The sequence below is a fragment of the Micromonospora sp. NBC_01412 genome (assembly GCF_045040215.1).
Classification (GTDB): Bacteria; Actinomycetota; Actinomycetes; order Mycobacteriales; family Micromonosporaceae; genus Micromonospora; species Micromonospora rubida.
The window spans coordinates 5204205-5261875 of the sequence record NZ_CP109528.1 but is presented as its reverse complement, the minus strand read 5'-3'; the positions used below and the strand labels follow the sequence as shown (position 1 = coordinate 5261875).

Annotated in this window: 15 protein-coding genes (1 of these 15 only partly in view); 5 read left to right on the top strand and 10 right to left on the bottom strand. The window is 75.1% G+C overall.

Translation table 11 applies throughout. The features are described 5' to 3' along the window. Both OG617_RS23840 and OG617_RS23835 read right to left on the bottom strand, forming a co-directional pair. Positions 1 to 16061, bottom strand: partial view of a type I polyketide synthase gene (locus OG617_RS23840; protein ID WP_405095202.1) — the 5' portion only. Its footprint begins 3280 nt before the window's first position; only the first 16061 of its 19341 coding nucleotides appear in the window; its start codon is at positions 16059 to 16061; the stop codon falls past the left edge of the window. A 43-nt stretch (positions 16062 to 16104) separates the two neighbouring features. Continuing rightward, a complete protein-coding gene (locus OG617_RS23835; protein ID WP_405095201.1) occupies positions 16105 to 21639 on the bottom strand; it encodes a type I polyketide synthase in 5535 nt (1844 codons plus the stop codon). 284 nt (positions 21640 to 21923) lie between these two features. On the opposite strand from OG617_RS23835, the gene OG617_RS23830 reads away from it, so the two are divergent. Continuing rightward, positions 21924 to 22685, top strand: a complete 762-nt coding sequence (locus tag OG617_RS23830) for a thioesterase II family protein (protein ID WP_405095200.1) — start codon at positions 21924 to 21926, stop codon at positions 22683 to 22685. Positions 22686 to 22767: 82 nt separating this feature from the next. On the opposite strand, the gene OG617_RS23825 is transcribed toward OG617_RS23830, so the two are convergent. The 3 genes from OG617_RS23825 to OG617_RS23815 all read right to left on the bottom strand — a co-directional run bounded on the left by OG617_RS23825 (position 22768) and on the right by OG617_RS23815 (position 40328). Then, the gene (locus OG617_RS23825) at positions 22768 to 23655 is read right to left on the bottom strand and encodes an SAM-dependent methyltransferase (protein ID WP_405095199.1); all 888 of its coding nucleotides are present in this window, start codon (positions 23653 to 23655) and stop codon (positions 22768 to 22770) included. A 30-nt stretch (positions 23656 to 23685) separates the two neighbouring features. After that, positions 23686 to 25260 carry a bifunctional 3-(3-hydroxy-phenyl)propionate/3-hydroxycinnamic acid hydroxylase gene (locus OG617_RS23820; protein WP_405095198.1) on the bottom strand — a complete coding sequence of 525 codons (1575 nt, stop codon included), beginning with the start codon at positions 25258 to 25260 and terminating at the stop codon, positions 23686 to 23688. 86 nt (positions 25261 to 25346) lie between these two features. After that, on the bottom strand, positions 25347 to 40328 hold the full coding sequence (locus OG617_RS23815; protein WP_405095197.1) for an SDR family NAD(P)-dependent oxidoreductase: 14982 nt from the start codon (positions 40326 to 40328) through the stop codon (positions 25347 to 25349). 1068 nt (positions 40329 to 41396) lie between these two features. Between OG617_RS23815 and OG617_RS23810 the strand changes: the two genes are divergently transcribed. Then, positions 41397 to 42437 (top strand): 3-dehydroquinate synthase family protein, encoded by a 1041-nt coding sequence (locus OG617_RS23810; RefSeq protein ID WP_405103922.1) that lies wholly within the window; start codon positions 41397 to 41399, stop codon positions 42435 to 42437. A gap of 126 nt (positions 42438 to 42563) precedes the next feature. On the opposite strand, the gene OG617_RS23805 is transcribed toward OG617_RS23810, so the two are convergent. Then, entirely contained in the window at positions 42564 to 43730 is a 1167-nt protein-coding gene (locus OG617_RS23805; RefSeq protein WP_405095196.1) for an ATP-grasp domain-containing protein, read from the bottom strand. Between the two features lie 881 nt (positions 43731 to 44611). On the opposite strand from OG617_RS23805, the gene OG617_RS23800 reads away from it, so the two are divergent. Next, positions 44612 to 48346: a non-ribosomal peptide synthetase gene (locus OG617_RS23800; protein ID WP_405095195.1), complete on the top strand. Its 3735-nt coding sequence runs from the start codon at positions 44612 to 44614 to the stop codon at positions 48344 to 48346. 119 nt (positions 48347 to 48465) lie between these two features. Beyond that, positions 48466 to 52203: a non-ribosomal peptide synthetase gene (locus OG617_RS23795; RefSeq protein WP_405095194.1), complete on the top strand. Its 3738-nt coding sequence runs from the start codon at positions 48466 to 48468 to the stop codon at positions 52201 to 52203. 394 nt (positions 52204 to 52597) lie between these two features. On the opposite strand, the gene OG617_RS23790 is transcribed toward OG617_RS23795, so the two are convergent. The 4 genes from OG617_RS23790 to OG617_RS23775 all read right to left on the bottom strand — a co-directional run bounded on the left by OG617_RS23790 (position 52598) and on the right by OG617_RS23775 (position 56807). Continuing rightward, positions 52598 to 53104 (bottom strand): nucleotidyltransferase domain-containing protein, encoded by a 507-nt coding sequence (locus tag OG617_RS23790; protein WP_405095193.1) that lies wholly within the window; start codon positions 53102 to 53104, stop codon positions 52598 to 52600. Positions 53105 to 53726: 622 nt separating this feature from the next. Next, the gene (locus OG617_RS23785; RefSeq protein WP_405095192.1) at positions 53727 to 54473 is read right to left on the bottom strand and encodes an HAD-IA family hydrolase; all 747 of its coding nucleotides are present in this window, start codon (positions 54471 to 54473) and stop codon (positions 53727 to 53729) included. Between the two features lie 37 nt (positions 54474 to 54510). Beyond that, on the bottom strand, positions 54511 to 55647 hold the full coding sequence (locus tag OG617_RS23780; protein WP_405095191.1) for a Gfo/Idh/MocA family protein: 1137 nt from the start codon (positions 55645 to 55647) through the stop codon (positions 54511 to 54513). Continuing rightward, positions 55644 to 56807: a DegT/DnrJ/EryC1/StrS family aminotransferase gene (locus OG617_RS23775; protein ID WP_405095190.1), complete on the bottom strand. Its 1164-nt coding sequence runs from the start codon at positions 56805 to 56807 to the stop codon at positions 55644 to 55646. Before OG617_RS23775 ends, OG617_RS23780 begins: the two co-directional genes overlap by 4 nt. Before the next feature lie 357 nt (positions 56808 to 57164). Between OG617_RS23775 and OG617_RS23770 the strand changes: the two genes are divergently transcribed. After that, the gene (locus tag OG617_RS23770; RefSeq protein WP_350888581.1) at positions 57165 to 57596 is read left to right on the top strand and encodes a type II 3-dehydroquinate dehydratase; all 432 of its coding nucleotides are present in this window, start codon (positions 57165 to 57167) and stop codon (positions 57594 to 57596) included. The last annotated feature ends 75 nt before the right edge of the window (positions 57597 to 57671 follow it).

Below are 57671 nucleotides of genomic sequence, written 5' to 3'. Positions count from 1 at the left end.
GCGTCCAGGCCCGCCACCAGGTCACCCACACCCGAACCCCACACCACCGCACGGTGCTCCAACGCCGCCCGCGACGACACCAGGGACCACGCCACAGCCACCGCCGCCAGACCGGACCGGCCCCGCACGAACGACGCCAACCGCGCCGCCTGACCCAGCAGGGCCCGCCCGGAGCGACCCGACACCACCCACGGCACCGGCACACCGACGGGCGCGTCCCCGGCGGGCGCGGGGGCCGGCTCGTCGTCGCCCTGTTCCAGGACGACGTGCGCGTTGGTGCCGGAGATGCCGAACGACGACACCGCCGCCCGGCGCGGCCGGTCCGCCCCCGGCCACCCGCGCGGTTCCGTCACGAGGGTGACCGCGCCCGACTCCCAGTCCACGTGCGACGACGGCTCGTCCACATGCAGGGTCGCCGGAACGATGCCCTCCCGCATCGCCAGGACCATCTTGATGATCCCCGCCACCCCGGCCGCGGCCTGCGTGTGACCGATGTTCGACTTCACCGACCCCAACAACAACGGAACATCCCGACCCTGCCCGTACGTGGCCAGCAGAGCCTGCGCCTCGATCGGATCACCCAACGTCGTACCCGTGCCGTGCGCCTCCACCACATCCACATCCACCGGCGACAGGCCCGCCGACGCCAGAGCCTGCCGGATCACCCGCTGCTGCGACGGACCATTCGGCGCCGTCAACCCATTCGACGCACCGTCCTGATTCACCGCCGAACCCCGCACCACCGCCAGAACCCGACGACCCTCCCGCCGCGCATCCGACAACCGCTGCACGAGGATGACACCGACGCCCTCGGACCAACCCGTCCCGTCGGCGGCCTCGGCGAAGGACCTGCACCGCCCGTCGGCCGAGAGGCCGCCCTGGATCGAGAACTCGGCGAAGGTGGCCGGGGAGGCCATCACGCAGACGCCGCCGGCCAGCGCGAGATCGCACTCGCCGGACCGCAGCGCCTGGGCCGCCAGGTGCAACGCGACCAGCGACGACGAGCACGCCGTGTCCACCGTCACCGCCGGGCCCTCGAACCCGAAGGAGTACGCCACCCGACCCGACAGCACGCTGGTCGCGTTGCCGGTGAGCAGGTGACCGCCGACCTCCTTGGCGCGGCCGACCGAGCCGTTCGCGTACCCCTGGAAGCTGGCTCCGGCGAAGACGCCGACGGCACCGCCCTTGAGGCTGGTCGGGTCGATGCCCGCCGACTCGATCGCCTCCCAGGACGTCTCCAGCAGCAGCCGCTGCTGCGGGTCCATCGCGAGGGCCTCGCGCGGGGAGATGCCGAAGAACTCGGCGTCGAACTCGCCCGCGTCGTGGACGAAGCCGCCCCTGCGGGCGAACGACGTGTCGGACATGCCGCTGCCCAGGACGTTGTCCCAGCCCCGGTCGAGCGGGAACTCGGAGATGCCGTCGCGGCCGTCGGCGAGCAGTTGCCACAGCTCGTCGGGCGTGCCGACGCCACCGGGGAGGCGGCAACCCATGCCGACGATGACGATCGGGTCGTCGTCCAGCGCGGCGGGGCGGATCTCGACCGGCGAGTCGGCCGACGCCCCGATCAGGGTGTCGCGGAGGAGGGCGACCAGGGCAGCCGGGGTCGGGTGGTCGAAGACGAGGGTGCTGGGCAACGCCAGGCCGGTCTCGGCGATCAGCCGGTTGCGCAGCTCGACCGCGGTGAGCGAGTCGAACCCGAGGCGCTGGAACGCCCGGTCCGCCGGGACGGACTCCACGCCGGCGTGGCCGAGCACCGAGGCGACCTGGGAGCGTACGAGATCGAGCAGGAAGGCCTCGGCGTCGGTGGCCGGCAGGGCCGCGAGCCGCTCGCGCAGCGCGGACGCCTGGTCGGTGGGGCCGCCAACGGTCGGGAGGGCCGCCGCGAGCGCCGCCTGGGCCTCGGGGATCTCGGCGAGCAGCGGGCTCGGCCGCAACGCGGTGAACGACGACGCGAACCTGTCCCACCGCACATCCGCCACCACCACCGACACGTCACCCACCTCCAACGCCCGCTCCAACCCCACCACCGCCAACTCCGGCGCCATCGCCACCAGACCCCGCCGGCTCAGCTGCTCCCCAGCCTCGCCCACCGCCATACCGGCGTCGCCCCACGGACCCCACGCCACCGACGTGCCCGCCAGCCCACGCGCCCGCCGGGACGCCACCACGCCGTCCACGAACGCGTTCGCCGCGGCGTACGCCACCTGACCAGCCGAACCCCACACGCCGGCGATCGACGAGAAGACCACGAACGCGTCCAGTTCCACACCGGACAGCAACTCGTCCAGCACCACCGCGCCGTCGACCTTCGCCCGCAGCACCTCCCCCAGTTCCTCCGCACCCACCTCGCCCAACGGGGTCATCTGCGCCACCCCCGCCGCGTGCACCACCGCCCGGACCCGATCACCAGACCCCGCCAGACCGTCGAGCAACCCGGCCACCGCATCCCGATCGGCCACGTCACAGGCCGTCACCGACACCCGCGCGCCCAGCCCTCGCAGCTCCTCCACCACACCCGCGACCCCCGGCGCACCGTCGCCCCGCCGAGACACCAACACCACGTGCTCGGCGCCGGCACCGATCGCCCACCGCGCCACCCGCAGCCCCAGCGCACCGGTGCCACCCGTCACCAGGACCGTCCCCGCCAACCGCACACCGGCACCAGCACCGGCACCGGCGCGCACCAGCCGCCGCGCGAACACGCCCGACGACCGCACCGCCACCTGGTCCTCACCACCACCCGCCAACACCCCGCACAGCCGGTCCCACACCCACCCGTCGGCCGCAGCCGGCACATCCACCAGGCCACCCCAACGGCCCGGCTCCTCCAACGCTGCCACCCGGCCCAGTCCCCAGATGGAACTGGCCGTGGCGTCGAGAACCGTGGCGTCGGAGCCGTCCACCGAGACCGCGCCGCTGGTCAGCCACCACAGCCGACCGTCGACGCCCGCATCGGTCAGCGCCTGGACGACGGTCAGCGCCTCGGCCACCCCGGCACCGGCGAGGGACAGCACACAGAGCAGACCGGCGACCGGTTCGCCGGTCCGCACCGCGCCGGCGAGCTGCCGCGCGATCCGGTCCCGGTCCATGCTGTCGATCACCACGGGTACGACCCGGGCGCCCCGGGCCGCCAGCGCGGCGACGACCGGATGGTCCTCCTGGCCGGGCAGCATCGGCACCAGCCACGTGCCCGTCAGGGTGGTACGACCGTCGACCGGGTGCGACCGCCACACGACGTGGTACCGCCACGAGTCGACCGTCGACCGGCGCTGCGCGTCCCGACGCCACCGGGCGAGCTTCGGCAGCACCGCGCCGAACGGCTCGTCCGCGCCCACGCCCAGCTCGTCGCCGAGCAGGGCCGGCTCGCCCGATTCCACCGCCGCCCAGAACCGCCCGTCGAGAGCGTCGTCGCGGGTGGCGAGGTCGGTCGACGCCGACGGCTCGGCCCAGTACCAGGCGCGGTCGAAGGCGTAGCTGGGCAGATCCACGGCCCCCGGCCGCGCCCCGGCCTGCGCGAGGTAGGCGGACCAGTCCACCGAAACACCGGCCGCGTGCAACTGACCCACCGCCGCCAGCAGGGACTCCACCTCCGGACGGTCCCGACGCAACGTCGCCACCCGACGCACCCCGTCACCACCGGCGACCTCAGCCACCATCGCCGTCAACACCGCGTCCGGCCCCACCTCCAGGAACGTGTCCACCCCGGCCGCCCGCAACGCCCCCACCCCGTCGGCGAACCGCACCGGCTGCCGCACATGCCGCACCCAGTACGCCGGATCCGCCAGCTCCAACGGATCCGCCACCACACCCGACACGTTCGACACCACCGGCACAGCCGGAGCCCGCCACGACAACCCCGCCACCACGGCGGCGAACTCCTCAAGCATCGGCTCCATCAACGGACTGTGGAACGCATGACTCACCGCCAACCGACGAGTACGCACACCCCGCTCCCGCCAGACCCGCTCCACCTCGTCCAACGCCTCAACCGCACCCGAGACGACGACAGCCGTGGGCCCGTTGACGGCGGCGATCCCGACCCGGCCGGCCAGCCCTTCCAGGACGGCCAGCACCTCAGCCTCGGACGCGGCCACCGCGAGCATTCCCCCACCGGCCGGCAGGGCCTGCATCAGCCGGCCCCGCGCCGCCACGAGGACACACGCGTCCTCCAGGGACAACATCCCCGCCGCGTACGCCGCCGTCACCTCACCCAACGAATGCCCCGCGAAGAAGTCGACCCGCACCCCCCACGACCGCAGCAGATCCCACAACGCCACCTCCACCGCGAACAACCCCGCCTGCGCGAACACCGTCCGATCCAACAGGCCCGCCTCGGCGGACCCCGGCTCGGCGAACACGACCTCCCGCAACGGCGGGAACCCACCGTCGAACTCGACGTCGATCAGCCCGCACACCCGGTCGAAGGACTCCGCGAACACCGGGAACCGGTCGTACAACTCCCGACCCATCCCGACCCGCTGCGCACCCTGACCGGTGAACAGCACCGCCCGGCGACCCGACGACACCACCCCCGACACCGCCGCGCCACCGGCCGCCACCGCGTCCAGGCCCGCCACCAGGTCACCCACACCCGAACCCCACACCACCGCACGGTGCTCCAACGCCGCCCGCGACGACACCAACGACCACGCCACAGCCACCGCCGCCAGACCGGACCGGCCCCGCGCGAACGACGCCAACCGCGCAGCCTGACCCAGCAGGGCCCGCTCGGAACGACCCGACACCACCCACGGCACCGGCAGCCCCGGAGCCGACTCCGGCTCCACCCCCGGTGCCGGCTGCGGCGCCGATTCCGGCTGCTCCAGGATCACGTGCGCGTTCGTCCCCGAGATGCCGAACGACGACACCGCCGCCCGACGCGGACGGCCCACCTCAGGCCACCCCCGCGACTCCGTCACCAGGGTGACCGCGCCCGACGACCAGTCCACGTGCGACGACGGCTCGTCGACGTGCAACGACGCCGGCACCACCCCGTGCCGCATCGCCAGGACCATCTTGATGATCCCCGCCACCCCGGCCGCCGCCTGCGTGTGACCGATGTTCGACTTCACCGACCCCAACAACAACGGAACATCCCGACCCTGCCCGTACGTGGCCAGCAGAGCCTGCGCCTCGATCGGATCACCCAACGTGGTGCCCGTGCCGTGCGCCTCCACCACATCCACATCCACCGGCGACAGGCCCGCCGACGCCAGAGCCTGCCGGATCACCCGCTGCTGCGACGGACCATTCGGCGCCGTCAACCCGTTCGACGCGCCGTCCTGATTCACCGCCGTGGCCCGCACCACCGCCAGAACCCGACGACCCTCCCGCCGCGCATCCGACAACCGCTGCACGACGAGGACACCGACGCCCTCGCCCCACGCGGTGCCGTCGGCGGCCTCGGCGAACGCCTTGCACCGCCCGTCGGCCGACAGCCCGCCCTGCCGGGAGAACTCGATGAACGCACCCGGGGTGGCCATCACGGTGACGCCGCCGGCCAGCGCGAGATCGCACTCGCCGGACCGCAGCGCCTGGGCCGCCAGGTGCAACGCGACCAGCGACGACGAGCACGCCGTGTCCACCGTCACCGCCGGCCCCTCGAACCCGAACGAGTACGACACCCGACCCGACAGCACGCTGGCGGAGGCGCCCGTGGCCCCGTACCCGGTCAGCGCCTCACCGGCCTGGCGCACCACGGTCTCGTAGTCCTGGCCGTTGGTGCCGGCGAACACCCCGACCCGGGCCCCGCGCAGGGCGAGCGGGTCGATCCGGGCGTCCTCGAACGCCTCCCACGACGTCTCCAGCAGCAGCCGCTGCTGCGGGTCCATGGCGAGGGCCTCGCGCGGAGAGATGCCGAAGAACTCGGCGTCGAATGCGCCCGCCTCGTGCAGGAACGCCCCCCGGCTGACGTACGACGACTCGGCGGAGTCGCGCAGGGACGCCAGGTCCCAGTGCCGGTTGGTCGGGAACTCCGACATCGCGTCAACGCCGCCAACCAGCAGGTCCCACAGTTCGGCCGGGGAGCCGGCGCCGGCCGGGAAGCGGCAGCCCATGCCGACGATGACGATCGGGTCGTCGGCGACGACCGGGCCGCCGACCACGGTCGGTGCGGGCAGGGCCCGCCCGCCGAGCATTTCGGCGTGGATGTGGCCGGCGAGGGCGGTCGGGTTCGGGTAGTCGAACGCCAGGGTGCTGGGCAGCGTGAGGCCGGTGGCCGCGTCGAGCCGGTTGCGTAGTTCCACGGCGGCCAGGGAGGTGAAGCCGAGGTCCTGGAACGCCCGGTCGGGTGCCACCCGGTCCGCGGAGTCGTGGCCGAGCACGGCGGCGACCTCGCCGCGTACGAGGTCACGCAGTGCGTGCACCTGCTCCGTGCCGGACATCGCCGCGAGCCGGGCGAGCAGCGCGGACGTCGGCGCCGGGCCGGCGACGGCGAGCGCGGCCGGCGCGGCCTCGGCCACCAGGTCCCGGGTGAGCGGGTCGGGGCGCGTGCCGGCGGCCACCCGGGCCCAGTCGATGTCGGCCACCACGAGGTACGTCTCGTCGCGCCCGAGCGCCGCAGGCAGGGCCTCGACGGCGGTCCGGGGTGCCATGGCCCCGAATCCGTCCCGGGCCAGGCGCCGTTCGAACTCACCGGCGCTCACCCCGCCGTCGGCCCAGAGGCCCCAGGCGAGCGAGGTCGCCGGGAGTCCCTCGGCGCGGCGCCGCTGGGCCAGCGCGTCGAGGAAGGCGTTGCCCGGCGCGTAGGTGGCCTGGCCGGCCCCGCCCATGATGCCGGCGAGGGAGGAGAAGAGCACGAAGGCCGACAGGTCCGCGCCACGGGTCAGCTCGTCGAGGTTGATGGCGGCGGCCACCTTGGCCCGGAGCGCGGCGGCCATCTGGTCGACGGTCACCGCGTCGATCATGTTGTCGTCGAGCGCGGCGGCGGTGTGCACGACGGCGGTCAGGGGGAGGCCGTCGGGGACCGACCGCAGCAGGCCGGCGAGCGCGGCGCGGTCGGCCACGTCGCAGGACGCCACGGTGACCCGGCTGCCGAGCGCGGTCAGCTCGTCGATGAGTGCCCCGGCGTCCGGTGCCTGCGGGCCCCGGCGGCTGACGAGCAGGAGGTGTTCGGCGCCGGCGGCGGCCAGGGCGCGGGCGACGTGTCTGCCGAGGGCGCCGGTGCCTCCGGTGATCAGCACGGTGCCGCGCGGCGTCCACGAGTCGCGGGGGCCGCCGTCGCCGTAGGCGGCCCGGACGAGCCGGCGGGCGTGGCAGCCGCTGGCGCGCAGGGCGACCTGGTCCTCCGCGCCGGGGTCGGCGAGCAGCGTGCGGAGGGTCCGGACGGCGCCCCGGTCGGGGCGTTCGGGCAGGTCCACCAGTCCGCCCCAGCGGTGCGGGTGCTCGGCGCGCAGCACGCCGCCGAAGCCCCACGTCATCGCCTGGGCGGGGTCGACGTGCCGGTCGCGGGAGCCGACGGAGACCGCGCCCCGGGTGGCGATCCAGAGCCGGGCGGCCAGCCCGGCGTCGCCGAGGGCCTGGGCGAGCACGACCGTGCCGGCGAGGCCGGCGGGCACGGTCCCGGTCTCCCCGTACGGCCGGTCGTCGAGCGCGAGGAGGGACAGTACGGCGGTGCCGGCGCGGTCCCGGTCCGGCAGGGCTTCGGTCAGGTCCCGGGCGAGGCGCTTGCGGTCGCAGCCGGCCTCGACCTGGACGGTGCGGGTCCGGGTGGGGTCGAGCGCGGCCACCCAGTCGCCCACGGACGGGCCCGCGTCGGCGGGTACGACCAGCAGGAAGTCCGCGGCCTCGGGCCGGGTGGGGTCGTCCACGACCTGCTGCCAGGCCACCCGGTACCGCCAGGAGTCGAGGGTGGCCTCGGTCTCCCGGCGACGCCGCCAGGTGGACAGCGCCGGGAGCACCTCGGCGAGCGGGGTGTCCGCGTCGACGGCCAGGCTCTCGGCGAGGGCCGCCACGTCCTCCGCGTCGATGGCACGCCAGAAGGCGTCGTCCTCGGCGGTGCGCCGGGTGCCGGCGGGGCGGTGGGAGCGCGTGGCGGCGTTGAGCCAGTAGCGCTGGTGGTCGAAGGCGTAGGTGGGCAGGTCGAGAACCCCCGGCCGCGCCCCGGCCTGCGCCAGGTACCCGGCCCAGTCCACCGGCACCCCGGCCGCGTGCAACTGACCCACCGCCGCCAGCAGGGACTCCACCTCCGGACGGTCCCGACGCAACGTCGCCACCCGACGCACCCCGTCACCGGCGGCGATCCCGGCGACCATCGCGGTGAGGACCGCGTCCGGCCCCACCTCCAGGAAGACGTCCACCCCGGCGTCACCCAGAGCGGTGACCCCGTCGGAGAACCGCACCGGCTGCCGCACATGCCGCACCCAGTACGCCGGATCAACCAGCTCCAGGGGGGCCGCCACCGCACCGGTCACGTTCGACACCACCGACACGGTCGGGGCCCGCCACGACAGCCCGGCCACCACGGCGGCGAACTCGTCGAGCATCGGCTCCATCAGCGGGCTGTGGAACGCGTGGCTCACCGCGAGCCGGCGGGCGCGCACGCCCCGCTCGCGCCAAAGCCGCTCCACCTCCTCCAGTTCCTCGATTGCGCCGGAGACGACGACGGCCGTGGGCCCGTTGACGGCGGCGATCCCGACCCGGCCGGCCAGCCCCTCCAGGGCGGCCAGCACCTCAGCCTCGGACGCGGCCACCGCCAACATCCCCCCGCCGGCCGGCAGGGCCTGCATCAGCCGGCCCCGCGCCGCCACGAGGACACACGCGTCCTCCAGGGACAACATCCCCGCCGCGTACGCCGCCGTCACCTCACCCAACGAATGACCGGCGAAGAAGTCGACCCGCACCCCCCACGACCGCAGCAGATCCCACAACGCCACCTCCACCGCGAACAACCCCGCCTGCGCAAACACCGTCCGATCCAACAGCCCAGCCTCGGCGGAGGGCGCCAACACCACCTCCCGCAACGGCGGGAGATCGCCACCGAACTCGGCATCGATCAGCCCGCACACCCGGTCGAAGGACTCCGCGAACACCGGGAACCGGTCATACAACTCCCGACCCATCCCGACCCGCTGCGACCCCTGACCGGTGAACAGCACCGCCCGACGACCCGACGACACCACGCCCGACACCGCACCGCCGGCCGCCACCGCGTCCAGGCCCGCCACCAACTCACCCACACCCGAACCCCACACCACCGCACGGTGCTCCAACGCCGCCCGCGACGACGCCAGGGACCACGCCACATCCACCGCCGCCAGGTCGGACCGGCCCCGCACGAACGACGCCAACCGCGCAGCCTGACCCAGCAGGGCCCGCCCGGAGCGACCCGACACCACCCACGGCACCGGCACACCGACGGGCGCGTCCCCGGCGGGCGCGGGGGCCGGCTCGTCGTCGCCCTGTTCCAGGACGACGTGCGCGTTGGTGCCGGAGATGCCGAACGACGACACCGCCGCCCGGCGCGGCCGGTCCGCCCCCGGCCACCCCCGCGACTCCGTCACCAGGGTCACCGCGCCCGACGACCAGTCCACGTGCGACGACGGCTCGTCCACGTGCAGGGTCGCCGGAACGATGCCCTCCCGCATCGCCAGGACCATCTTGATGATCCCCGCGACACCCGCCGCCGCCTGCGTGTGACCGATGTTCGACTTCACCGACCCCAACAACAACGGAACATCCCGACCCTGCCCGTACGTCGCCAGCAGGGCCTGCGCCTCGATCGGATCACCCAACGTCGTACCCGTGCCGTGCGCCTCCACCACATCCACATCCACCGGCGACAGGCCCGCCGACGCCAGAGCCTGCCGGATCACCCGCTGCTGCGACGGACCATTCGGCGCCGTCAACCCATTCGACGCACCGTCCTGATTCACCGCCGAACCCCGCACCACCGCCAGAACCCGACGACCCTCCCGCCGCGCATCCGACAACCGCTGCACGAGGATGACACCGACGCCCTCGGACCAACCCGTCCCGTCCGCCGCCTCGGCGAAGGACTTGCACCGCCCGTCGGGGGCCATGCCGCGCTGGCGGGAGAAGTCGATGAAGGTGTCGGGGGTGGCCATCACGGTCACGCCGCCGGCCAGCGCCAGGTCACACTCCCCCGAGCGCAGCGCCTGCACCGCCAGGTGCAGCGCGACCAGCGACGACGAGCACGCCGTGTCGACCGTCACCGCCGGGCCCTCGAACCCGAACGAGTACGCCACCCGGCCGGACAGCACGCTGCTGGCGGTGCCGACACCGAGGTGGCCGTCGAGGGCCTCGGGGACGTCGACCAGGCTTGCGGAGTGGTGGTGGTACATCATGCCGGCGAACACGCCGACCGGGCGACCGCGCAGGGCGAGCGGGTCGATGCGGGCGTCCTCGATCGCCTCCCAGGACGTCTCCAGCAGCAGCCGCTGCTGCGGGTCCATGGCGAGGGCCTCGTGCGGGGAGATCTTGAACAGGTCGGCGTCGAAGTCACCGGCGTCGACCAGGAAGCCGCCCTCCCGGGCGTAGCTGCTGCCGCGACGGGCGCCGGACGGGTCGTAGAGGTCGCCGAGGTCCCAGCCACGGTCGGTCGGGAAGCCGGTGATGCCGTCCCCGCCTGCGGTGAGGAGGTCCCACAGCTGTTCCGGCGAGCGCACGCCGCCGGGGAACCGGCAGCTCAGGCCGATGATCGCGATCAGGTCGTCGGGGGCGGCGGCGGTGCCGGGCAGCGCCGGCAGCGGGTCGGCGCCGCCGCCGGTCTCGGCGTCCAGGTGGTCGGCGAGCCGGAGCGGGGTGGGGTGGTCGAACACGAGGGTCGCGGGGAGCCGCAGTCCGGTCTCCGCGCCGAGCCGGTTGCGCAGCTCGACGGCGGTCAGCGAGTCGAACCCCAGTTCGGTGAACGGGCGGCCGGCCTCGACGGCGGCGGCGTCGGCGTACCCGAGGACCGCCGCGACCTGGTCCAGGACGAGCCGCAACAGGGCGGCGGCGCGCTCGGCGCGGTCCAGCCCGGCCAGCCGCCCGGTCAGGGTGAGGGGCTCGGCGGGGCCGGACCGGGCGGCCCGCCGCCGGGACGGGCGGACCAGGCCGCGGAACACCGCGGGCAGGGTGCCGGCCTCGGCCTGGGAGCGCAGCGCCGGGCCGTTCAACGCCACGGGGACCGCGACCGGCAGGCCGGTACGCAGGGCGGCGTCGAAGAGGGCGAGGCCGTCGGCCGGGGCGATGGGGCGGGCGCCGGAGCGGGCGAGCCGGTCGGTCTCGGCGCGGCCGAGGGCGGCGGTCATGCCGCCGCCCGACTCGGCCCACGGGCCCCAGGCCAGGGAGAGGGCGGGCAGGCCGGCGGCCCGCCGGCGGTGCGCGAGGGCGTCGAGGAAGGCGTTGGCGGCGGCGTAGTTGGCCTGCCCGGGGCTGCCGGTCACCCCGGCGGCCGAGGAGTACGTGACGAACAGGGCGAGGTCGCGGCCGGCGGTCAGCTCGTGCAGGTGCCGGACGGCGTCCACCTTCGGCCGCAGCACCTGCGCCAGGGTGTCGGGGGTGAGCGAGGTGAGGGTGCGGTCGGCCAGCACCCCGGCGGTGTGCACGACCCCGGTCAGCGGGTGGGCGGGGTCGATCCCGTCCAGGAGCGCGGCGAGGGCGGCGCGGTCGGCGGCGTCGCACGCCTCGACCCGGGCCGTCGCGCCCAGGTCGGCCAGGTCGGCGAGCAGCTCCGCGACGCCGGTGGCGTCGGCGCCGCGCCGGCCGGTGAGCAGCAGGTGCCGGGCCCCGTACCGGGTGACCAGGTGGCGGGCGAGCAGCGCGCCCAGCGCGCCGGTGCCACCGGTGACAAGGACGGTGCCGGCCGGGTCGAGTGCCGGCGCGGGCGCCGCCGGCTCCGGGTCGGCTGCCACGAGGCGGGGCACCCGGACCTCCCCGGCGCGCACCGCCGCCTGCGGCTCGTCGCCGCCGAGCAGGCCGGCGAGGGCGGACGCGGACCGTTCGTCGTCGTCGACATCGACGAGCAGGAACCGGCCGGGGTGTTCGGCCTGCGCGGAGCGCACCAGGCCCCACACGGCGGCGGCGGCCGGGTCGGCGACGTCCCCGTCGTGGTCCACGGCGACGGCCCCGCTGGTCAGGACCACCAGCCGGGAGCCGTCGGTGTGCCGGTCCGCGGCCAGCCAGCCCTGGAGGACGCCGAGGGTGTCGGCGAGCAGTTCGTGCGTCCCGGCCGGGTCGGCGTCGGCGGGGCCGGTCACCGGGAGCAGGACGACGTCCGGCACCCCGGCGTCGAGGAGCGCGCCCAGGTCGGCGTGGCGGGTGGCGCCGCTGCCGGCCGGCAGCGGCGCGGGGCGGTCGCCGAGCACCGCCCAGGCGGGGCCGTCGGCGGGGCCGCCGGTCTGCGGGTGCCGGGGCCAGTCGAGGCGGAACAGGGAGTTGCGCCACGGCGACCCGGCGGGGGTCAGGTCGCCGGCCGGCAGGGGCCGCAGGGCCAGCGAGCCGACCCGCGCGACGGGTGCGCCGGCGGCGTCCGCGACCAGCATGGTGACGGTGTCCGGGGCGGTAGGGGTGAGCCGGACCCGCAGGGTGTCCGCGCCGTGGGCGTACACCGTGACGTCGGTGAAGGCGAACGGCAGCCGGGCCTCGCCGGCCTCGACGATCCCCAGCCCGACGGCCTGCACGGCGGCGTCGAGCAGGGCGGGGTGCAGGCCGTACGCGTCGGCCTCGTCGGCGGCCGGCTCGGGGAGCGCCACCTCGGCGTACACGTCTGCGCCGGCCTGCCAGGCGGCGCGCAGCCCCTGGAACGCCGGGCCGTAGGCGAAGCCGGCCTCGGCGGCCCGCGCGGCCGGCTCGGCCACGTCCAGGGGCGTCGCGCCGGCCGGCGGCCAGTCGGCCAGTCCCTGGCCGGTCCACGCGCCGCCGACCGGGGCGAGCAGTCCATCGGCGGCCTCCGCGTCGCCCGCCGGGGCGAGCAGGCCGGTGGCGTGCCGGACCCACAGGTCGTCGGTGCCGGACCGGCGGCCGTGCACGGTGACCTGCCACGCGTCGCCGGGGTCGCCGGCGCGTTCGACGGCGACCTGCACGTCGACGCCGCCGGTGTCGGGGAGGGTGAGCGGGGCCTGGAGGGTCAGCTCGGTGAGCACGTCGGCGCCGACCTCCGCGCCGGCGCGCAGCGCCAGCTCGACGAGGCCGGTGCCGGGGAACAGCACGGCTCCGCGCACCGCGTGCTCGGCGAGCCAGGGGTTCGTCTCGACGGACAGCCGGCCGGTGAGGGTGACCTCGTCGCCGTCGGCGGAGCGGAACACCGCGCCGAGCAGCGGGTGACCGGTGGGGGTCAGCCCGGCGGCGGTCACGTCGGCGGGCTGCGGCAGCGGCAGCAGCCAGTAGCGGTCGCGCTGGAACGCGTACGTGGGCAGGTCCACCGGCGCGGCCGGGCCGGCGAACAGGGCGGTCCACCGCACCGGCACGCCACGGGTCCACAGGGTCGCGGCGGCGGCGAGGGCGGTGGCGGCCTCGTCCTGGTCGGCGCGCAGCACCGGCGCGTACGCGGCCTGGTCGTCGCCGGTGATCTCCTGGGCCAGCGCGGACAGCACGCCGCCGGGGCCGACCTCCACGAACGCGCCGACGCCGTGCTCGCGCAGGGTGGCCACGGCGGCGGCGAACCGGACGGTGTCGCGGACGTTGCGCAGCCAGTACGCCGGGGAACAGATCTCCTCCGGGGTGAGCACCGTGCCGGTGACGGTGGAGACCACCGGGATCCGGGGCGCGGCGAAGGTGAGCTGCCCGAGCACGGCGGCGAACGCGTCGCGCATCGGGTCCATCCGGGCGGAGTGGAACGCGTGGCTGACCCGCAGCCGCCGGGTGGACCGGCCCAGGGCGGCGAAGTGCCCGGCGACGGCGAGCACCGCGTCCTCGGCGCCGGAGACGACGACGGAGTCGGGGCCGTTGACGGCGGCCAGTTCCGCCCCGGCCGCGTCGGACGCGGCGGCCAGGTGGGCGCGCACCTCCGCCTCGCCGGCCCGGACGGACACCATGGCGCCGCCCTCGGGCAGCGCCTGCATGAGGGCGCCCCGGGCGGCGACCAGCCGGGCGGCGTCCGGCAGGGACAGCACGCCGGCCAGGTGCGCGGCGGTGACCTCGCCGACGGAGTGGCCGGTGAGGAAGTCCGGGACGACGCCCCAGGACTCGACGAGCCGGTAGGTGGCCACCTCGACGGCGAAGAGGGCCGCCTGCGCGTACCCGGTGCGGTCGAGCAGCTCGGCGGGGCCGTCGAGGACGGCGTCGAGGGGCCGGTCGAGGTGCCGGTCCAGTTCGGTGCGGGCGGCGTCGAAGGCGGCGGCGAAGGCGGGGAACGCGGCGTACAGCCGGCGGCCCATGCCGACGCGCTGGGCGCCCTGGCCGGTGCAGAGCACGGCGAGGCGGGTGGGGCTGGCGACGCCGCGCCGCACGGTGGCGGCGGGGACGGTGTCGGCCAGCGCGGACAGCCCGGCGCGGAGGTCGTCGGGGTCGGCGCCGAGCAGCACGGCCCGGTGTTCGAGGGCGGACCGGCCGGTGGCGAGGGCCCGGCCCAGCGTGGCCGGCGGGACGTCGGGGTGCTCGGCGAGCCAGGACCGCAGCCGCCGCGCCTGGGCGGTCAGCGCGGCGGCGCTACGGGCGGACAGCACCCAGGGCAGCGGGTCGGGGCCGGTGACGTCGCCGGCCGAGGGCTCCGCCTCGGGAGCGGCCGGTGGCTCCGCCACGGGGGCGGCCTCGACGATGACGTGGGCGTTGGTGCCGCTCACCCCGAAGGAGGAGACGCCGGCCCGGGCCGGGCGGGCGGCGGTCGGCCAGGGTTGGGCCTCGCGGAGCAGGCTGACCGCGCCGGCCGTCCAGTCGACGTGCGGGGACGGCTCGTCGAGGTGCAGGCTGCGGGGCAGGACGCCGTGCCGCATCGCCATGACCATCTTGATCACGCCGGCGACCCCGGCGGCGGCCTGGGTGTGCCCGAGGTTGGACTTGATCGAGCCGAGCCACAGGGGCCGGTCGGCGGGCCGCTCGCGGCCGTACGTGGCGATGACCGCCTGCGCCTCGATCGGGTCGCCGAGCCGGGTGCCGGTGCCGTGCGCCTCGACGGCGTCCACGTCGGCGGGGGTGAGCCGGGCGTTCGCGAGGGCCTGGCGGATCACCCGCTGCTGGGAGGGGCCGTGCGGGGCGGTGAGGCCGTTGCTGGCCCCGTCCTGGTTGACGGCGGTGCCGCGGACCACGGCGAGCACGGGGTGGCCGTTGCGCCGGGCCTCGGAGAGCCGTTCGAGCAGGAGCAGGCCGGCGCCCTCGCTCCAGCCGGTGCCGTCGGCGGCGGCGGAGAAGGACTTGCACCGGCCGTCCGGGGACAGTCCCCGCTGCCGGCTGAAGCCGACGAACGTGTCCGGGCTGGACATCACGGTGACGCCGCCGGCCAGGGCGAGGGTGCACTCGCCGGAGCGCAGCGCCTGGGCGGCGAGGTGCAGGGCGACCAGGGACGACGAGCAGGCGGTGTCGACGGTGACGGCCGGGCCCTCGAAGCCGAAGGTGTAGGCGATCCGGCCGGACACGACGCTGCCGTGGTTGCCGGTGCCGACGAACGCCTCGACCTCGTCGGGCACGCCGTTGAGGCGGGACACGTAGTCGTGGTACATGACGCCGGTGAAGACGCCGGTCCGGCTGCCCTTCAGGGACTCGGCGGCGATGCCGGCCCGCTCGACGGCCTCCCAGGCGACCTCAAGCAGCAGCCGCTGCTGCGGGTCCATCGCCAGGGCCTCGCGGGGCGAGATGCCGAAGAAGCCGGCGTCGAACTCGCCGGCGTCGAGCAGGAAACCACCCTCGCGGGTGTACGACTTGCCGTGCGCCTCCGGGTCAGGGTCGTAGAGGTTCTCCACGTCCCAGCCCCGGTCGGCGGGGAACGGCGTCACCGCGTCCCCGCCGGCCTCGACCAGCCGCCACAGCGCCTCAGGACTGTGCACCCCGCCCGGGTAGCGACAGGCCATCCCCACGATCGCGATGGGCTCGTGGTTCTGCTCGTCGGCGGCCCTCAGTCGCTCGCTGGTCTCGTGCAGGTCAGCGGTGACGCGCTTGAGGTACTCGCGGAGCTTGGCTTCGTTCGCCATCGGTAGATCACCTGTCGCTAATGGGCAAGCGGCGGATTCGTGGTCAGGAGCGCCCGAACTTCTGGTCGATGAGGTCGAACAGCTCGTCGTCCGAGGCATCGTCGATGGCCTGGCTGACGTCGCCGGATCCCCCGGTGGCGTCGCTCCAGCGGGTGGCCAGGGCCTTGAGGCGGGTCGCGACGGCGGCGCGGGTCTCCTCGTCGGCGGCGAGCCGTTCCAGGTCGTCGGGTCCGGCGGCGGCGAACGCGGCCTCCAGCCGGTCCAGTTCGGCCAGCAGGGTCGACGCCGGGCCGGCCGGCGCGACGTCGGCGAGCAGGAAGTCCGCCAGGGCCGCCGGGGTGGGGCAGTCGAAGATCAGGCTGGCGGGCAGCCGGACGCCGGTGGCGGCGGTGAGCCGGTTGCGCAGCTCGACGGCGGTGAGCGAGTCGAAGCCGAGGCCGGTGAACGTCTGCCCGGACGGGATGACGGTCGACGAGGGGTAGCCGAGCACCTCGATGACCTGCCCCTTGACCAGGTCCTCGACGAGCCGGCCGCGGTCGGCGTCGGGCGTGCCGGCGAGCCGCTCGGCGAAGGACGGCCCGGAGCCGGTGGCACCGGTGGCGCCGGTCGCCCGGCGGGGGGCGCGGACCAGCCCCCGCAGCGGCGCGGGCAGGTTGCCGGTGTCGGACTGGCGGCGCAGCCCGGCGACGTCGAGCAGCGCGGGCACCAGGTGGGGTCGGCCGCCGCGCAGGCTGGCGTCGAACAGGGCGAGCGCCTGGCCGGTGCCGAGGGGGTTGAGGCCGTTGCGGCTGAGCCGCTGGCGCTGGGCGGCGTCGAGGTTCCCGGTCATCCCGCTGGCCTCGGCCCAGAGCCCCCAGGCCAGGGAGGTCGCGGCGAGGCCCGCGGCCCGCCGGTGGTGGGCGAGGCCGTCGAGGAACGCGTTCGCGGCGGCGTAGTTGCCCTGCCCCGGGCCGCCGAGGGTGCCGGCGACCGAGGAGAACAGCACGAACATCGGCAGGTCCAGGTGCCGGGTCAGCTCGTGCAGGTGCCAGGCGGCGTCGGCCTTCGCGGACAGCACGGTCGCCATCCGGTCGGCGGTCAGCGCGGACACCACCGCGTCGTCGAGCACCCCGGCGGCGTGCACCACCCCGGTGAGCGGGTGCTCGGCGGGCACGGCGGCGAGCAGCGCGGCGAGGGTGTCCCGGTCGGCCACGTCGCCGGCCACCAGCCGGGCCTGCGCGCCCATCCCGGCCAGGTCGGCGAGCAGCTCCGCCGCGCCGGGCGCGGCGGCACCCCGCCGGCCGACCAGCAGCAGGTGGCGCGCCTTGTGGGTGGCGACGAGGTGGCGGGCCAGTAGCCCGCCCAGGGCGCCGGTCGCGCCGGTGACCAGGACCGTCCCGTCGGGGTGGAGTTCGGCGCCCAGCGCCGGGTCGAGCTCGGCGGGGGCGAGCCGGGGCACCAGCACCCGGTCGCCCCGCGCGGCGAGCTGGGGTTCGCCGGTGGCCACGGCCCGGGCCAGCACCTCGACCGGGAGGTCGGCGTCGACGTCGACGAGGACGAAGCGGTCGGGGTGTTCGGCCTGAGCCGAGCGCAGCAGGCCCCACACCGCCGAGCCGGCGAGGTCGGTCACCCGGCCGGGTTCGCCGGCGGGGACGGCGCCGCGGGTCAGCACGACCAGCCGCCGGTCGGCGAGGCGGGCGTCGGCGAGCCAGCCCTGCACGGCGGCCAGCACGTCGGCCAGCAGGGCCCGGGTGGCGGCCGGGACCGGGTCGGGCGCGTCGCCCCGGTACGCGGGCAGCAGCACCAGGTCCGGGTCGAGCCGGCCGTCGGCCACCGCCCCGGCCAGTTCGCCGAGGCCGTACCGGGGCAGGCCGGCGGGGCCGGTCGTGCCCTCGCCGAGGAGCACCGCCCGGTGCGGCGCGGCGTCGCCTGGCGGGACGTCCCGCCAGGCGAGGTCGAACAGCGCGTCGGTGGTGGGGCCGGCGGCGCGGACCTGGTCGGCGGTGACCGGGCGGGACACCAGCGAGGCGATGCGGGCGACCGGGGTGCCGGACGGGTCGGTCAGGGTCAGGGTCACCCCGCCGCCGCTGCGGCGGGCGCGGACCCGCAGGGCCGTCGCGCCGACCGCTGAGCGGGTGACGCCGGTCCAGGCGAAGGGCAGCCGGACCCCGGTCGCGTCGGGGTCGTCGTCGAGCAGGCCGACGACGTGCAGCGCGGCGTCCAGCAGCGCCGGGTGTACGCCGAATCCGGCGACCTCCGTGCCGTCGGGCAGCGCCACCTCGGCGTACACCTCGTCGGCGGCGCGCCGGACCGACCGGAGGCCCCGGAACAGCGGGCCGTACTCGACGCCGAGCCGGGACAGCTCGGCGTACACGGAGTCGACGGGGACGCCGGTGGCGTCGGCCGGCGGCCAGGGCGACGGGTCGTCGGCCCGGTCCGGTGGCGCGGGGGCGACGAAGCCGGTGGCGTGCCGGGTCCACTGCGCGTCGGGGTCCTCGGCGGCCCGGGAGTGGACGGTGACCGGCCGGCGGCCCTCCTCGTCGGCGGGGCCGAGGTGCACCTGCACGGCCCGGGCGCCCTGCTCGGGCAGGACCAGCGGCGCCTCGAGGGTCAGCTCGTCCAGCGCGTCGCAGCCGGCCCGGGTGCCCGCGTGCATGGTCAGCTCGACCAGGGCGGCGCCGGGGACCACCACGGAGTCCCAGACGACGTGTTCGGTGAGCCACGGGTGGGTCCGGACGGACAGTTCCGTGCCGAAGAGCCGGGCGTCGTCGGCGGCCACCGTGACGGCGGTGCCGAGCAGCGCGTGGTCCACGGCGCGCACGCCGAGCCCGGGCGCCCCGACGTCGGCGGGGTCGGTGGTGTTGAGCCAGTACCGCTGGTGGTCGAAGGCGTACGTGGGCAGCTCGGCCCGCCGGGGGCGGGCCCCCGTCCCGGTCAGGTACGCGGCCCAGTCGACGGGTGCGCCCGCGACGTGCAGGTCGGCCAGCGCGGCGAGCACCGTGTCGGCCTCGGGTCGCCCGGCCCGCATGATGGGGACGAACCGGACGTCGTCGGTCGCCTCGACGCAGTCCCGCGCCATCGTGGCGAGCACGGAGTCGGGGCCGACCTCCAGGAACAGCGTGACGTCCTGTTCCCGCAGGCAGCGGACCGCGTCGGCGAACCGCACCGGCTGCCGGACGTGGCGCACCCAGTAGCCGGGGTCGGCGATCTCCGCCGGGTCCGCCACGGCGCCGGTCAGGTTCGACACGATCGGCACGGCCGGTGGCCGCCAGGTCAGCCCGGCCAGCACGGACGCGAACTCGTCGAGCATCGGCTCCATCAGTCGGGAGTGGAACGCGTGCGACACGGTGAGGGGCTTGGTGCGCCACTCCCGGTCCCGGCAGGCCGCGGCCACCGTCTCGACCTCGTCGAGCGCGCCGGACACCACCACCGCCGCCGGGCCGTTCACCGCCGCCACGTCGACGGCCGCGCCCAGCTCGTCGATCAGCCCGCGCACCCGTTCCTCGGGCGCGCCCACCGCCAGCATTCCCCCGCCGGCCGGCAGGGCCTGCATCAGCCGGCCCCGCGCCGCCACGAGGACACACGCGTCCTCCAGCGACAGCATCCCGGCCGCGTACGCCGCCGTCACCTCACCGACCGAGTGACCGGTGAGGAAGTCGACCCGCACCCCCCACGACCGCAGCAGGTCCCACGACGCCACCTCGACGGCGAACAGCCCCGCCTGCGCGAACACCGTCCGGTCCAGCGCGGCCGACGGCCCGCCGGACCACACCACGTCCCGCAACGAGCCGGGCAGCTCGCCGTCGATCAGCCCGCACACCCGGTCGAAGGACTCCGCGAACACCGGGAACCGGTCGTACAACTCCCGACCCATCCCGGCCCGCTGCGCGCCCTGACCGGTGAACAGCACCGCCCGGCGACCCGACGACACCACACCCGACGCCGCGCCACCGGCCGCCACCGCGTCCAGGCCCGCCACCAACTCGCCCACACCCGAACCCCACACCACCGCACGGTGCTCCAACGCCGCCCGACCCGCCACCAACGACCACGAAACGTCCACCGCCGCCAGGTCGGAGTGGCCCCGCGCGAACGACGCCAGCCGAGCTGCCTGACCCGCCAACGCCCGCTCGGAGCGACCCGACACCACCCACGGCACCGGCACCCCGGGAACCGCCCGCGCCTGCGGGGCCGGCTCCTCCACGGGCTCGGGCTCGTCCTCGGGCTGTTCCAGGATCACGTGCGCGTTGGTGCCGGAGATACCGAACGACGACACCCCCGCCCGGCGCGGCCGGTCCACCCCCGGCCACGGCCTCACCCGCGTCGCCAGCTCCACCGCACCCGACGACCAGTCCACGTGCGACGACGGCTCGTCGACGTGCAACGACGCCGGCACCACCCCGTGCCGCATCGCCAGGACCATCTTGATGATCCCCGCCACCCCGGCCGCGGCCTGCGTGTGACCGATGTTCGACTTCACCGACCCCAACAGCAGCGGCTCTTCCCGACCCTGCCCGTACGTGGCCAGCAGAGCCTGCGCCTCGATCGGATCACCCAACGTGGTGCCCGTGCCGTGCGCCTCCACCACATCCACATCCACCGGCGACAACCCCGCGCTGTCGAGGGCCTGCCGGATCACCCGCTGCTGCGACGGACCATTCGGCGCCGTCAACCCATTCGACGCACCGTCCTGATTCACCGCCGTGGCCCGCACCACCGCCAGAACCCGACGACCCTCCCGCCGCGCATCCGACAACCGCTGCACGAGCAGCACCCCGACGCCCTCGGCGAGCGCCGTGCCGTCGGCGGCCTCGGCGAAGGCCCGGCACCGGGCCACCGGGGAGAGGTTGCCCTGCCGGGAGAAGTCGACGAACACCGCCGGGGTCGGCATGACCGTCACGCCGCCGGCGAGCGCCAGATCGCACTCCCCGGACCGCAGCGCCCGCACCGCGAGGTGCAGCGCGACGAGCGAGGACGAGCAGGCGGTGTCGAGCGTCACCGCCGGCCCCTCGAAGCCGAACGTGTACGCCACCCGGCCGGAGGCGATGCTGCCCACGTTCCCGAGGCCGAGGTAGTCCACCACTCCCGCGGGCGGCGCGTCGGGCGGCTGGGCGTACCCGCTGTGGGTCATGCCGGCGAAGACGCCGACCCGGCCGCCCTTGAGGCTGGTGGGGTCGATGCCCGCCGACTCGACGGCCTCCCAGGACGTCTCCAGCAGCAGGCGCTGCTGCGGGTCCATGGCCAGCGCCTCGCGGGGCGACACCCCGAACAGCCGGGCGTCGAAGTCGGCGGCGTCGGCGAGGAAGCCCCCCTCGCGGACGGAGGAGGTGCCCTGCCGGGAACGCTCGGGGTCGTACAGCGTCCCCAGGTCCCAGCCCCGGTCGGCCGGGAACGAGGTGATCGCGTCGCCGCCTGCGGCGACGAGGTCCCAGAGCTGCTCGGCCGAGCGCACGCCGCCGGGAAACCGGCAGCCGATGCCGACGATGGCGATCGGCTGCTGCGCCTCGGCCTCGACGTCGCGCAGGCGTTGCCGGGTCCGCCGCAGATCGGCGGTGACTCTCTTCAGGTACTCCCGGAGCTTGTCTTCGGTGTCCATCAACCCAGCCCATCGCGATGCACGGCGGAGACTCGACGTAGGCGACGGTACGAATGCGCAATCGTTCTCAGGCGACACCTGTATCTGTCGTTCGGCTCGCTCGGCCGAGAGCCACGAGGATCCCCATCTGCGGGGAGAAGTTATTGGGTGCGCGTAAGGTGGGACAACCCCTAACCGTGCGTAGCGGCAGCTAGGGGTGTCCGGCCCCGGTCCGCCGCATTAGCGTCGCCTCGACCGGGTCCGTGCCGATCCCGTCAGCGATTTCACCGCCGGAAGGACCGTAGAGGATGACCTCGCCAGAAACCGACAACGGCCTGTGGGTGCGACGCTTCCACCCGGCGCCGAGCGGCACCATGCGGCTGGTGTGCCTGCCCCACGCCGGCGGCTCGGCCAGTTTCTACTTCCCCGTGTCCCGCAGCCTCTCCCCAGCGGTGGAGGTGCTGGCGATCCAGTATCCGGGGCGGCAGGACCGGCGCCAGGAGAAGTGCATCGACGACATCCACGAGCTGGCCCGGGAGGTCCACTCCGTGCTGCGGCCGTGGCTCGACGAGCCGGTGGCGATCTTCGGGCACAGCATGGGCGCGAGCCTCGGCTTCGAGCTGGCCCGGCTGATCGAGCAGGACGGCGGGTCGCCCGCCCACCTGTTCGCCTCCGGCCGCCGCGCGCCGTCCTGCCCCCGGGACGAGACGGTGCACCTGCTGGCCGACGAGGGCCTGCTGGCCGACGTGCGCAAGCTGAGCGGCACCAACGCCGCCATCCTCGGCGACCAGGAACTGCTGCGCGCCGCGCTGCCGGCCATCCGCAGCGACTACCGGGCCGCCGAGACGTACGCCTACCGGCCCGGGCCGCCGCTGAGCTGCCCGATCACCGCCTTCACCGGCGACAACGACCCGAAGACCACGGTCGACGAAGCCCGCGCCTGGTCGACCCACACCACCGGCCCGTTCGACCTGAAGGTCTACCCCGGCGGCCACTTCTTCCTGGCCGACCAGCAGGCCGCGCTGCTGCGGGCCATCTCGACGGCCCTGGCGGCCGCGCCGACCCGCTGACCGACGGGGGCGCGTACCCGGTTCGACAGAGACGAGGAGGGCCCGCCCGACCGGTCGGGCGGGCCCTCCTCGGTCGTTGCGCTCAGCGCTTGTGGGCGACCGCGATCACGTAGTCGAGGTTGGCCAGCTCGCGCTTCATCAGGTCCTGGTTCTTCCAGTGCGAGGCCATGCTCTTGCGCACGGCCGGCTTGACGGCGGCGCGGAAGTCCGGGTCGTTGGTCCGGTCGGCCATGTAACGCCGCCAGCCCTCCCAGGTGTGGTCCTTGATGGACTGCACCTCGGGCCGGTCGAAGCCGGCGTCGGCGAGCTGCTGGGCGTACGTCTCGCGGTCGTGCCAGTTCTCCTTGGGGATGCTGAACTTGACGAAGCTCAGCGGGCCCGACTGGATGGCGGCCCGGACCACGTTCTCGCTGACCGGGATGATGTCGGCGGTGGCGAGGACGCCGCCCGGCTTGAGCACCCGCAGCGCCTCGGCGAAGAACGCGCTGCGCGGGTAGAAGTGGAACGCCGATTCCAGGGCGACGACCCGGTCGAAGGTGCCGTCGGGGAACGGCAGCTCGGTGGCGCTGCCCAGCTGGAAGTCGGTCCGGTCGGCGAGCCCCTCCTCCTGCGCCCGCCGCTGGGCCGCCTCGATGTGGTGCGGGGTGATGTTGAGCCCGACGACCTTGCCGACGCGGCCCGAGCGCAGCCAGCTGAAGTCCTGGTCGGCGTAGCCGAACCCGACGTCGAGGATGGTGTCGTCCGGCTTCAGGCCGGCGGCGTCGGCGAGCTTGCCGGCCAGCGCCTCGGCGGCGTCGTCGATGTCTGTGACACCGTCTTCCCAGTAGCCGACGTTCATGTAGTGGGTGCGGCGGGCCGCGAACTCCACGTCGGGGGCCTGGATCTCGTAGAAGCGCCGGACCCGGGTGACGGGGTCGGCGGTGAAGACGGTGCGGATGGCCCTCGCCGCGATCTTCAGGTTGTCGAGCATGGTGCTCCTTCCGGGTGGGTCGGCTGTTGGTCAGCCGCGCCCGACCTGCTGACGCAGGTCGTCGACGAGAGCGGGCACGGCGGCCGGGTCGGCCGCCGTGCCGAAGACGTAGAAGTCGGGCCGGACGAGCACCGCCGCCGCGTCGTGCCGCTTCAGGTGGGACAGGTAGACGTCGTCGAGGTCCTCGGCCGTCGTCCCCGCGCCGGCACCGGGGGCGGGGGCGCCGGCGGGGACGACCCGCACCAGCCGGGCGCCGAGGGAATCCAGGAACGCCCGGGCGTCCGCGTCGAGCAGCTCCGCGGGATCCTCGGCGCAGATCAGGGCGAAGCCGGTGCCGACGACGTCGTCGAAGAGCCCGGTGCGGCCGTCGACCTCGACGTGTCCCTGCGGCATCGGCTCACCGGCGCCGGGGCCGGCGGTGCCGTCCGGCCGGTGCAGCACGCCGCTGACCAGGGCCTCCAGCAGGGACCTGGTCCGGGCTCGGGTGGTCCGGCGGCGCAGCTCGGCCAGCATGACCGAGTCCCGGCCCGCCGCCGCGGTGCGGTCCGTCTCGCAGATCACCGTCCCGGAGTCCATCGACATCCGGATGGCGTGCTGCACGTGCGCGCAGCGCTCCTGCTGGTACGTGTCGAGCAGCGCCTCGTCGGCCAGGCCCCGGTGCACCAGGTCCAGCTTCCAGGCGAGGTTGAGCGCGTCGCGGAACCCGGAGCTCATCCCCTGCCCCATGAACGGGGGCATCACGTGCGCCGCGTCTCCGGCGAGGATGATCCGGCCGGAGCGCCACCGGTCGGCGGAGCACGCCTGGGTGGTGTAGACGCCGTACCGCTCCAGGGTGGCGTTGTCCGGGGCGATGTCGAAGAGCCCGAGCAGCCGCCAGACGCTGTCGACGCTCTCGAACTCCTCCCGGCTCTCGCCGGGCACCCGCATGAACTCCCACCGCCGGTGTCCGGGGCCGGCGGACACGGCGGTGCGGGGCCGGGCCGGGTCGCAGACCTGGAGGTTGTTGGGCTTGAACTCGCGGGCCTCGTTCGGCACCACGTCGCAGACCAGCCAGTCGTGGGTGAAGCCGAGGTCGGTCACGGTGCTGCCGAGGTGTTCCCGGACGAAGCTGTTGGCGCCGTCGCAGCCCACCACCCAGCGGGCCGACCGGACCTGCGGGCCCTCCGGCCCGTCGATGGTGACCTCGACCCGGTCGTCGTGCTCGGTCAGCGCCGTCACCGCGTACGGGCGCAGCACGGTGACCCCGGGCAGCTCCGTGCCCCGCTCGGCGAGCACCGCCTCCAGGCCGGGCTGGTAGAAGGAGACCGAGTCGGGCCAGCCCATCGGCCCGCCGCCGGCGACCTTGACGTGCAGCAGGGTCCGGCCGAAGCCGTTCTTGAAGGTGTACTCCCCGGACGACTCGACGACCGGGCCGAGGCGGTCGGCGACCCCGGCGGCGGCCAGGATCCGGCTCGCCTCACCGTCGTAGGACACGGCGCGCGGGAAGTTGTACGGGGTCTCCCACCGTTCGACGGCTGTGACGGTGAGACCTCGCTGCGCCAGCAGGATCGTGAGCATCTCGCCCACCGGGCCGTAGCCCACGATCAGGACGTCGGTCATCAGCATCGGTATCGGTTCCTCGCATGGGGGGTCAGGTTTCGGGGCGGGGACTCCGGCCGGCCGGCGGACCTGGCGGGCTGCCGGGCCGGCCGTCAGAGTCCGAGCTCGGAGTCGATGAGGTCGAAGATCTCGTCGTCGCTGGCGCCGTCGATGTCCAGGTCGGGGCCGGTGCCGGGGTCGCCGCCCGGCCCGGTGCGCATGGTCCGCCACTTGGCCATCAGCACCTCCAGCCGGGAGCCGATCTGGGCGTGCACGTCCGCCTCCAGGGTCGCCTCGGCCAGCGACCGTTCCAGGTTCTCCAGGTCGGTGAGGACCGGCGGCAGCGCCGGGCCGCTGTCCGGGACGAGCTGGGCGAGCAGGTAGCCGGCCAGCGCGGTCGGGTCGGGATAGTCGAAGATCAGCGTGGCGGGCAGCCGCAGGCCGGTCGCCTCACCGAGCCGGTTGCGCAGCTCGACGGCGGTCAGCGAGTCGAAGCCGATCTGGCTGAACGCCCGGTTGGGGGCGACGGCCGCCCGACTGCCGTGCCCCAGCACGCTCGCCGCCTGCTCGCGTACCAGGTCGACGAGCAGGCCGGGCCGGTCGTCGGCGGCCAGCGCCGCCAGCTCGTCGGCGAGGGTCCGCCCGCCGGTCGCCGGGGTGGCCGACCGGGCGCTGCGCCGCTCCCGCCGCACCAGCCCGCGCAGCAGGGCCGGGGGGCGGGCGACCCGCTCGGTGAGGGCGGAGACGTCGATGCGGGTCGGCACCAGCACCGGCTCGGCCGTCCGCAGTGCCGCGTCGAACAGGGCCATCCCCAGGTCCGAGGGGATGGCGAGCTGCCCGTCGCGGGCGGTGATCCGGGGGTCGGCGCGGTCCAGCTTCGCGGTCATCTCGCTGGCCTGTTCCCACAGCCCCCAGGCCAGCGACCGGCCGGGCAGGCCGGCGGCGCGTCGGGTCTGCGCGAGGGCGTCGAGGAACGCGTTGGCGGCTGCGTAGTTGCCCTGGCCGGGCACGCCGAACACCCCGGCCCCGGAGGAGAACAGCACGAACCCGGCCAGGTCGAGGTGGCTGGTGAGTTCGTGCAGGTGCCAGGCGGCGTCGAGCTTGGGCGCGAAGACGGTGTCGACGCGTTCCGGGGTGAGGGCGGTGACCACCCCGTCGTCGAGCACCCCGGCGAGGTGCACGACGGCGGTCAGCGGGTGCCGGGGCGGCACCGCGTCCAGCACCCGGGCCAGGCTGTCCCGGTCGGCCACGTCGGCGGCGGCGAGGGTGACGTCGGCGCCCAGCGCGCGCAGCTCGTCGGCCGCGTCGGCCGCCCCCGGCGCGTCGGCGCCGCGCCGGCTGACCAGCAGCAGCCGCCGCGCGCCGTGGGTCTCGACGAGCCGGCGGGCGACGAGCTGGCCCAGGGTGCCGGTGCCGCCGGTGAGCAGCACGGTGCCGTCGGGGTCCCAGGGACGGGGCGTGGTGAGCACCACCTTGCCGACGTGCCGGGCCTGGCTGACGTACCGGAACGCCTCCGGCGCCTGGCGCACGTCCCAGACCTGGGTGGGCAGCGGGGCGAGCGCGCCCAGGTCGAAGAGCCCCAGCAGGTCGACGAGCATCCGCTGGAGTTCGTCGGGGTCGGACAGGGTCAGGTCGAACGCCGTGTAGTCGACGCCCGGGTGGTCGGACGCGACCGTCCGCGGGTCGCGGATGTCGGTCTTGCCCATCTCGACGAACCGGCCGCCGCGCGGCAGCAGCCGCAGCGACGCGTCGACGAACTCGCGGGCCAGCGAGTCCAGCACCACGTCGACGCCCCGGCCGCCGGTGGCGGCGCGGAACCGGGCCTCGAAGTCGAGGGTGCGCGACGACGCCAGGTGGTCGTCGTCGAGGCCGAGCGCGCGCAACGCGTCCCACTTGGCGGGGCTGGCGGTGGCGTACACCTCGGCGCCGAGGTGCCGGGCGAGCTGCACGGCGGCCATGCCGACCCCGCCGGCGGCGGCGTGCACCAGCACGGACTCGCCGCGACGGAGCCCGGCCAGGTTCACCAGCCCGTGGTACGCGGTCAGGAACACCACCGGCACGGAGGCGGCCTGCACGTACGACCAGCCGGCCGGCATCGGGGCGAGCAGCCGGCGGTCGGTGACGGCGAGCGGCCCGAAGCAGCCGACGAACACCCCGAACACGGCGTCGCCGGGGCTCAGGTCGGTGACCTCGGCGCCCACCTCTATCACCTCGCCCGCGCCCTCGCCGCCGAGCGGCCCGGCGTCGCCCGGGTAGAGCCCGAGCGCGTTGAGCACGTCGCGGAAGTTCAGGCCGGCGGCGCGGACGCGGACCCGCACGTCGAGAGGGCCGAGGACGGCGTTGGCGGCGTCCGTAGGGACCAGGGTGAGGTTCTCCAGGCTGCCGCGCACCGGCGCGTCGAGCCGCCAGGCGGGCGCGGCCGGCGGGGTGAGTTCGCCCGCCGAGCCGGCGCGCGCCAGCCGGGGGACGTACCCGACGCCGCCGCGCAGCGCCGCCTGCGGTTCGCCGGCCGCGAGCACGGCGGCGAGCTGGTCGGCCCCGAGCCCGTCCCGGTCGACGTCGACGATCACCAGCCGGTCGGGGTGCTCCGACTGGGCCGAGCGGACCAGGCCCCACGCCGCGGCGGCGGCCGGGTCGACCAGTTCGGCGGTGCTGTGCACGGCGACCGCGCCGCAGGTGACCAGCACCAGCCGGGCCGCCGCCCAGCGCGGCTCGGTGAGCCAGCGCCGGACCAGGTCGAGGGCCCGGACGGTGGCGTGCCGGGCGGCCTCCGGCGCGGGCGCGGCGGGTGCCGCGTGCAGCGGCGCGAGCACCGCCGAGGGCAGGTCGAGGCCCGCGTCGACGGCGGCGGCGAGGGCGTCCAGCCCGGGATACCCGGCGAAGCCCTCAAGGCCGGACTGCCCGGCGAAGCCCTCGGTGCCGGCATGACCGGCGAAGCCCTCGGTGCCGACGGTGCCGGGGGTGCCGGCGGTGAGCGCCACGGCGGTGACCGGCGGGGCGTCGTCGGCGGGCGGCAGGGGGGTCCAGTCGAGGCGGAACAGGGCGTCCCGGGTGGCCCGGTCGTCGGTGCGGGTCAGCTCGCCGGCGGCGATCGGCCGCATCGTCAGGGCGTCCACGTCGACGACCGGGGCGCCCGTCGGATCGGCGACGGTCAGCGCGACGGCGTACGGGGCGACCTGGGTGAGGCGGACCCGCAGCGCGGTGGCGCCGGAGGCGTGCAGGGTGACGCCGTTCCAGGCGAACGGCAGCAGCAACTGCCCCGCACCGGCCTCGGCGAGCCCGCCGAAGTGCGCGGCGTGCAGGGCGGCGTCGAGCAGGGCCGGATGCAGGCCGTACCGGTCGGCGTCGGCGCGCTGGCCGGCGGGCAGCTCCACCTCGGCGTACACCTCGTCGCCGCTGGTCCACACGGCGCGCAGCCCCTGGAACGCCGGCCCGTACGCGTACCCGTCGGCGGCGAGCCCGGCGTAGAAGCCGGACAGGTCGACGGGGCGGGCGTGCGGCGGCGGCCACTCGGTGAGCTCCCCCGCCGCGTCCGACCCGGCGGACCGGTCGGCGGACAGGGTGGCGCTGGCGTGCCGGGTCCACGGGGCGTCGGCCGGCCCGCCGGCGGGCCGGGAGTGCAGGGTGGCCGGGCGGCGGCCGTCGTCGTCGGCCGGGCCGAGGGCCACCTGGACCTGGGTGGCGCCGTCGGCCGGCAGGGCCAGCGGGGCCTCGATGACCAGCTCGTCGAGGACGGGACAGCCCACCTCGTCCCCGGCCCGCAGGCAGAGTTCCACCAGGCCGGTGCCGGGCACCAGCACCGCGTCCAGCACCCGGTGGTCGGCCAGCCAGGGTTGGGCGGCGGTCGAGAGCCGACCGGTGAACAGGTGCCCCTTCGCCTCGGCCAGCGCCACGGACGCGCCGAGCAACGGGTGCCCGGCGGCGTCCAGGCCGGCCGCGCCGACGTCGCCGGGGCCGGCGCTCGGCCGGGGCCAGTAGCGGCGGTGGGCGAACGCGTACGTGGGCAGTTCGACGCGCCGGCCGCCGGCCAGGGCGGGCTGCCAGTCCACGCCGACGCCGCGCACGTGGAGCTGGGCCACCGAGAGCAGGAACCGGCCCCGATCGCCCTGGTCGCGCTGCACCGAGCCGACCACCACGGCGGCGCAGTCGCCGTCGGCGAGGGTCTCGGAGATACCCACGGTGAGCACCGGGTGGGGGCTGCACTCGACGTACGTGTCGTGGCCCTGGGCGGCCAGCTCCAGCACCGCCCGGTGCAGCTCGACCGGCTGGCGCAGGTTGCGGTACCAGTAGTCGGGGCCCATCTCCTCGCCGTCGAGCCAGCGCAGGTCGGTGGTGGAGAACAGCGGCACGGCGGCCGGGCCGGGGGCGATGCCGGCCAGCAGCTCGGCCAGCTCGTCGCGGATCCGCTCCACCTGGACGGAGTGGGAGGCGTAGTCCACGGCGATCCGGCGGACCCGGGCCTGCTCGGCGGCCAGCTCGGTGAGGAGCTCCTCCACGGCGGCCTCCTCGCCGGAGACCACCACGGCGGCCGGGCCGTTGACGGCGGCCACCGCGACCCGGTCGCCGTACCGGGCGGTCCGCTCGCGGACCACGTCGGCGGGCAGCGCCACGGAGGCCATCGTCCCGTGCCCGGCCAGGGCCCGGATCGCGCGGCTGCGCAGCGCCACCACCCGGGCGGCGTCGGGCAGGGAGAGCACCCCGGCGACGCAGGCGGCAGCGATCTCGCCCTGCGAGTGGCCGACCACGGCGTCGGGTCGCACGCCGTACGAGCGCCACAGCTCGGCCAGCGACACCATCATCGCGAACAGGGCGGGCTGCACCACGTCGACCTGGTCGAGGCTCGGCGCGCCGGGGGCCTGGCGCAGCACGTCCAGCAGCGACCAGTTCAGGTACGGCCGCAGCGCGGCGTCGCAGGCGGCCATCCGCTCGGCGAACACGGGGGCCTGGTCGAGCAGCTCCAGCCCCATGCCGAGCCACTGGGAGCCCTGGCCGGGGAAGACGAAGACGACCCTGCCGGTGGTCCCGGCCTCGCCGCGGGCCAGTTCGGGGGCGGGCCGGCCGTCGGCGAGCGCGTCGAGGGCGGCGGCGATCCGGTCCGGGTCGGGGCCGACGAGCACCGCGCGGGAGTCGAACGCGGCCCGGGTGGTGGCCAGCGACCAGGCCACGTCGAGCGGGCGCTGGTCGGGCCGTCCGGCCAGGTGGTCCCGCAGCCGGCGGGCCTGCCCGGCCAGCGCCTCGGGGGTGCGCGCGGACAGCAGCCACGGCAGCGCCCCGGGGTCCCCTGGCAGGTCGGCGGCGGACTCCGGCGCTCCGACCGGCTCCGGCGCGGGCACGGCCTCGACGACGACGTGGGCGTTGGTGCCGCTGATGCCGAACGAGGACACCCCGGCCCGGGCGGGCCGGTCGGCGCGGGGCCACGGGCGGGCCTCGGTGAGCAGCTCCACCGACCCGGAGTCCCAGTCGACGCGGGAGGTGCGCCGCTCGGCGTGCAGGGTGCGGGGCAGCCGCCCGTGCCGCATGGCGAGGACCATCTTGAGCACCCCGGCGACGCCGGCTGCGGCCTGGGTGTGGCCGAGGTTGGACTTGACGGAGCCGAGCAGCAGCGGCGGGGCGTCGGCGGGACGCTGGCCGTACGTGGCGAGGATCGCCTCGGCCTCGATCGGGTCGCCGAGCGCGGTGCCGGTGCCGTGCGCCTCGACGGCGTCCACGTCGGCGGGGGTGAGCCCGGCGGCGCCCAGCGCGGCCCGGATCACCCGCTCCTGGGACGGCCCGTTCGGGGCGGTCAGCCCGTTGGACGCCCCGTCCTGGTTGACGGCGGTGCCGCGGACCAGCGCGAGGACGGGATGGCCCCGGCGGCGCGCGTCGGACAGGCGCTCCACCACCAGCATCCCGACGCCCTCGGACATCCCGAACCCGTCGGCGTCCTCGGCGAACGCCTTGCACCGGCCGTCGGCGGCGAGGCCGCGCTGGCGGCTGAACCCGGTCAGCCCGGCCGGGCTGGACAGCACCGACACGCCACCGGCCAGGGCCAGGTCGCAGTCGCCCTGGCGCAGCGCCTGGGCGGCCAGGTGCAGCGCCACCAGGGACGCCGAGCAGGCCGTGTCGACGGTGACCGCCGGCCCCTCCAGCCCGAGGGAGTACGCGACCCGGCCGGACAGCACGCTGCCGGCGGTGCCGGTGAGCAGGTGGCCCTCGTCGGCGATGGTCTCCCCGTCGTCGGCTACGGCGCCCGGGGCGATCCGGTCGGCGTAGTCCTGGCCGTGGGTGCCGGCGAACACGCCGGTGCGGCTGCCGCGCAGCGTCCCCGGGTCGATGCCGGCGCCCTCCAGCGCCTCCCAGGAGGTCTCCAGCAGCAGCCGGTGCTGCGGGTCCATGGCCAGGGCCTCGCGGGGGCTGATGCCGAAGAACGCGGCGTCGAAGTCGGCGATGCCGGTGAGGAACCCGCCGGAGCGCACATACGTCCGCCCGGGGGTGCCGTGGACGGGGTCGTACAGGTCGGGCCAGCCCCGGTCGGTGGGCAGGCCGCCGATGACGTCGCCGCCGCCGTCGAGCAGCCGCCACAGCTCCTCCGGTGAGCCGATGCCGCCGGGAAACCGGCAGGCCATGGCGACGATCGCGACGGGTTCGTCGAGGGCGACGGTGCTCGCGTCGGCGACCTCGGTGGCGGCGGTGCCGAGCAGCCGGGCGTGCAGGTGCGCGGCGAGCAGTTCCGGGGTGGGGTGGTTGAACACGGCGTGCGGGGCGAGCCGGACGCCGGTGACGGCGGAGAGCCGGTTGCTCAGCTCCACGGCCATCAGCGAGTCGAAGCCGAGTTCCTTGAACGGGCGGCGCGGCTCGACCTGCTCCGGGCCGGCGTGCCCGACGACGGTGGCGCTGCGGGCGCGGACCAGGTCCAGCAGCAGGGCCGCCCGCTCCGGCTCGCCGAGCCCGGCCAGCCGGTCGGCGAACCCGGCGGCGGACGCGGGCGCGGGGTCGGCGTTGACGGCCCGGCGGCGGGGCGGCGGGGGCAGCAGCGCCCGCAGCAGGGCGGGCACCTCCCCGGAGGCCCGGACGGCTGCCAGGTCCAGCCCGATCGGCACCAGCGCCGGCCGGTCGGAGTGCAGGGCGGCGTCGAACAGGGCCAGTCCGGCGGCGGTGTCCAGGGGGCGGGTGCCGCCCCGGGCGAGGCGGGCCAGGTCGGCGGGGGTGAGCCGGCCGGCCATCCCGGCCTCCTCGGCCCACAGGCCCCAGGCCAGGGCGGTGGCGGGCAGGCCGTGGGCGCGGCGGTGCCCGGCGAGCGCGTCGAGGAACGCGTTGCCGGCGGCGTAGTTGCCCTGGCCGGGGCTGCCGAAGGTGGCCGACGCCGAGGAGAACAGCACGAACGCGGCCAGGTCGAGGCCGGCGGTCAGCTCGTGCAGGTGCCACGCGCCGTGCACCTTGGACCGCAGGGCCCGCTCCCAGCGGGCCGCGTCGAGGCCGGTGAGCAGGGCGTCGTCGGTGACCCCGGCGGCGTGCACGACGGCCACGAGGCGGTCGGCGAGCGGGGCGACCACGTCGGCGAGCGCGGCCCGGTCGGCGACGTCGGCGGCGACCACCCGGACGGTCACCCCGGCGTCGGCGAGCGCGGCCATCCAGTCGGCGTACCGGCCGGTGCGGCTGAGCAGCACCAGCTCGGTGACGCCGTGCGCGGTGGCGAGGTGGGTGGCGACGTGCCGGCCGACCCCGCCGGTGCCGCCGGTGACCAGCACGGTGCCGCCGGCCAGCGCCGGCAGGGGCCCGGCGGCGGGGTGCTCGACGGGGCGGAGCCGGGGCAGCAGGGCCCGGCCGTCGCGGACGGTCACCTCGGGCTCGTCGGGGCCGGCGGACAGGGCCACCCGGACGGCCGCGTCGTCGCCCGCGTCGAGGCTGAGCAGCAGGAACCGGTCGGGGTGCTCGGCCTGGGCGACCCGGACCAGCCCGGCGACCGGGGCGTGCACCGGGTCGCCGTCACGCACGGCGAGGGCGAGCCGGGTGGTCTCGGCGCGTGGGTCGTCCAGCCAGCGCCGCAGCACGGCGAGGGTGTCGAGGCCGACGGCGTGCGCCCGGTCGGGCACCGGCCGTCCCGGGTCGCCGTCGCCGACCCGCAGCACCAGCACCGGCGGCAGCGGCCCGTCCGGGAGGGTGCCGTCGGCGAGGGTCCAGGCGGGCACCGGCGTGGCCGGGGCGGCGGCGGGCAACCGGTCGACGGCGTACAGGCCGGCGGGGGCGGCCGTCGGGGGCGGGCCGTCGGCGGGCGGCGGCGTCACGACGCGCAGCACCACCCGGTCGACGTCGAGCACCGACGTCCCGGAGTCGTCGACGGCGCTGAGGGTGACCGCGTCCGCCCCGGCTGGGGCGAGGCAGACCCGCAGCGCGTGGGCTCCGGTGGCGTGCAGGCGCACCCCGGCCCAGTCGACGGCCATCGGCCGCGCGGCGGGACCGGCGTCGGTGGCGTCCGCTCCGGCTCCGGCGGTGGCTCCGGCGTCGGCTCCGGCGGTGGCGAAGTCGGCGAGCGGGAGCAGCCGCAGGGCCGCGTCCAGCACCAGCGGGTGTACGCCGTACCGGTCGGCGTCGGAGTCCCGGGCGTCCTCGGGCAGGCGTACGTCGACGAAGAGCCGGTCGGCGGCGACCCACGCGGCCCGGGCCAGCTCGCCGGCGAGGGCCCGGCGCTCCGGGGCGTCCAGGTCCACGGGGCGGGCCCCGGTGGGCGGCCACGCCGGTGCGGCGGTGACCGGGCCGGCGGCGGGGTCGGCCGGGGCGAGCACCGCCTCGGCGACCTCCCGCCACGGCTGGCCGTCGGCGGCCCGCACGTGGCAGCGCGCCACCCGGCGCAGGTGCTCGTCCGGCCCGGCGACGATGACCTGCACGTCGAGGGTCAGCTCGGCGGGCAGCGGCACCGGCTCGGGGACCCGCAGCCGCGCCACGGTGGGCAGGTCGAGGAGTTCGCCGAGGTGGGTGAGCAGGTCCAGCAGGGCGGTGGCGGGCAGCAGCGGTACGCCGTCGGCGGGCACGGCCAGCCACGGGTGGGTGGCCGCGGCGATCCGGCCGGTGCAGACGACCTGCCCGGTGCCGGCGACCGGCAGCACCGTGCCGAGCAGCGGGTGCCCGGCGTCGGTCAGCCCGACGTCGGCCGGGCCGCCGGCCACCGCCGAATAGGGCAGCCAGTAGTGCCGGCGCTGGAAGGCGTACGTGGGCAGCTCGACCCGGCGGCGCCGGCCGGGGCCGGCGAGGGCGGCCGGGGCCACGGCGGCGCCGCGCACGTGCAGCCGGGCCACGGCGGCCAGCAGCGCGTCCGGCTCGTCGTCGACGGTCCGCACGGCGGGGACGAAGGCCAGCTCGTCGGCGTCGGCGGCGAGGCAGTCCTGGGCCATCGCGGTGAGCACGCCGCCGGGTCCGACCTCCAGGAACGTGCTGATCCCCTGCCGGTGCAGGGCACGCATCCCGTCGAGGAAGCGGACGGTGCCGCGCACGTGCGCCACCCAGTAGCCGGGCGAGCAGAGCCGGGCCGGGTCGATCGGCTCGCCGGTCAGGTTGGACACCACCGGCAGGTGCGGGGTGCGGTAGGTGAGGCCGCCGGCCACCGCGCGGAACGCGTCGAGCATCGGCTCCATGCGCGGCGAGTGGAACGCGTGCGACACCCGAAGCCGGCTGGTCCGCCGGCCGGCGGCGCGCAGGGTGGCCGCGACGGCCAGCACGGCGTCGGCGTCACCGGAGAGGACCACGCTGGTCGGCCCGTTGACGGCGGCCAGCCCGACCCGGTCGGTGAGGTGGGGGGCCACCTCGGCCTCGCCGGCCTCGACGGCGACCATCGCGCCCCCGTCGGGGAGCTGCTGCATCAGCCGGGACCGGGCGGCGACCAGCGCCGCCGCGTCGGCGAGGGAGAACACCCCGGCCACGTGTGCGGCGGCCAACTCGCCGACGGAGTGGCCGAGCACCGCGTCGGGGCGCACGCCCCAGGACTCCAGCAGCCGGTACAGCGCCACCTCGAACGCGAACAGGGCCGGCTGGGTGTACAGGGTCTGGTCGAGCAGCCCGGCCAGTTCCCCGCCGGCCTCGGCGAGGGTGACGTCCGCGACGGGGTGCGGGGCGTGGCCGGCGAGGGCGCGGTCGAGTTCGGCGCAGGCCGCGTCGAACGCGTCGGCGAAGACCGGGTACGCCGTGCGCAGCCCCCGGCCCATGCCGGGGCGCTGGCCGCCCTGCCCGCCGAAGAGCAGGCCGAGCTGGCCGTCGACGACCCGGCCGGTCAGCAGGCCGGCGGTGTCGGGGTCCACGTCGCCCCGGGTCAGCGCGGTCAGCCCGGACCGGGCGGCGGCCGGGTCGCCGGCCAGCACCACGGCCCGGTGTTCCAGGGCGGCGCGGGTGGTGGCCAGGGCGTGCCCGACGTCGGCCGGGTCGGCGTCCGCGCCGGGGCCGTCGAGCCAGCCCAGCAGGCGGGCCGCCTGGTCGCGCAGGGCCTCGCCGGTGGCGCCGGAGAGCAGCCACGGCACCGGGGTGCGGCGGTCCCCGGCTGCGCCCGGCGCAAGCTCACCGGCCCGGTACGCGGCGGGCGCGGGCTCACCGGCCGAGCGGTCGGCGGGCGCGGGCTCCGGGTCGGCGGGGGGCGCCTCGACGATGACGTGGGCGTTGGTGCCGCTGATGCCGAACGAGGAGATGCCGGCCCGCCGGGGCCGGTTCACCGCCGGCCAGGGGCTGGCCTCGGTGAGCAGCTCGACCGCGCCGGCGGACCAGTCCACCTCGGACGTCGGGGCGTCCACGTGCAGGGTGGCCGGCAGCGTCCCGTGCCGCATGGCCAGCACCATCTTGATCACCCCGGCGGCGCCGGCGGCGGCCTGGGTGTGGCCGAGGTTGGACTTCAGCGAGCCCAGCCGCAGCGGTGCGGCGTCGCCGCGGCCCGCACCGTACGTGGCGAGCAGCGCCTGCGCCTCGATCGGGTCGCCGAGCCGGGTGCCGGTGCCGTGCGCCTCGACGGCGTCCACGTCGGCGGCGGTGAGCCCGGCGGCGGCCAGCGCCCGGCGGATCACCCGCTCCTGGGCGGGCCCGTTGGGGGCGGTGAGCCCGTTGGACGCGCCGTCGGAGTTGATCGCGCTGCCGCGCAGCACGGCGAGGACGGGGTGCCCGTTGCGGCGGGCGTCGGAGAGGCGTTCCAGCAGCAGCACGGCGACGCCCTCGGACCAGCCGGTGCCGTCGGCGCCCTCGGCGAACGCCTTGCACCGGCCGTCGGGGGCGAGCCCGCGCTGCCGGCTGAACTCGACGAACGCCTGCGGGGTGCCCATCACCGCCACGCCGCCGGCCACCGCGAGGGAGCAGTCCCCGGCGCGCAGCGCCTGAGCGGCCAGGTGCAGCGACACCAGCGACGACGAGCAGGCCGTGTCGACGGTGACGGCGGGGCCCTCCAGCCCGAGCGCGTACGCGACCCGGCCGGTGACCACGCTGCCGGCGGTGCCGACGCCGAGGTACCCCTCGGTGCCGGGTGGGGCCTGGCGCAGGTTGGCGGCGTAGTCGTGGTGCATGACGCCGGCGAAGACCCCGGTGGCGCTGCCGCGCAGCGAGGTGGGGTCGATGCCGGCCCGCTCGAACAGCTCCCAGGCGGTCTCCAGCAGCAGCCGCTGCTGCGGGTCCATCGCCAGCGCCTCGCGGGGGCTGATCGCGAACAGGGCGGCGTCGAAGTCCGCCGCGTCGGGCAGGAACCCGCCGACCCGCACGTACGAGGTGCCCGGCCGGTCGGGGTCGTCGGAGAACAGGTGGGCGAGGTCCCAGCCCCGGTCGGCGGGGAACCCGGTGAGCCCCTCCCGGCCCTGGGCGACGAGGTCCCACAGCTCCTCGGGGGAGGTGACCCCGCCGGGCAGCCGGCAGGCCATGGCGACGACGACGACCGGGTCGTCCGACGCGGTCCCGCCGGCCGGTCCGCCCGGGGCGGTGGTGGCCGGGGTGGCGCCGCGCAGCCGGGCGGCGAGGTGCCGGGCGAGGGCGTCCGGGCTCGGGTGGTCGAAGGCGGCGGTGGCGGAGAGCCGTACCCCGGTGGCGCGGGCCAGCCGGTCGCGCAGCGCGACCGCGCCGACGGAGGTGAAGCCGAGTTCCTTGAAGGCCCGGCCGGGGCGGACCGCGCCCGGCCCGGGCAGGCCGGCGACCTCGGCGGTGGCGGCGCGGACCAGGTCGAGCAGGAGCCGGTCGCCCTCCACCGTGGTCAGCGCGGCCACCCGGCGGCGCAGCTCGGCGGCGTCCCGCTCCGCCGCCGGGTCGGTCCCGGCGGGGCCCCGCCAGGCGGGGTGCGCGGCGGCGGCCGGGTGGGCGAGCAGGACGAGGTCGTCGCCGTCGTGCGCGACGTCGAACGCGGCGAGGTCGGTCCGGGCGGCGGCGCCCGCCGAGCGGGCCGGGCCGGCCGCCGTGCCGACCAGCCGGGCGGGCAGGCCCGCCGCGCGGCGGCGGGAGACCAGGGTGTGCAGGGCGCCGACGGCGGCCGCCGCCCGCTCCCGGTCGGCTTCGCCGAGCAGCGAGGCCGCCGGGACGAGGACGGTGAACGCGGTGACGGCGGCGTGCCGGGCGTGCGCGTCCAGCGCCTCGGCGAGGGCGACCAGCCGCGCGGCCCCGGCAGGGTCCGCGAGGTCGCCGTCGGACGGGCAGAGGAAGACCGCACCGACCGGCTCGTCACCGGCGGGGGGCGCGGCGGCGTCGGCCCGGTGCCTGCCGGCGCCGGAGGGACGCTGCACGGTGACCGCCGCGCCGGCGGCGGTCAGCTCCGCGACCAGGTCGGCCAGGGCGGCGTCGTCCGGGGAGCCGGCGGGCAGCAGCCGCAGCCGGCCGGCGCCGTGCGCGCCGACCAGGTGCCGGGCCAGCGCCGCACCGGTCGCGGTGTCGGCCCCGGCGACCAGGACCGGGGCGGCCGGGTCGACGACCCGCGCCGGCCGCGCGGGGGTCCGCGCGGGGGCCGGCCCGAGGACCGGGTGCCGGGCGGCGCCGGCGCGGAGGGCCACCTGCGCGGCACCGGCGTCCACGGCGGCGGGCAGCAGGGCCAGCGAGTGGGGGTCGGCGTCGGCGTCGACCAGCACGACCCGGTCCGGGTACGCGGCCTGGAGGCAGCGGCCCACCGCCCAGGCGACGGCGGCGGCCGGGACGAGGTCCGGGTCGTCGGCCAGCTCCGGGGTGGACGCGTCCACGGCGCCGGTGGTCAGCAGCACCAGCCGGGCGGCGGCGGACCGGTCGTCGTCGAGCCGGTCGCGCAGCCGGTCGGCGAGGCCCACCACGGCGCCGGGGTCGGCGAGGTCCACCGGGGCGGCGTCGGTGAGCAGCAGCGTCACGTCCGGCGCGTCCGGTTCCCGGCGCAGGGCGGCGAGGTCGGGGTACGCGTCGAACCGGTCCCCCGCCGACGCCGCACGCAGCGGATCGACCAGCGCCTCGCCGCCCGCGCCGACGACCGCCCAGCGGCGTGCCGGCGCGGGGCCGGCCGGGTCCACAGCCGGGTCCACCGTCGCGGCGGGAGCGGCCGGCGACACGGCGGTCAGGTCCAGCGGTCGCCAGGTCACGGTGCTCAGCGGGTCGTGGTGGCTGCCGTTGACGGCGCGCAGCCGGGCCGGCCGGTCCAGCAGCAGCCGCCGGGTGACCTTCCCGGAGGCGGTGCGCGGCACCTGGCCGATCTCGTACAGCTCGTCGGGCACCTTGTAGTAGGAGAGCCGCTCCCGGCAGGCCGCGTACCCGGCGGCGGGGTCGAAGCCCTCCGGCCCGGGGACGACGAACGCCACCGGCACCTCGCCGAGCACCCCGTGCGGCCGGCCGGTGACGGCCACGTCGGCGACGCCGGGCACCGAGCGCAGCGCCTCCTCCACCTCGGACGGGTGGACCTTCTCCCCGCCCCGGATGATCAGCTCCTGGTGCCGGCCGGTGACGAACAGGTTGCCGTCGGCGTCCCGGCGGGCCAGGTCACCGGTGCGGTACCAGCCGTCGCGCAGCGCGGCGGCGGTGACGTCGGGCAGGCCGTGGTACCCGAGCATCACGCTCGGCCCGCGTACCCACACCTCGCCCTCGGCCTCGACCGGGACGTCCACGCCGGTCTGCGGGCTGACCAGTCGCACCTCGACGCCGGGAACGGGCCGCCCGCAGGAGCCCTCGACCCGGGGCGAGCCCGGCCGGGTGATGGCGATCGAACCGCAGGTCTCGGTGCTGCCGTACGCGTCGAGCAGCGGCGCGTCGAACACCTCGTCGAAGGCCCGGCGCAGCGCGCCCGTGGTGATCGCCCCGCCGACCAGGCACATCCGCAGGGCCGGGGCCCGGAACCCGGTGTCCCGGGCGGCGGCGACCAGGTGGTGGTACATGGCCGGCACCCCGGCCAGCACGGTCGCCGCGTCGGAGTCGACGACGCGCAGCACGTCGTCGGCGGAGAACCCGTCGACGAGCCGGGCGGTGGCGCCCACGGCGGTCACGCTCAGCACGCAGCCGATGTGGGAGAGGCTGTGGAACAGCGGCAGCGGCCACACCACCCGGTCGTCGGGGGTGAGGCCGGGGATCGGCACGTAGCAGGAGGCGACGGACCACAGGCAGGTGCGCTGGGTGGACAGCACGCCCTTGGGCCGGCCGGAGGTGCCGGAGGTGTAGAGCATCCAGGCAACCTCGTCGAGGCCCAGGTCGTCCCGGGCGTCGACGGGGGGCTCGGCGTCGGCCAGCGCCCGCCAGGCGGCGACGCCATCGGGCGCCGGGTCGTCCCCGGTGACCCAGACCCGCAGGTCGGGGCGGTCCGCGCGCAACCGCACGAGCTGGTCGAGGTTTTCCGGGGCGACGACCACCAGCACCGCGCCGGAGTCGTCGAGCAGGTGGGCCAGCTCCGCGTCGGTGCTGCGCGGGTTCAGCGGTACGCCCACCGCGGCGGCCCGGGTGACGGCGAGCCACGTCTCCACCGTCTCCACCCGGTTGCCGAGGCAGAAGGCGACCCGCTCGCCGCGCCCGACCCCGGCCGCCGCCAGATGTCCGGCGAGCCGACGGGTCCGCGCCTCCAGGTCGGCGTACCCGACCGCGCGGCGGTCGTCGCGGAACGCGACCTTGTCCCCGAACCTGTCGGCGTGGGCCCTCAGCAGATCGGGCAACGGCTGGACCAGGTCGCTCCGAAGCATGTCACCACATTCCGTCCGTCGGCGAGATTCCTCATCCGCGGCGTAGACCTCGCTCGCCTTAACGGCCCAAGTCTTCCGAGCACCCTGCCGACGACCTACCCCTGTCACCCCCTAAGTCGTCCCCAGTTCCAGGGCCGATCCGCTGGCGGGACGCGCCGCGGGCCGATGATGGGGCGACTCCCGCAGACCGTCGTGCCCGTGCTCCGTCCGCCGTCAGTCGAGGTGCCGTCGTTGGAACGCTCGTGGTTGTTCACCCACCTGGCCGTGCCGGCCGGCGGGTGCCCGGACGCGCGGGTGGCCGAGCTACTCGGGACGGTGGTCGCCGAACTGGTCGCCGCCGCCCGCCGGGCCGACCCGCGGGCCGACTGGTTCTTCGACCGGGCCGGCGCCCGGGCCGGGCCGCGGCTGTGCCTCGGCTTCCACGCCACCGGCGCCGGGCTCGACGAGGTACGGCGGCTGCTGCCGGCGGACGACCGGGCGGCCCGCCCCACCGACCCGTACGCGGTGCGCGACGCCGCCCGGGGCGGCCCGCTCGCGCACGCGGGCAGCGACGTGGCCCTGGCCCTGCTCGGCGGGGACGTCCCCTGGCTGGCCGGGGTCGAGCTGCCGCTGGCCGTGGCGCACCTGCGGCACCTGACCGGGCTGGTGCCGGCAGCTGACCGGCTGACCTTCCTGTTCCTGCACTGGCAGGACCGTGGCCGGCTGCTCACCGGCACGCAGCGGCGGGACCTGGCCGCGCAGGCGGACGCCGGGGCGGAGAAGATCGTCCTGGCGACCGGTGACCTGCCGCTGACCGGGGAGGTGGCCGCCGCCTGGCGGCGGTACCTGGACCGGGTGACGGACGTGGTCGACCGGGACCAGCCGGTGCTGACGCCGCCCGGTTTCCTGCTGGCGCACCACGCCCAACTCACCCACGATCGGTGGGGCATCGGGCCGGGCGTCGACGCGCTGGCCGCGCTGGCGCTGCGACTGTCGATGGTCCGGGACCGCCCGGCAGCCCCCGGGGCCCCTCCGACGCCCGTTCTCGCGCCGTCCCGCCCGCCGGCCCGTAGAGGAGACAGCAGCCGCATGCGCCCGACCCACACCGACCGTCCCGCTCCCGACGCGCCGGCCCGGATCGACGTGCCGCTCGGCGAACGCGCGTACCCGGTGCTGATCGGCCCCGGGGTGCGCCACCGGCTGCCGGCGGAGGTGGCGCGGATCGGCGCGCGGCGGGTCGTGGTGGTCTCGGCCCGGCCGGCACAGTGGACGCCCGACCCGGGCGTGCCGCACCGCGTGGTGCCGGCCCGTGACGGCGAGCACGACAAGAACCTGGCCACGGTGGAGCAGCTCTGCCGGGCGTTCGCCGAGTTCGGGCTGACCCGTGCCGACGCGGTGGTCTCCTGCGGCGGCGGCACCACCACGGACGTGGTCGGGCTGGCCGCCGGCCTCTACCACCGGGGGATCGCGGTGATCCACCTGCCGACCTCGCTGCTCGCCCAGGTCGATGCCAGCGTCGGCGGGAAGACGGCGGTGAACCTGCCCGAGGGCAAGAACCTGGTCGGGGTGTACTGGCAGCCGCGCGCCGTGCTCTGCGACACCGAGCACCTGACGACGCTGCCGGAGCGGGAGCGACGCAACGGCTACGGCGAGATCGCCCGGGCCCACTTCATCGGCGCGGGCGATCTGCGCGACCGGCCGGTGGCCGAGCAGATCGTCGCCTGCGTGGCGCTGAAGGCCCGGGTGGTGGCCGCCGACGAGCGCGACGCCGGGCTGCGGCACATCCTCAACTACGGCCACACCCTCGGGCACGCGCTGGAGCGGGCCACCGACTTCGCGCTGCGGCACGGCGAGGCGGTGGGCGTCGGCACGGTCTTCGCGGGCCGGCTGGCCGGCGTCCTCGGCCGGATCGGGGCCGACCGGGTGGCCGAGCACCACGACGTGGTGGCCGGCTACGGCCTCGACACCGCGCTGCCGGCCGGGGTCGACCACGACGAGCTGATCGCGCTGATGCGGCGGGACAAGAAGGCCACCGCCGGCCTGTCCTTCGTCCTGGACGGCCCGGCCGGCCCCGACCTGGTCGCCGACGTACCGGAACCGGCCGTCCGCGCCGCCCTTGCCGGCATGTAGCGCAGGCCGGCCCTTTCTGTCCCCGCCTTGGGGTGCGTTTGTTATCGCCCGGGCAGCAACAAACACACCCGAAGGCACACGCCCCCGCCCCGGGCCGCCAGCGCGGCCCGGGGCGGGGGCAATCCGTCAGGCACCCAGCGCTCGCTGGACCTGGGCAATCAGCACGCCGCAGGCGTACCGGTCCGCGGCGCCGACCATGCCGATGATGGTCGCGGGATGGGGACCGTTGTCCGTCTCCGCCGGGTCGTAGTGCATGAACACGGCGAGCTGCCCACGATCGATGAACGGGGCGAGGATCGGCTCGGCGTCGACACCGGGCGCGAGAGAGAAGAACGTCGTCATGGCGCACGGGTGCTGGCCCAGCAGCGAGCTGCGGTGCAGCAACGACGAGGTGGCTCCGCTGACCCGAAAGTTCGGGTCGATGATCCGCAGTTCGTCGTTCCGGCCGATCCCTGCGTCGAACGAGCAGTACCCCCGGTACCCGAGAGCACTGGCCTTTCGGACCCCTATGGTCAGCGCTTCGACCAGCTCCGCCGGCGGTTGGTCATCGTCCATCACACAACCGACCCACGTCGAATTGGGCTGCGGCAGGTGCACGGACGCACCGAAGTATTCCACCGATCCGCTCTCGGTGACGCCGAACTGGAGTCCCCAGACCGTCCGGAAGGGAACCTCCTCCTCGACGATCCACTGATCACTCACCTGCTCCAGTTGGTTGAACAGTGACCGGTTGAGCCGTTCCCGCAGCCGTCTGGTGAAGATCGCGATCCCGCTGTACACCTCGGCACCGGCCGGTTTGATGACCGCCGGCCGGCGGTCCTGCTGCACGATCCGGCGCACCTCCGCCGGGGTGGCGACCTGCCTGCGGGGCAGGTACTCCGATGCGACGAGGGTCTCCAGGACGGTCTTGTTGTTGAGCCGGGCCAGCAGGTCCGGCGAGACCCGGGCCGACGCGGCCCGCAGCTGCGGGTCGTGCGGGGCGAACTGGAACTCCAGCAGCTCACCCCGCTCGGCGGCCTCCCGGGCGAGCTGCACCGCCTGCTCGGCGTTGCGGAATTCACGCAGGTCACTCGGGGTCTTGAGGCCGCTCCGGCTGAGCAGCCGCAGCGACTTGTCCGCACAGGCGCCACTGCTGGCGATGGCCGCCGCCTGGTGCGGAAGGGTGAGGTGAAGGCCAGTGATCATGTCCAGCCCGTTGTTCAGGCCGGCGCCCGCGCCGGCCAGATAGCGGCTACCGGCGGTCGTCACCGGGCTTGGTGGCCGGGCCAGGACCACCCCGTCGTGAGCGAACACCTGTACCTGGATAGGCGCATCCATTGGATCTCCTGACATGCCGGCCCGCAAAAGGGGCCTCGGGGATGGTACGAAGCCTGGGAACCCGCCGCCACGATCAGCGGAGACCGTGGGCCGACGGCCTCTGATGAGGGGCCGCTTGGCGCGATAGTCGGACGTGCCACGTGCGCCGGGGCCAGAACGATTCCAGGCTGGACCGGCCAGATTGCTGCTGGCTTGTGGTCAGGGCTGCATTGGCGCGGCGCACACCAACAGCCAGTGTGTGATTGACCAGTCACCGACTGCGTAATCGTCGAATTCGGATCGGGGGTGCGTATGCAGTTTACTTTGCACATTCACCGACTGAAGAATTGCCCCGTCCGCCACCGACCCCTAGAGGACCGGCGTGTGGATCTAGGGGTGTACGCCACTCCGCCGGGCTTCGTAGGGTCGGGCCCCGTCGGGTCGTCGTTCCTTCCACCGCAGCGGAGCGGGGACGCACGTGGGTGCGCGGTGCCTCGGGTGGAACGGGAGGTGCCGGTGGTCGAGTCGGACACCCACCAACTGGGACGGGCGCGAACCCACCGTCCCGCCGAGCCACCCCGCAGCCGTACGCGAACCGGCCCCACCGGTGCTCGACCGCGGGAACGGCACCGGGCCGACGGCGCATCGGCACATCCGCCGCGACGGCCGGGCAGCAGTGCACGGCCGCCCGCCCGTCCCCCGGGCCGCCGCCGACACCACGGGGCCTGCGGCGAAGAGGCGCCAGGCGGATGGCGGCGGCGCTCCACGCCGCGCGGCATCCACCGCGCCACACCCCGCCGCCCGCCGTACGGCACATCGGCTGACCGGCCGTTCCGGCCACGCGCCTCCCGGTCACCCCTTTCGATCGGAGATTGATCATGTCTGTCGGGTTCGTTGGTGGTCAGGCCCAGGCCGCGGGTGTCGCCGGGCCTGGTGCCGACTTCGAGGTCCTCGATCTGATGGGCGACCTGCGGCGGCCGTTGGTGTGGCCGGCGCGGGCGGCGTCGGTGGTGCGGACGGTGGAGCTGCCCGACCTGGTGGGTTCGGAGCCTGCTGGGGTGGTGGTGTTGGCGGGTCTGGTCGGGGTGTTGGCCCGGTACACCGGTCAGGAGGAGGTGGCGCTGGGCCTGTCCTCGGGTGGCGGGTTGGTACGGGTGGACGTTGCGGATGATCCGGGTTTCGGGGAGCTGGTCGGGCGGGTCGGTGTGGCGTGGGCCGCGCCGGTGGCGGGTGCGGGTGCGGGTGCGGGTGTGGCGGGTGCGGGTGTGGTGGGTCCGGTGGTGGTGGGGTTGGTCGACGGCCCGGTGGATGACGCGGGGCCGGGCCTGGTGGATGTCGACCTGGTGGCGAGTGTGGCCTCGGACGGGTCCGGGGTGCGGGTGGACTATGCGGCGGAGGGGTTCTCGGCGCAGTGGGTGCGGGGCCTGGTGGATCAGGTCGTGTTGTTGGCCGGGGCGGGTGTGCGGGAGCCGGAGGTTCCCCTGTCGGGGTTGCCGTTGGTGGATGAGGTGGAGCGGGATCGGCTGTTGGCGTGGGGTCGGGGTCCGGTGCGCGCGGTGCCGGACGGGCCGATTCACGATCTGGTGCTGGAGTGGGCACGCCGGACGCCGGACGCGGTGGCGGGTGTCGCCGATGGTGAGGTGTTGACGTACGGGGAGTTGGCCCGCCGGTCGGGGGCGTTGGCCGGGTTCCTTCGGTCGGCCGGTGTCGGTGTCGGGGACGTGGTGTCGTTGGCGTTGGACCGCAGCCTGTGGACCCTGATCGCGACCCTGGCCGTGCTACGGGCGGGGGCGGCGTACACGCCGATGGACGTGTCATGGCCCGCAGAGCGGATGCGGATGCTCCTGACCGACCACGGCGCCCAAGTCGTACTCACCGTCGGTGAGGTCGCCCCCCGAATCCCCGCCCCCAACGGGGTACGAGTCGTCGCCCTGGACCACGACTGGCCTGCCGTGGAGGCGGCCGAAACCGTCGACCTACCAACCGTGGACCCCACGGCGGCAGCATTCGTCATCTACACGTCAGGATCCACCGGCACCCCGAAAGGCGTCGCGCTGTCGCACGACAAGCTGACGAACTTCCTCACCTGGATGCGCGACGAATGCGCCGTCGGCCCCGACAGCCGGATGCTGCACTGCTGCGCCCCCGTCTTCGACGTCGCCCTCGGCGAGATCTACACCGCCCTCACCTCCGGCGCCCGCGTCGTCGTCTGCTCCCGCGACGACCTCCTCGACCCCCGCCGGTTGACGGACCTGATCGCGAAGGAGCAAACCACCCACGCCTTCTGCCCACCGACGAACCTGGCGGCGGTCGACCCGGCCGACTGCCCGAGCATGTCGTGCGTGACCCTGGCCGGAGAACCCATCCCACCCCGCATGGCCCAACGGTGGATGGCCACCGGCACCCGCCTCATCAACGCCTACGGGCCGGCAGAGGCCTCCGTCGCCTGCACCTGGTTCGACGCCAAAGCCGGCTGGGCAGGCGCATACGTACCAATCGGCTGGCCCATGCCCAACCGGCAGATCCGCGTCGTCGACACCCGACTCAACCTCGTCCCCATGGGTGTCCCCGGCGAAATCCTCATCACCGGAGCCGGCGTCGCCGACAACTACCTCAACCGCCCCGAACTCACCACGCAACGATTCATCACCGACCCCCACGGCGGCGGCACCGCCTACCGCACCGGCGACCTCGGACGGTGGAACGCCACCGGAGCACTCGAAATCCTCGCCCGCATGGACCACCAGGTCAAAGTCAACGGCATCCGCATCGAACTCGGCGAAATCGAAGCCGTCCTCGAACAACACCCCCACGTCAACACCGCCGTAGTCATCCGCCGCGAAGACCGAGGCGTCGCCCGCCTCATCGGCTACGTCACCGGCCGCGACAACCGAACCCCGACCGTGAACGAACTACGAGAACACGCCGCCACCACACTGCCCACCTACATGATCCCCGCCGTCATCATGGTCCTCGACCGATTCCCCACCGGCGGCACCGGCAAAATCGACCGGCGGGCACTACCCGAACCCGACACACAACGCCCCGACCTCGACAACGAATACGTGGCACCGGAGACGGACGAAGAACGCCTCATCACGAGCGTCTACGCCACCATCCTCGGCCTCGACCAAGTCGGCACCCAAGACAACCTCTTCCACCTCGGCTGCACCTCGTTGCAGTCGGCCGCCGTCGCCACCGCCATCGACGAAGCCACCAACGTCGTCGTCCCCGTCTCCCAGATCCACCGCACCCCCACCCCACACCGACTCGCCCAATGGCTCACCACCGCACCCCGCCGGGCTGACACCGGCCCGGCCGCCGGGCAGGCCCGCCAGCGCCCCGGGCCGGTACCGCTCGCGCAGCAGGTGGCGAAGTGCCTGATGTCGCCCCTGGAGGTCGTCAATCCGATCACCTGGTGGGTCGAGGGTGAGCTGGACCCCCGCGCCCTGATGACCGCCCTCGCCGACGTGCACAAACGACACGAAGCACTGCACGCCCGCTATCGACGCGCAGACCCCCCCGTCGCCCTCATCCCCCCGAACCCCGGCATGCCCCAACTACGGCTACTCACCGACACCACCACCGAACAGGACGCCCTCGACCAACTCACCGAAGCACTACAACAACCCCTCGACTACACCCAGGGCCGCAACTGGCGCGCCGCCCTCACCCGCGAAAAGACCACCGGCCGCATCCTCTTCGGCATCGGCATCCACCACATCGCCTTCGACGGCTGGTCACACGCCCTCCTCGTCCGCGACCTCAGCCACGCCTACACGACCAGGCTGGCCGGCAAGGCCCCGGAATGGGACCGGCCCGCACCCACCCTGCGGCAGGCGTACGACGAATTCACCCGCCTGCGCGACGCCGCCGACCTGGGGGCGCAGGCCGCGTACTGGCGCGAGCAGTTGCGCGGGCTGCCCCGCCAGGGCGAGCCCCCGGCCGGCGCCTCGCTGGAACAGGCGCTGGCCTGGGGGCCCAAGGCCGGGCACACCGTCACCGTCACCCCCGACGTGATGGAACGCTGGGACCGCGCAGCCCGCGAACAACGGTTCAGCCGCTCCACCTACTTCGCCGCCGCGTTCGCCGCCGCGCTGCGCGCCGTCAACCAGCAGGACGACATCGGCCTGCTGATGGTGGTCGCGAAGCGGGGCAGCCGCGTCCTCGACTCCGCCTTCACCACCAGGCTCAACCTCAACTGCGTCCGGGTCCGGTTCGACGAGCCGGAGGACGGCAGCCTCGTCCGCCGGGTCCACGAGACGATCAGCGACCTCATGCGGGCCCAGGACGTCCCCTTCGCGGAGACCGCCAACGACCCCGCGGCCGGAATCTCCAGCGAGGTCGTCGCCAGCCTGCCCACCTTCGTCTACCAGGACAACGTCGTCCTCCCGCTGGAGCTGCCCGGCTGCCGGACCGAGGAGATCGTCGAGCCGTACGCCCGGGAGGTGCCCAACGGGCTCACGGTCGAGGTGCTGCCCCGCGCCGACCACGCCCTGCTGCGCGTCACCATCCGCACCGACTACCTGCCGTACAGCTTCGCCGAGGAGCTGAACGGACACATGCTGCGCTTCCTTCAAGCCGGACCCGCGCCGGCCCACACCGCTGGCTGAACGTTCACCCCGTACCCCTCATGCCGTGGACGCGGACGGCCGCGCCCACGGAGTTCCTGGATTTCCTGACCCGGCCGTACCCATGCAGGTGACGCCGGTCCTGATTCGGAGGTTGGCCCATGTCTGTCGGGTTCGTTGGTGGTCAGGCCCAGGCCGCGGGTGTCGCCGGGCCTGGTGCCGACTTCGAGGTCCTCGATCTGATGGGCGACCTGCGGCGGCCGTTGGTGTGGCCGGCGCGGGCGGCGTCGGTGGTGCGGACGGTGGAGCTGCCCGACCTGGTGGGTTCGGAGCCTGCTGGGGTGGTGGTGTTGGCGGGTCTGGTCGGGGTGTTGGCCCGGTACACCGGTCAGGAGGAGGTGGCGCTGGGCCTGTCCTCGGGTGGCGGGTTGGTACGGGTGGACGTTGCGGATGATCCGGGTTTCGGGGAGCTGGTCGGGCGGGTCGGTGTGGCGTGGGCCGCGCCGGTGGCGGGTGCGGGTGCGGGTGCGGGTGTGGCGGGTGCGGGTGTGGTGGGTCCGGTGGTGGTGGGGTTGGTCGACGGCCCGGTGGATGACGCGGGGCCGGGCCTGGTGGATGTCGACCTGGTGGCGAGTGTGGCCTCGGACGGGTCCGGGGTGCGGGTGGACTATGCGGCGGAGGGGTTCTCGGCGCAGTGGGTGCGGGGCCTGGTGGATCAGGTCGTGTTGTTGGCCGGGGCGGGTGTGCGGGAGCCGGAGGTTCCCCTGTCGGGGTTGCCGTTGGTGGATGAGGTGGAGCGGGATCGGCTGTTGGCGTGGGGTCGGGGTCCGGTGCGCGCGGTGCCGGACGGGCCGATTCACGATCTGGTGCTGGAGTGGGCACGCCGGACGCCGGACGCGGTGGCGGGTGTCGCCGATGGTGAGGTGTTGACGTACGGGGAGTTGGCCCGCCGGTCGGGGGCGTTGGCCGGGTTCCTTCGGTCGGCCGGTGTCGGTGTCGGGGACGTGGTGTCGTTGGCGTTGGACCGCAGCCTGTGGACCCTGATCGCGACCCTGGCCGTGCTACGGGCGGGGGCGGCGTACACGCCGATGGACGTGTCATGGCCCGCAGAGCGGATGCGGATGCTCCTGACCGACCACGGCGCCCAAGTCGTACTCACCGTCGGTGAGGTCGCCCCCCGAATCCCCGCCCCCAACGGGGTACGAGTCGTCGCCCTGGACCACGACTGGCCTGCCGTGGAGGCGGCCGAAACCGTCGACCTACCAACCGTGGACCCCACGGCGGCAGCATTCGTCATCTACACGTCAGGATCCACCGGCACCCCGAAAGGCGTCGCGCTGTCGCACGACAAGCTGACGAACTTCCTCACCTGGATGCGCGACGAATGCGCCGTCGGCCCCGACAGCCGGATGCTGCACTGCTGCGCCCCCGTCTTCGACGTCGCCCTCGGCGAGATCTACACCGCCCTCACCTCCGGCGCCCGCGTCGTCGTCTGCTCCCGCGACGACCTCCTCGACCCCCGCCGGTTGACGGACCTGATCGCGAAGGAGCAAACCACCCACGCCTTCTGCCCACCGACGAACCTGGCGGCGGTCGACCCGGCCGACTGCCCGAGCATGTCGTGCGTGACCCTGGCCGGAGAACCCATCCCACCCCGCATGGCCCAACGGTGGATGGCCACCGGCACCCGCCTCATCAACGCCTACGGGCCGGCAGAGGCCTCCGTCGCCTGCACCTGGTTCGACGCCAAAGCCGGCTGGGCAGGCGCATACGTACCAATCGGCTGGCCCATGCCCAACCGGCAGATCCGCGTCGTCGACACCCGACTCAACCTCGTCCCCATGGGTGTCCCCGGCGAAATCCTCATCACCGGAGCCGGCGTCGCCGACAACTACCTCAACCGCCCCGAACTCACCACGCAACGATTCATCACCGACCCCCACGGCGGCGGCACCGCCTACCGCACCGGCGACCTCGGACGGTGGAACGCCACCGGAGCACTCGAAATCCTCGCCCGCATGGACCACCAGGTCAAAGTCAACGGCATCCGCATCGAACTCGGCGAAATCGAAGCCGTCCTCGAACAACACCCCCACGTCAACACCGCCGTAGTCATCCGCCGCGAAGACCGAGGCGTCGCCCGCCTCATCGGCTACGTCACCGGCCGCGACAACCGAACCCCGACCGTGAACGAACTACGAGAACACGCCGCCACCACACTGCCCACCTACATGATCCCCGCCGTCATCATGGTCCTCGACCGATTCCCCACCGGCGGCACCGGCAAAATCGACCGGCGGGCACTACCCGAACCCGACACACAACGCCCCGACCTCGACAACGAATACGTGGCACCGGAGACGGACGAAGAACGCCTCATCACGAGCGTCTACGCCACCATCCTCGGCCTCGACCAAGTCGGCACCCAAGACAACCTCTTCCACCTCGGCTGCACCTCGTTGCAGTCGGCCGCCGTCGCCACCGCCATCGACGAAGCCACCAACGTCGTCGTCCCCGTCTCCCAGATCCACCGCACCCCCACCCCACACCGACTCGCCCAATGGCTCACCACCGCACCCCGCCGCCCCAGCGTCGAACCAGAGCCGCCCGTCACGGGACGCCCCGGCCCGGCCAAGCCCGTCCCGCTGCCCCTGTCGGTCGGCAAGTTCGTCTGGCTCCCCATCGACCTGGTCTGCCCGACCACCTGGTGGGTCGAGGGTGAGCTGGACCCCCGCGCCCTGATGACCGCCCTCGCCGACGTGCACAAACGACACGAAGCACTGCACGCCCGCTATCGACGCGCAGACCCCCCCGTCGCCCTCATCCCCCCGAACCCCGGCATGCCCCAACTACGGCTACTCACCGACACCACCACCGAACAGGACGCCCTCGACCAACTCACCGAAGCACTACAACAACCCCTCGACTACACCCAGGGCCGCAACTGGCGCGCCGCCCTCACCCGCGAAAAGACCACCGGCCGCATCCTCTTCGGCATCGGCATCCACCACATCGCCTTCGACGGCTGGTCACACGCCCTCCTCGTCCGCGACCTCAGCCACGCCTACACGACCAGGTTGGCCGGCAAGGCCCCGGAATGGGACCGGCCCGCACCCACCCTGCGCCAGTTCTACGACGAGCACACCCGCCTGCGGGACGCCGCCGACCTCGACGCCCAGCGGGCCTACTGGCGCGAGCAACTGCGCGGGCTCTCCCGCCAGGGCGAGGGCCGGCCCCAGGAACTGCTGGTGGAGACCCCGGCCTGGGGGCCCAAGGCCGGACACACCGTCACCGTCACCCCCGACGTGATGGAACGCTGGGACCGCGCAGCCCGCGAACAACGGTTCAGCCGCTCCACCTACTTCGCCGCCGCCTACGCCTCCGCGCTGCGCACCATCCACCAGCAGGACGACATCGCCATGCTGATGATCGTCGCCCAGCGCGGCAGCCGGGTCCTCGACTCCACCTTCACGAGCCGGATCAGCTCCAACTGCCTCCGGGTCCGGTTCGACGGGCCGGAGAAGAACCTGATCCGGGCCGTCCAGCGGAGCGTCGACGAGCTGATGGCCGCCCAGGACGTCGCCTTCCTGGAGATGACCACCGACCCGGCCCTCGACATGTCCCGCGAGGTGGCCAACAGCATGCACTCCTTCGCCTACCAGGACAACGTCGTCCTGCCGCTGGAGCTGCCCGGCTGCCGGACCGAGGAGGTCGTCGAGCCGTACGCCCGGGAGTGGTCGGGCGCCTGCCTCGCCGAGGTGCTCCCCGGCAACGGGGACACCCTCCTGCGCGTCACCGTCCGCACCGACCTGGTCCCGGCCTCCGTCGCCGAGATGCTGGCGGTCGACATGCTGCGCTTCCTCGAAGCCGGCCCCGAGGGCCTCGACCAGGCGCACTGAAAGCCCTGTCGAACGCCGCCCCGGCCCGCCATCGTCACGCCGACGTTGGCGGGCCGGTCGCGGATCTGGGCCGGGGAGCGGAAGGGCGCGCTCACCGGGTCAGCCCGACCGCCGTCGCCAGGTGCGCCACGCCGGCCGGCATCGGTCCGCCGCGCGCCACGTCGGCGATCACCGTACGCGCCAGCGGCCGGCACCGGATCTCGGCAGGCGCGGTCCGGTCGGGACGGTGGCCGCCTCCACCCGGCGGACCGCCACCACGGACGGTACATCGACCAGATTCAGGAGCGTAACGATCCGCGCCGAAGACAGCGCCCGACTCCGCCAACGAGGTGCGGACCCACGCCGTCCCCGCCTGGCCTCTACACCTACTCGCTTCCGGCTGTAGCTGGATGCGTCAGCCGAAGGCCCCCGGCAGGTCGATCCCGAACCGCTCGCAGAGCAACGGCACGTCGTGACGATCCACAGCCCGTGGCGGATATCCCGTGTGCCAGCGCACCGCCCACTCAGCAGCCTCACACCGCACCGCCCTCCCCGCGATCAGTCCGTCGCCGGCAAGGGCCTCGGCCGGGAAGACCACGCCGTCAACCGCGGATCCGTAGTGCAGCGCCCCTTCCGGAAGCGGCTCATAGAGGTGCAGGTCCACCCGCAGCCGGCCCCCGTCATGCAGAACGAAGTTCCACGGCCGATCGTCCGGCCAGGGAAGGACGCGATCGACGCCGCCCTTCGCCAACGCGACGAACAGCCGCTCAAGCTGCGCGGCCGGTGCCCACACGTCGAGGTCGGAATGCTCCCGCGTCTGGTCCTTCAGCAAGGCGTCCACGCCCCAGCCGCCCCCAACGCACACATCCACCTGGTGATCGCTGAGCCGACCGAGCAGCGCGACCGCGTCCTCAGCCGTCATGACGTACCGACCCATTCCACCCCTTCCCCATGGCTGTTCGCCGTCGTCGTTCCGCCGCCGAAGCGGCCAGTCCACAGCAGACCGATGTCTGGGGGTTCCTGGCGTGGGTGCCGCTCCACGGCGGGTGTGCCTCCCGGTGCCTATGGAGCTGAGTCGGATACGACATCAGCCACCCTCGGCGCGCTCGGCGACCGCAAGCGACGACCCGACGGGGCGGTGGGTGACGCGACGGCGGTGGCCCGACCGGCGGTGATGACGTAAACGACTCAGCTCCAAAGGCACCGCGCCACGACATCGACCGCCCCGCCCACAGCTCCGCCCCGGCCACGGTCCCCGGGCCGACCAGGGACCGCACCCGCGACAACGCAATGGCCCTGGTCTTGAACGGGTCCTTCGTAGTCCGATCGATTCGCTGCAACCGCTGCCCCTCGACCATCGACACCTGCCGGACGAACACCTCCAGGCGTCCATCCGCCAGCACCACCTCCCACCTGTGTTAGGAGACGGCCTGCCCGACACCTTCTCAGAACCGACGGATTACACGATCAACCTTCAAAGACGCGGCACCAGCTACGGATGAGCCGACCGGGAGCATCCATGGATGAGCGCCGAACCGGCCGGGTCAGGAGACGAGCGCCGTGCCGGCCTGCTCAGGGGACGAGGGCCGCGCCGGGCAGTGTGCCAGCAGGTCGGTCGGGGCGTGCGCGACCACGTCCGGTCCGGCGGCGAGCAGGGCGGCGATGTCGCCGCCGTGCCAGGTGGTGGCGACCGTGGTGGCTCCGGCGTCCCGGCCGCTGAGCAGGTCGATGACCGCGTCGCCGACCATCATGGCCTGGGCGGGTGGCACGTCGAGGTGGCCGAGCGCCTGGAGCACGATGTCCGGGGCGGGCTTCGGGCGGGCCACCTCGTCGGAGCCGATCACCTGGTCGAACAGGCCCAGCACGCCAAGGGTGTCGAGCAGCGAACGGGCCCGGGGGCCGCTCTTGCCGGTGGCGATGGCCATCCGGATGCCCCGGGTGTGCAACTCCTCCAGGGTCTCCCGGACGCCGGGGAACAGCGGCACCAGGTGGGCCATCCGGTAGCTCTCCCGGACGAACGGCTCCTCCATCTCCAGCGGCAGCCCCATCAGCCGCATGATGTCCGGGAAGTACCGGCCCATGTGCCGGTTGTACTCCTCGAACGGCGCCGGCCCGTCGCCCACCACCTCCGCGTACGCGATGCTGAACGCCTCGCGCATGACGGCCGAGCTGTCGACGATGACGCCGTCGAGGTCGAACACGACCGCGCGGATCGGGCCCCGGCCGGGTGCCGGGAGGGTCACCTCGACGGCCGGGAGGGTCACGTCGACGATGGACGGTGGTTGGCTCATGGCTGCTCCCCGGAGCGAGTGAGGTCGCCGGTGGTTCTCACCGGTCGCGATGGCCCGCCAGCGCGTGCTCCCGCTCCGGCTCGGTGTGCCGGGCGGAGCGGTAGATCCGTTCGATGATGTCGATGGTCCGGCGTGCCTCGGCGGCGGCCGCTCCCCGGCTGGCCGGGTCGGCGAGCAGCCCGGGCAGCGCGTCGAGCTGGCGGTCGTACTCGGTGCCGATCGGTTCGGCGGGCAGCGGCAGCGGGACGGTCTCGCCGTCGCGGGTGCGGGTGAGCGCCGCCGTGGGCTCCCGGTTCGGGCTGAACCCGAACGTGCAGCGCAGGGTGGCCGACCCGGCGGAGCCCTGCACGGTGATGGTGGTGCGGTCGAGGGCCTCGTGCGACGCCCAGCAGGCGTGCAGGGCGACCGAGGCGCCGCCGTCGGTGAGCAGGAACCCCCGGGCGGTGTCCTCGACGTCGCCGCGGGACCGGTCGCCGGTCCCGGCCTCGCTGCGCCATGCGGCGTGCGCGGCGCTGTCGTTGACGAAGTCGTCGGAGACGCTGCCGATGGCGTGGCTGACTCGGGTGTCCGGGCCAAGCATCGGCAGGACGGTGTCGAGCAGGTGCCAGCCGAGGTCGACCAGCGCGCCGCCGCCGGAGAGGTCGCGGCGGGTGAACCAGCCGCCCGCGTCGGGCACCCCCCGGGCGCGGACCCAGGCCACGTCGACGTGCCGGACGGGGCCCAGCCCGCCGGCCGCCTCCGCCAGCGCCCGGACGTCGGCCCGCCACCGGGCGGCGCTGCCGGCCAGCAGCACCGCGCCGCCGGCACGCTCCGCGTCGGCGAGCAGCTCCGCCTCGGCGGAGGTGAGGCAGACCGGCTTCTCCAGGAACACCGGTACGCCCCGGCGCAGCAGCCGGGCGGCGACGGTCGCGTGCAGGTGGTTGGGGACGGCCACCACCACCAGGTCGACCGCACCTGCGGGCAGGTCGTCGACGTCGGCGTACGCGAAGGGCACCCCGTGGGTGTCGCGGGCCCGGTCGCGGAGGGCCGGCTGCGGGTCGACCAGGGCGGTCACCTCGAGGGCCGGGTGCGCGGCGAGCCGGGGCAGCCAGATCTCCCGTCCGGCCCACCCGAGGCCGGCCACCGCGACCCGGACCGGACGGTCGGGCGCGGCGGCCGGGGGCAGGCCGGTCATTCGGCGAGGATGTCGGCCAGCACGGCGGCGATGTCGTGCATCTGCTGCTCGGTGCCGAGCAGGGTGCGGTGGTGCAGCCAGACGCAGTCGGAGTGGATCTGCTCGACGTTGGGGCAGCGGGCGGCGATCGCCTCGATGGTCTCGTCGGGGGCGCCGGCCTCCCAGAAGCCCTCGCACCGGTAGATGGCCCGGAACGCCACGAACGCCGGGACGCCCCGGGCGATGAGCGCGTCGACCACGGCGCGGCGGCGCTCCAGGGTGATCCCCGGGATCCGGAACATGGCCATGTAGTGCGGGTTGCGGTCGGTGCGCGGGTCGATGCCCTGCGGCACCACGCCGGGGATCTCGGCGAGCAGGCTGGCCAGCAGCGGCCAGCGCTGCTCGCGTACCTCGATCTGGCCGTCGAGGCGGGCGAGCTGGGCGCGCAGCACGGCGGCGGTGAACTCGCTCATCCGGTAGTTGGAGCCGGTGGTGCGGTGCAGGTAGTCCCGGTCGGTGCGGGGTCGGCCGCAGCTGTGCACGAGGAAGGCCCGCTCGCGGGTCTCCTCGTCGGGGAAGAGCACCGCGCCGCCCTCACCGGCGGTCATCAGCTTGCCGTTCTGGAAGCTGAACGCGGCCACCGAGCCGAGCGCGCCGGCCCGGTTGCCCTGCCACTGGGCGCCGTGGGCGTGTGCGGCGTCCTGGAGCAGCGCCACCCCGGCGTCGGCGGCGACCTTGTCGAGCGCGTCCATGTCTGCGAACTGGCCGGCCATGTGGACCGGCATGATGACCCTGGTGCGGTCGGTGATCGCGGCGGCGACGGCGGCCGGGTCGACGCAGTAGGTGTCCAGGTCGACGTCGACCGGCACGGCGACCGCGCCGAGGCGCTGCGCGGCGAGCGACGACGAGATGAAGGTGAAGGCGGGGACGATCACCTCGGTGCCGGCCTTGACGCCGAGCACCTCCAGGGCGACCTCCAGGGCGTGGGTGCCGTTGGTGACGGCGAGCGCGTGCGGCGTGCCGTGGTACGCGCCGAACTCCGCCTCGAAGGTGTCGACCTCGCTCCCGCCCATCCGCCACCACTGACCCTGTTCCAGGGCGCGGATCAGGCCGGCTCGTTCCTCGTCACCGAACTGCGGCCACTCGGGGAACTCCGGCACCGTCGACGGCTGACCACTCATGACTTCCCACTTCCCAATCCAGGAGGACCAGCGGTTCCCAACCGTCCCGCGGCGGCTTCGCGCATCCCGCGGACCCGGGCTCGCCCGCCTCGGCGGGCCTGCGCCGGTCGGCCGGTCGAGCGGGGACGCCGCCGTGGAGCGGGCAGCGTCATCGGCTCGCGGTGGACGCTAACCGACCCGGCAGGACGCTCACCTCCCCTAACAGCCCCTACCCACCCCTTAGTTCGACGGCGGGCCGGCGGCGGTCGGCGCGGGCGGGGCCGGCGGCGTAGTAAGACTGCGGGGAATCTGTCGCCGGCCCGGCGGGGGCCAGCCACGCGAGGTGGCCGTACCCGGGCGTTCCCCGCGAGGTGAGCTGTGCCCGATGTGCTGCTGTTGAACGGTCCGAACCTCGGCATCCTCGGCCGGCGCGAGCCGGAGATCTACGGCACCGACACGCTCGCCGACATCGAGCGGGCCGTCGGCGAGGAGGTCGCGGCGCGGGGCTGGCGGGTGGTCGCGGTGCAGCACGACTGCGAGGGCGCCCTGGTCCGCACCGTGCAGGAGCACTACGACACGGTGGGCGCGATCGTGAACCCGGGTGCCCTGATGATCGCGGGCTGGAGCCTGCGCGACGCGCTGGCCAACTATCCGCGGCCGTGGATGGAGGTCCACCTGTCCAACGTGTGGGCCCGGGAGAGCTTCCGGCACGACTCGGTGCTCGCCCCGCTGGCCAGCGGGATCATCGTCGGGCTGGGCTCGCTGGGCTACCGGCTGGCCGCCCGCGCGCTGGTCGCCACCGTCGACTGAGGACGCCGTCCGGTTCGGCCCGCCGCCGCGCGTACCGGGCCATCCGGCCGTCCGGCCGATAGGGTCGGCCGGGAC

Bases quoted from the DNA above. Each gene is read 5' to 3' on its own strand.
- OG617_RS23830 (WP_405095200.1), top strand. From the start codon at position 21,924: ATGACCTCGCCAGAAACCGACAACGGCCTGTGGGTGCGACGCTTCCAC.
- OG617_RS23825 (WP_405095199.1), bottom strand. From the start codon at position 23,655: ATGCTCGACAACCTGAAGATCGCGGCGAGGGCCATCCGCACCGTCTTC.
- OG617_RS23820 (WP_405095198.1), bottom strand. From the start codon at position 25,260: ATGCTGATGACCGACGTCCTGATCGTGGGCTACGGCCCGGTGGGCGAG.
- OG617_RS23815 (WP_405095197.1), bottom strand. From the start codon at position 40,328: ATGCTTCGGAGCGACCTGGTCCAGCCGTTGCCCGATCTGCTGAGGGCC.
- OG617_RS23810 (WP_405103922.1), top strand. From the start codon at position 41,397: ATGCGCCCGACCCACACCGACCGTCCCGCTCCCGACGCGCCGGCCCGG.
- OG617_RS23800 (WP_405095195.1), top strand. From the start codon at position 44,612: ATGTCTGTCGGGTTCGTTGGTGGTCAGGCCCAGGCCGCGGGTGTCGCC.
- OG617_RS23795 (WP_405095194.1), top strand. From the start codon at position 48,466: ATGTCTGTCGGGTTCGTTGGTGGTCAGGCCCAGGCCGCGGGTGTCGCC.
- OG617_RS23790 (WP_405095193.1), bottom strand. From the start codon at position 53,104: ATGACGGCTGAGGACGCGGTCGCGCTGCTCGGTCGGCTCAGCGATCAC.
- OG617_RS23785 (WP_405095192.1), bottom strand. From the start codon at position 54,473: ATGAGCCAACCACCGTCCATCGTCGACGTGACCCTCCCGGCCGTCGAG.
- OG617_RS23780 (WP_405095191.1), bottom strand. From the start codon at position 55,647: ATGACCGGCCTGCCCCCGGCCGCCGCGCCCGACCGTCCGGTCCGGGTC.
- OG617_RS23775 (WP_405095190.1), bottom strand. From the start codon at position 56,807: ATGAGTGGTCAGCCGTCGACGGTGCCGGAGTTCCCCGAGTGGCCGCAG.